The organism is Symbiopectobacterium sp. (assembly GCF_047692315.1).
GTDB lineage: Bacteria > Pseudomonadota > Gammaproteobacteria > Enterobacterales > Enterobacteriaceae > Symbiopectobacterium.
Map to the genome: position 1 here is coordinate 1 of NZ_JBLLJS010000024.1, position 54,834 is coordinate 54,834.

Sequence of the window (54,834 nt, forward strand, 5' to 3'; positions counted from 1 at the left end):
GCCAAAGCCAAAACGGCGGATAATTTCCCGGATTGACCACGGCGTCCCTTTGTAGCGGTGCAGCTCGATGGCGGATTTGATAAGCGTGCGACGTACATCATCCGATTCCGCCAGCTCCCAGCCATTATCGCCGGTCAGCGAGAACTGCTCGCCCAGCCATGGCAGCGCGAAACTGTCGACGATATCGACGAGATAGACCATCAGTACGCCGAGGTCGATGCTGTCCAGTCTTGCGGCCAGCCTGCCCAGCGCTCTGAGGCTGATATCACCCTCAAGCGGTGGCGGGAGTTGTAGCGGCTCAGCCATCGGATACCCTGGTCATGTTGAGAGTGATTGCAGTGCAGTTTGCCCATTCGTTTTCTGCCACCACCTTCAGCACCGGTGTCACCAGTTCGACCTGATACACTCCGGCAACGGACAGCACGCTGATAATCTGACTGGGGACAATATCGCGCCCCAACGTGGCGGTACGGGGCGCCACCCAGTTCTGTATGGCGCTGTTGGCGTTGTCCTTTATCAAATTGGCATCCTGGTCACGATAGATAGTGATGTTGGCTTCAATGGCGTAATCCACCTGCACAGGCGTTTTAGCCCGCACGGTATCGGTGAGCGGCCTGACTTTTTCGTCCGAGCAGAAACTCTCAACCAGTGTGAGGATGCTGTCGTCCGGCAAGCCGGTACTGAGCAGCGGATACAGCTCTACGGTGCCGGGAACCGGGGAAAGCACGGCGACATCGACGATGTTGGGATGGGCCTGCATGGCATGAAAGCGGTATGCCATACGGCTTCCGGCATTCGTGAAAGACTCCGGGGCCAGTTTGATACGCTCGCGGAGCCTGTCATTGTCTTCCTGCTCTGAACCGCCAGAACTGGCCGCCAGATTGGTCACCTGCAGGTCGACATTATCAATTTCATCGAGCAACTGACTGACCTGTACAGGCTGCCAGCCGTTACCAGCGGCTCCTGGCTCGGTACAGGTGGCCGTGGCATTGACCAGCAGCAATCCGGCCTTCAGCACCACGTCAGTATCGGTGGCAAAAATAATGCTGTCCGAAGCGCTGACGCGAGTACCAGCCGGGATTAGCACATCAACAGCCAGTTCCTCATCCACAGAGAACTGGAGCGAGGTGGTGGCAGGCTGCGCGGCAAGGCGGTACACACCGACCAGTTCACCGAGGTAATCAATCATCGTCTCACGGGCAAAGGCGACCAGATTCTGTTTGGCCGCTTCCTGCGCTGCCACCCTGACCAGCATTTCGCGGTATGCCCACAGGTCAATCAGCAGGCGCTCAGCCTGAGCGGGGTACAGCGTCTTGCCGGTTGCGGCTTCGTACTGTGCAATCATTTCAGCCGTGATTTTGTCGGCATCGCGTTCAATAAAATTAGGTTCTGTCAGCGCCATAAAAGCTCCTGAGTCCGGGGCTGTCCGTCAGAGCCTTTTCAGCTCACCCGGAGCGTAAGATGTTCGCCGTCGACGGCGGGTTTGACCGACATAAGCTGGCAGCGAGGTTCCCAGCGGCGGATGGCATCGACGGATTCGCGCACCACATGCGGAATAGCCCGGTCGATGGGCCAGTCGATATAAAGGTACAGATTGCTGCCGAACTCCGGGCGATGCGGGTCGCTGCCGCGAGGAGTACGCAGGATGATTTGAATGGCCTGCCAGATATCATTCAGCCCCCGGACGATTTCGCCGGGGGCTTGCAGGGCCGGTTGCCAGAATACTGACGTTGTTTTCATGGGGGCAGTATTGCCCCTGTGCGGGAACGCCGATATTAAAGGCGTTTAAGAAGGTCAGTGGGAGTGGTGATTAGAGTTCTGGCCATCTGCGAATATGTTACCAGTCGCATGGGCACTCCCGTTGATTTCAAGGTTGCCGTTCACCGTGGTGGTGTCAGCGGTCAAATCAATGGTTTGCCCTTTCAGGCTAATCCCCACGGCAACTTCGATCACCACATGCTCGATACCGCCTTTAACCGTCAGCGTATGAGTCGCGCGGTTATAGCTGAACTCCGCGCCATCAGCGTATTTCGTGCCACGGACGTTTTTGTCGCTGAACGGAGGTTTATCGACTTCTGAGTACACCGCGCCCAGAATGACACCATCCTCGCCGTTGACATCGAGCAACACCTCAACCTGCTCCCCCACGTCAGGGAGCCAGTAATCCTTGTTGTCCTGGGTATTGCGCTGCAGCACGTTAAGCCAGTTAGTGCGCAGGTTATCGCACTCAGGCAGACGAACGCGGGCCTGGACCTTGTCGGCATCGACGGCGCTGACCGTACCGACCTGACGGGTGACGCCTGCCATTATTTCTTCTCCTTTATTACCGTGGATGTGCTGCCGTCCGGTTTATAGACGGTCAGCGTCTGAGTCTTGCCGGTCTTTTGCCTTTCTTAGCCTTGTCCTGAGTGACCGGCCCTCGTGCCACCTCCAGCTCTGTGGTGTAGCCACCGTTGCGGTCAAACGCATGGCGAGCAGTGGTTATCAACCATGGCCCGGATAACTGACCAAAGCCCACAAGTTCAATTTTGTTGCCTGCAGTCAACTGTGGTGTCCCCATCAGCGTCAGGGAGCCGTTCTGCTGGTATTCGTTATGACTGGCCAGCGCCGAATCCGCTTTAATCCGGGCGCTGTCCGGGTCGCTGACGCGGCTGTTGACCTTCAGTGAGTCGGCGCTGGTGACCTTGCCGCCTTTGGCCTGTTTGTCGCTTTCGCTGGTACCGCCGTCAGCTTCGTAGACGATCAGCTTTTTGCTGTTGCTCTTCTGGTGTTTCACTTTTGCGGACTTATAGACCCGATTGATGGTGTCGCGCAGGGAAAAGCTGGCCACATCCTGCGGCTTTAACTGCCTGACCGGCTCCTGACCGCGCAGCGTGGCCAGATGAGAGAAAATCAGCTGGTCGCTGACCACTTTCACGGCATAACCATACTCGCTGGCCAGTCGACGCAGGAAGCCCACGTCCGTTTCAGCATACTGGGTCACCCGGTCAATTTTGATGGCCTCAATGCTGCCCACCAGTTTCAGCTGATGCTTTTTGGCAATGCGCCCGGCGATGGCCGCCAGCGTGGTGCTCTCAAAGCCACGACTGGATTTTGTCCGCAGAGCGTTGTTGACCGAGGTGGCCACGCCCCGGATAGCGACAACGGAAGCGGGCGAAATCACTTCGATCTCGTCTATCGAGAACGTACCGCAGGACAGCAACTTCTCGCCCTGATAGCCCATCTTTAGCGTCAGCGTGTCACCCTTGCCCGGATACCACTTATCCAGCCAGCGGCCATCAGTGTCGTCCAGCTCCACCTCAATGGTGTCGGACTCGCTTTTGATGTTATCGCTGTAGGTCACGCGAGTGACATAAGGGGCGATATCGGTGGTGATGTTCTTCTGCAGATACCACAGGGTGAACACCGGACTCAGCACATCGCTGACGCCAGTCAATGCTGACGCAGCCTGTGCAGTGCTGTTTACCTCAGCCATGTGGCAATATCCTCTTCTGTGCTGGCTTCTTCAGCCTCTATAACCGGAATCAGTAACAACAACCCGGAGGGCAGCACCGGCGTAATGGCCACGTGCGGATTGGCGGCAATAATCCGGGGATAGCCCAGCGGATCACCGTAGTACCGCCATGCCAGAGAATCCCAGCGCTCCCCGCCACGGGTGACATGTTCAAGAAACATCACACACTCCTCGCCAGTATCCTGGCTGCCATGGTGCTTAACCCCGGCGACATACGGGTGAACGTGGTACTGGCGGAGTTAAGCTGTCCGGAAACAGCATCCAGCGCCGCTGCGATATTGCTGCCGTCCGCACCGCTCAGTGAAGACTGCGCCTGTTGTACATACGTGGCCGCATCACTGGTGGCTCTGGCCAGACTGATGGCTTCGGGCATGGATTCAGAGAGCGCATTAAACGCCGGAACGCTTTGACCTAACGCCCCGGACACGTTACCCAGTCCGCTCATCAGACCCGGCACGCGGGTCAGTGCGACGGCGGGGTTATCCTTCATTTTCTGCACCACCCGAACGGCGCTGATGGTGGTCTGGAGAACAGACTGCGCCTGTTTGGCATAATTGACACCGTCGCGGACGTACTGCGCTATCCCGGAAGGCGAAGGGACGGCACCGGAGACCGCCCCGACGCCGGGAACCTGCGTGCGTATCGCAGGAGGCTGTAGTGGTTTTTTCGGGTCGCCGATGTACTCCCGGAGAGACGCGGTGGCATTGACGGCCAGCACGTTGCCGGTGCTGTCGGTCTGCTCGCTGGTCGCAGTAACATCGGTAATAACGAACCAGCCGCGATAATCACCATTGCCGAAGACCAGCGCCTGATGGGCTTTCATGGCTGTTCGCAGTCGTGCCAGCTCCACGTCGGGCACACAATAATGCTGATGGAAGACCAGGCTTATCTGGATTTCGTCCAGCTTATCGCCGACAAACTGCAGGCCGGGCTTTCCTTCGATTCGGGCATGTTCGGCATAATCGACGCCGAATGTCGCTTCGAACCCATCCCAGTAGGTAATCAGCTCAAACTCAATATCACCCAATACCGCAAACATTATTCGTACCCCCGACGTTGTTTCTGAGCCAGCAGTCGCTCCAGCATTTTCTCCAGCTCATGCAGGCTCATATTCAGTGCGCTGGTCAGCCCGGCAGGTGCGGCAGTCTCTTTGCCATTGAGGTAAAACTGAGGATTAAAGGTGACCTGAATACCACCAGAGGTTCCGCCACCGGCTGCTGCTGCGCCACGCCCTGAATAACCTGCAGCCATGATTTCCGGCGACGGAAGACGGGGAACATCGGGGGTCATTTCGGTGGCGAGGCGCTGACTCGCCAGTGCGGCCAGTGGTGTGGTACGCTGCAGACCGATAGCGGCCCCCTGGCCTATATTGTCGCCAAAGCCCATAAATACGCGGCTCGGAGAGTGAATACCCAGGGTTTCTTTAAACCAGCCCGAAATGGAGTTGCCGAAGTTAACGATGGTGTCTTTCGCTGCAGACAGTTTATTACCGATGCCGTTAACGAGCCGATGCCGTTAACGAGGCCGCTGATCAGATTGCCGCCGAAGTCGGTAAAGTTTTTCGGCATATCGACGCCAAACCAACTCATCACCCCCGCAAAGGCTTTATAGAACAAGCCTAGTGGAGACCAGTTAACAATAAGCTTGCTGATCCCGATGATCCCGCCGTTGAAAGCTGCTTTAACATTACCCCACAAACCAGTAAACCAGCCGGATACGCCATTCCATGCCGACTTGATACCACTCCATGCACTAGTGAACGCAGAGGTTACCTGCGCCCACATTCGCTTAAAGAAGGCGGAGATTGGCCCCCAGTAGCGATAGATTAAATAAGCTGCCATGGCTACGCCGGTGATGATTAGCCCAATGGGATTCATCAGCAGCGCCCGACCAATGAATAGAACAGCGCGAGCAGCAATCATAATACCGCGAGCAAGACTACCTGCCAGAATGCTACCAAGTTTCAGACCGCCGCTGGCCAGTCGACTGAATCCAGTAGCGAGCCAGCGTAATTTGCCGCCGTCTCCGAGTGCCGTTGTCAGACGTAACCAGTTAGTACGCAATAAAACAGCACTTTTCCAGACGCTGACGAAGGGGGAAATAAGGAGATTCAGCCCCAGCTTGAGGCCAATAATCGCAATTTTAAAAGCAATGAGCGCAGTGATAACTTTAAAAGCTCCGCTGACAAATTGCGGGTGAGCGGCGATCCAGCGCCCGCCCCCCTGAATCAGGGGGATCAACTCTTCAGTCAATGAGATAAAGGAAGGAGCCAATTGATCACCGAGAATGATAGCCAGATTGCGACTGTTGACCATCAGAGCTTTGGTCGCTTCGAGGGGAGATGTCAGGCGCTGATCATACGAATTAGCCAGCATGTCCTTATCTGCAGCCTGCAGTGCACCAGCACGGATTTCACGATACCTATCCATATTGGCCAGCATAGGGCGGACAAAGCCCATTACCTGCATATCCGCAAACATTTCGCCCAGGCCAAAATTCTTAGCCAGCGCCTGCAGTGCTTCGTCTCTCGCTGTTTCATCCTGAATTTTCATTGCAGATTTAAAACCTGAAAGTGCTTCCGGGCTTTTAGCTTTCAGATACCGCTCAATGACACTCATCATTCCTTCGATTAGAGAGATGCCTGCAGCTTTATAGCTCTCAATGGAACCCTGCAGGTCAATGCCCAGATCGGCAAATTGTTTCTGGGTATCACGGGCAAATATTTTGGTTAGAAAATTTTTGAAGTTATTCGCCGCTTCATCGGTAGAACCTGCACCAATTTTCGCTATCTGCAGGCTGGCTCCAATTTCAGCTACCGCTTCTTTGCCGCTGGCCACACCTTCCATCATCGGAGCCAGTGACTGCATCCATTTGACCTGATCCGGAATTTCAAATGAACCCTGGTCACCGGCATAGGCCATAATATTTTGCACTGCGCCAAAATCTTTAGCCGCCCCCTTCAGAGAATTCTGCCAGACAGCTGCCACCTTGGCCCAGTCCTGTCCAGCTGTACGGGTCGCTGTTGCCGCACGGGCAATGTCCGGCATCAAATACCCAATATCAGACACATTATCGATGTTGTCGCTGATGAGTGAACCCACTGCATCCTGCATGTCATCCTGATACTGATTGTATTTAAGCGCCCAGCTTTTTATTTTTTCGGCAAGGCTGTCCCGCATTTTATCGTCATATTTTGCGGTGATCGACATATCAATCATCTTGTCTTTAAAAGACATAGACTGCTGAAAAAGACATAGACTGCTGAACTGCCGGGGAGACCGTATGATAAACGGTCTGTGCCATGGCATACGCCTCAACACCCTGACCATACAACGCCATGCGGTTGGTTTTTAGTGCATCACTGGTGGCTGATACCGCAGACAGACGGCGCTGCTGGCGTTCAACCTGCTCCATAGTTCGGCTGATCCGCAACAAGTCGCTGTTGAGACGCTGCATCCGGGAAGAGCCTAACTGACCATAACGTTCTGTGGCGCGGGTTAAGGCGTTCTGGCGCTCCTGGAGGCGGCGGGATGTATCATTCAGGGAGTCGAGGGCACGTCGGGTGCCGCTCACCGCTGAGCGGAAGGTGCTACCAACCATGCCACCAATAACAACACCAACGGAAAAGTTACTGGCCACGATGGGTATCCTCCGGGTCGGTATATAAAAGAAGAAAAGCCGGGAAAGTGTGGCTGGAGTATCGAAGAAAGAAAGCAGCCATTATCCGGCTGCTAAAATAATTAATCCCTGTCGCCGTACTCGCTTTTGATCTGCTCTTCAGCCTGCTCCAGCCACATTTCCAGATCATCAGTATCGAGGGCATCAATCTCCCCCGGCTGAAATCTAAACCACCTCGCCAGCAGCCCCTGTGCTTGCGTCAACGCCTTCGTCGCTCTCGCCCATCCCAGTGACGAGCTGAAATCGTTTCTGCAACTTCAGATAATCAGCTAAATCCATATTATCGAGGTCTTCCGGCAGAATGCCGGTACTGCGGGCAATCAGCGGTTCGTCCCAGTCAGCCGGGTCTTTACTGATTTTGCGTACCTGCTTCAGGTCTTTGACTGTGAGCCGCTTCAGCTCAATTTGCTCAACACGAACACCGGAAGCGGTAGTAAAAGGGTGCGTCAGGGGGAAAACTGAAGATTGTGTCTGTGACATTTTCATGCTCCTTTGTAAGTTCAGAGCAGTATGTCGAATGAAGACAGGAAGATACTTTAATGGGGTTTACTAACGAAAGGGGCCGAAGCCCCTGTGATATCAGTGAGTGCGAAAACCCTTGCAGTTGCGCAGGAACGCAATGAGTAACGCTTTTCCTTCGGTTTTACCGATGCCGGTGAACCAGTGGTCGGGTGGCGTCCAGGCTTCAATCAAATCAGCCAGCTTACGGGCCTTTGAACGGGTACAGTCAATCGGATCATTGGTTTTACGGGTATTAAAAAGGTTTTCCACCCCCGGAATATCCAGAATGGTGAACCAGGTACCATTCCCCATGCCGATAGAACCGCAGTTCCCGCCTTTGTCTTCAATCTCGACGGTCACCGTCAGCCCCCGATATTGATGCGGTAGTCAGTCAGCTGGTCAACACCGCCGACGCGGAAGATGTTGGCCAGATAGTCCAGCTCCAGCAGCTCTTCACCGTCCAGCACCTGCTTGATGTACGTGCAGGTGAAACTGCTGGAGAACTCGGCGTTCTCATGCTGTTTGAATGTCCCCAGCGGGTTCTTCTTGAACATGATCGTCAGGAAGGTGACCAGCGGAATTTCATCAATCAGCCCCTGTGAGCTGTAGCGCTGCACGCTGGAGCGGCACTGCAGGGCCAGCGATTTATACGGATTAGCGGCAGACAACATGGCGTCGCGATAGAAGCTGTTCCACTTGATCTCGCCTTCCATTTTGTCGAAGCCTGCCGGGAGTTCCACCTTGCCCACCATCCCCAGCGCTTTGTGCTCCTGCATGGTCATGGACACGTCAGGGAGTTTGACCTCCTCGGCCCGGCCCAGCAGGTTAGCGCCATCCAGGTAGATGTTGGCATTGGTGATGCGGTTGATCTCAATCTTTGCCATCAGCTATTCCCCTTCAGGGTTAAAAGGTATTCCGAGGTGATCTCGGTCTCAAACGTCAGTCGCTCCAACGGCGGTGGCGGCGTGTATTTGTAGCTCAGTAACAGGTGACCGGCAGCCAGCTCCGTCTCTTCGTTGCGGGCCGGATCAAACCAGCATTTAAAGCCCAGCAGCGCACCGTCGCCAATCATCTTACGACCATAGGCGTTGACTGATTCCGTCAGCGCATCAATTAGCGCCTGGGTGATGGGCATATCTATGTACTGCTGGCTGAAGTAGCGCAGGGACTCGTTGATAACATCACCGGTGCGGCGAACGTTCTCAAAGTTGCGCATATGGGTCACCGTTGGCCACGCGGCAGTGCGGTTCCCCCACAGACGCAGACCGCTGCCGTAGCCGCTGAAGACCGTGGTGATGCCCTGTTCGTTAAGCAGGTTCACCTCGCTCTGTGGGTCGTCAATCATCGCCGACAGCTGGCGTTCCACACCGGTGATGCCCATGATTTCCTGGTTGGATGAAGACCACCAGTAACCCTTATCCAGGTCAACTTTGGCACGCAAACCTGCAGCACGCTGGCTCAGTGGCTCCAGCCGTTCGCTGTTGGTGGCCGCGTCGTACACCTTGACGTGCGGATAACACAGACGGACGCGGTCGGAGCTGGTGTTGAAGTTGATGGTGCCTTCCGGGCCACGCCCCGTCAGCGCCTGCGCAAAGGTGGTGCCAATTGGAGCGTCGATGTAGGTCACTGCCCCCAGCTTTTCAGCCATGGCGATAAGATCTACCGAGACGCTGTTCTGGGTGCAGAACACCAGGGCAATCAGGATTTTGGCGAAGTAGCCAAACAGGTTGAAGCTGTCGTTAAGCAGCTTCATGCCGGTACGGTTGCCCGCCGCGTTAACAGCCCCGATGATATCAGCCGGGGTGACTTTGGTCGGGTCAGCATAGTTATAGCTGGCCGTCGCGGTTGCGCCCGCCGCAATGCTTTTGCCGAGGCTGGTAATCACGCCGGTCTGCGCATTGAGCGAGTAGTCTTCACCCTCGACGTAAGGCTGACCATCGCTGTCTGGTTTCAGCACCAGCTGCGCGACCACCGGGTTGGCCAGTTGCGCTTTGCCCGTAGCTTTATCGAACGTCACATCTTCATCGGCCACAGCGGTTTTATGTACAGCCGGATCAAGCACGTTAATCACCAGAACGGTGCCTGCGCCATGATCGTAGATAGCATCCAGCGCCTGCGGGATGGTAAAGCCGGTAAGCTGGCTGCCAAATGCCGCCGCATCCTTCTCAGATAGGCACTGCACCAGCGTATTGACGTCACCCATCGGGGCGGTACCAATCACGGCAGACTTCACCGTCTTAACCGGGCGGGCGCCGTTTTCCACCCCAATGGTTTCGACGCCGTGCAGATAGTTAGCTGCCATGGGAATCCTCCGTTTTCACATCGTTGTCGCCACCGTTCTTGCGCTTTGGTAACTGCGGAGCCGGTGTGCTGGCGGGTTTGGTTTCTTCAGGTACCGGCGTCAGGTGCTTCAGCGCCACCAGAACCGTCACATACTCATGGTTCTCTGGCAGGGAGGCGTTCTTCCCCGGCCAGAGCAGGATTTCAGTTCCGTCGCCCAGCGTGACGCCGCTGGCCGGGCCGGAATAGCGGTGTTCTTTCATCACTCGCTTTCCTCATAGTTCACTTCGGTTAACAGCGGGCCGGACGGTAAATCGCTGTCTTCGATATCGCTGTCTTCGATAAAGACGCTTTCTGTTGCAAAGTCGAGGGCGTACTGCCACAGCCCCTTGACCTCACCGATAAACACCTCACGGGTAAGCCAGATACGACGGCGGCAGTTCGGCGGGGTGTAGCCGCCGAGGATGCGACGGATCGCATCCAGGACGTCAATTGCACCTCTTTTACCGTTGAGCTGGCGGAAGACCACCGTCACGCACAGCTGGATAGTCTGAGGCTGGATCACCGCACCGATATCATTCGGCTTGTCGAAGCGCGAACCGGCATAGCTCACCAGCAGTGCCCCAACCGGATGATTCAGGCGATATTCAGCCGGTTTCTCCGGGAAGTACTCCACCTGCAGCTGCGGCAGTTTCTCGCGTAACCGGGCCAGTACCGCATCAAGGACGGGCAGAACGTTCATCAGTATTTCTCCAGCAAACCATCACGCCCGCCAAAGGTGGGGCGGCGTGCCCGCGCCCGGATTTCACCGGACTCAGGCACATCTTTCTGTGTGGACTGCAGCCCCAGCGTGAGCTTTCCATCGCGTATAGCCTCCAGCTGACGCCGGGCCTCTTTGTTGTCATCCTTGACGGTATCGGGCAAATCACCTTCAGGACGGCGGGCATATAGCCGGTAACGCGAAAGCGTAATGGCAATGTCCCGCAGAACTGTGGGTACTTCTGCCAGCGGCAGGGTATAGCGTCCGCGCAGATGGGCATCAATCAGCTCATCTGCATAGCGGATACAGCTGTCCACCACCTCGGCTTTCACCGTCGCAGGCGAGTCGAAGTCCAGTTCTTCGTTGGTGAGCTGGACTAGCGTCCGTTCCGGTACCTGCTCAAGCAAATCCGCCAGGGTGCAGTACATGTCACACCCCGCGCAGGATGCGGATAACGTCGCCTGCGGCCAGCACCTCATCCAGCGCAATCCCGGCAGAGATACCCGCCGGTGTATCTTCCGTCGCAGCTACCTGGGGAATGGCGCAGGCGTTGGCATCGGACTGGACGTTCTGGCCTTTTGTGACAGCCGCACCGACTTCGACGGCGACGATACCCAGAACGTTGACCGGCGTTAAATCACCGGCAGCGGCATCGACTTCTCCACACCAAGTGCCACGGCTCCGGCCTGACAGGGGGCGTTATCGGCCCCGACAAAACGCTGCTGGGTTAGCGCCGCACTGGCCGTCACGGTAGTGGTCAGAATGACTTGCTGAGTGGTACCCATGACCGTCTCCTTATTTCACGATGTTGCTGATGAGATACCCGGCATCGCCACCGACCACGGCGACTTTGTAGATATCGGTATAACGGCAGTACTTCACCTTGCCGCCGACGCCGTCGTATTTGTCCGCCACCGGCATCCCTTTACGGCGCAGGGTATAACCAAACGATGGTTCGTTTTCGTCAGTGCTGTCGGTGCCCGGCTGGGGTTTGCCGACGTAATGCAGCATCAGGTTATCGGCCCAGATATCGGTCGGGGTTTTGTCCTTGTTCTGGGCATCTTTCATGGAAGCCATAGATACCGGTTCGCCGATCACCACATCGTCCAGCTGGAAAAGGTCTTTCAGAATTTCGATGGTGATGCGCTTGCGCTCGTTGGCCCCAATCGCGGCCTGGATCGCCGGGTGGAACTTCAGCAGCGACATGACGCTGGCCCCCATGGTCATCAGGTTTGGGCGCAGGCCGGTTTTGTTACGCACGGCCTCGATGCCACCTTCAATAATGCCTATAGGATCACCTTTACCACCGACCCAGCGTTCAGCTGCTGCCAGCTCTTTAACGGACGACGCCGGGTAAACCTTTTTGTCCTGGGCCAGACGGGCCGCATACAGTTCACGACGCAGGTTGACGCCGCTGGTAACGCGACGAATGGCCTTGGCTTCTTCGTTGAACATTGACTCTGCCTGCTCCCGGTAGTCCACCGGTGCGGCCAGGTCGTGCTCGTTGAGAACCAGATCCAGTTTGCCGGTCTTCTCACGTACAAGGACGTTACTGTCAGCCCCTACGGCACGCTCGGTGTCGTACTCCACAAAAGCCGATTTACCGAAGGTCGGCACGCTCACGCCTTCCTTGTCGGTCTGGACAATCGGGAAGATGTGCTCGCCGATGAACGCGGCATTTTTATAACCGCGAGCGATGCTGGTCAGCACCGGATCAACGACGCGCTTACCCTTTAAATAATCAGACATGCTCTCTCCTTAATTACAGGCAGCGTGAGACAGCAGCGTCGTAGCTGATGCCTTCTTTTTTTCGACAAATCCAGCGCTTTCTGATTGCAGCGCCAGACGCTCTGGATCGGCTTCAGCAAACTCTGCTGAAGACGTTGAAACACCCGTATCCACACGGTCTTTGGTTGCGTGCTTGCTAAAGTTCAGCACCGGTGCAGCGCCATCCAGCAGCGTCTTGAACGCCGTGGCAAGCGGTGTGCGGGTGTCGCCTTCGGCAAATTCCACGGGCTTATCGCCAGCAGAGACCGCATCCAGAATGGCGACAACAACGGGCTTCGCTGCCGGGGCCAGTTGACCGCCGCTTACCAGCTTCTCAGCGTAGGAAACGTTGTCAGCGTGCAGCTTCTCCTGCTGACTCTTCGCATCCAGCTCGGCTCGCTGGGTGGCCTCAGCCTTCAGGCGGGTGTTTTCCGCCTGAAGGGCTTCAATTTCTTCTTTGGTCATCGTGTCGTTCTCTTGTTGATGGTTGGGGTTTGGTTCGCTGAAGTCCGGCCCTGCCTGCACCGGCTCGCGGTACGCTTCTTCGCGGAGGGAATCAACCTGCCATGACGGAAGTACCTTGTCGGTTTCATCCAGCCCGAACTGGCCGATCAGAAAGTCACGCAGCCGTCCCCAGAGAGAGGCATTGGTGATATCACCCCAGTCGGCAAACTCCACGACGCCTTCTTCTTTCTCACCAAACGAGACCTGCTTCAGCCCCTTAATGGAAGGTGGCTGTGCCCCCAGAAAACCGACGTGGCGAAGGTAAAGCGTGCCGGGTTTCGGGTTATTGGGTGAGTCCGGGAGATAGAACGAGGCTGAGACTTTCTTGAAGCGCCCGTTGCCTACCAGCTCGGCAAACTGCGGGTCGAGCTGTTCAGGCTCAGCCAGCAGGTCAGCGCCGCTAAGTGACAGGGATTTCACCCAGCCCCACGCCGGGTCTTCCGTTTTGGGGTGACCAATAACGAGCGGTGCTTCATGGACGGACGGATCGTAGGCTTTTACGCAGGCGGCAAGGTCGCTTTGCGTGAACGGCAGTTTCGTGCCGTGCATGTCGGTATGAGTACCGGCTTTAAGAATATGAATGGCTGACATTTTGCTGTCCCGCGTGATGTTGTCGGAGACAGTTTGTGGAAAAGCCGCGAAGAGCGCTTTTAATCTGCTTTAGAAAAAATAAGGGGGGATATGACAGATAGAGGGAAGCAGGAGTGATTAAAGCCGTAAACGAGGGGGCTGTAAACCTTTATAAAGGCTCCGGGGTGGGCAAGGTGGTAAATCGCCCGCCCCGGAAGGTTAACATCAGCGACGGGCCGCAGATTCAAGATGACGCACAATCGTACCGAGAATGGGAACGACCACATCAGACTGCAGCTCACCGTCCCCTGTCAGCGGCAGGAACGGGCGGGCCGGAAGCTCAACGGACTCATTGCGCCCCGTTTTACCACCGAACTGGTGAATCGGCCCATAAACGACGTTAGTGCCAACCGCTGCCTGCCTGTCGTCATGGTCTGTTGATACTGACCCCATCAGTCGCCCGGTGAGTTGCAGTGTCTGACCATCACGATCCTGTGCGGCGAGTGATGGCATCCATCCCGGACGGCCCTCATCCAGAAAGTTAAACTGCGTTTCCGCCAGCAGGGTTCCTGCGATTTTACGCATCGCAGGCTCCAGGTCTGTGGCGGCTAAATCCCGCGCCCGCAGACTCCGGCGCAGGGACTCATCGTTAATGGTGATGTTGACCAGATTATCGGAAGCCATCGTTATCCTCTCAGTTCCTGCTGTGCCAGCTGTTGTAGCGTGCCCTGATAGCGGGCAAGGTCAGGACGGTAGGCCGCGCCCGGCGCATAAGACCAGCCGACGTCGGTGGCCACCTTCGTGGTACCGGTGTTGAAGGTGGCGACGTTCTGCATCTCGCCGGTTTTCTCCGACACCAGCTTCAGTTCCCAGCCCATAGCAGAGCCTGAATTCACCACCTTCAGACCACGGGCGCGCACATCTGCCGCACTCAGGGCAATCACGCCGCAGCGGCAGCGCCAGCCGTTCGGCGGGTAGAACGCCTGCCAGAACGGGTCGTCATAGCGCAGCACCAGACCGTGCAGCATCAGGTGGCTCTTGCGGGTATGGCTGTCGTTGATGCCGGTATACATCCAGTATGGTCTGTCGTCGACGTTCTCCATCTGTTCGGCCCAGCGCCCGGCGCTGTAGAGCACGGACATATTGGTGCGAAAGATGGTGTCGAGCCGCCACGGGCTACCCTGCTGGATAGTCACCGGTTCACCCGTCACCGGGTCGGTGGTGTCACGCGGCCCCCACCATCCCTTGCGCTGCAGCTCCGGCTCCAGCTCCTTTCGGAACCAGCGGTCTGTCTTCCCCTCGTCCAGCGCTTTCTGCAGGGTGCTTCGGATATCCTCCAGAATATCGAGGCGCGTCACTTTGGCTACGGTGAACGCGCGGGCATGGGCCTCCTGCCACATCTCCTCCCAGTCCCAGGTGATTTTATACCCTTTGGATTTCAGGTAACTGATGGCCCGCTTCGGGGGCAACGTCATGCAGTACGCCAGTTCAGCCGTGGTCACGCTCATGCAGACGCCCCCAGAGTGTTGAGACAAACAGGATACGGGCCAGCCGCTCCTGCAGGTCATCCGCGTTCATCTGCGGGTACAGTTCGGCCAGCGCACCCAGCAGCTCCGATGGGTTAACACCGCCTTCAACCTGCTTAAGCAGCGGTGCCAGCACAGGCTCAAGCACGCCGTTTAACGAGCCACCGTTCATCAGAATATCCAGCGCATCATCCAGATCCTGCTGAGCCTGAATATCGGCATCAATCGCCTCGGCGAACGACAGCGGCAGCGTGTTGTTCTTCTGGCGTTCTGACGGCGGCGTCTCATCAATATCACCGTCCAGCAGCTGGTACTCGCGTTTGAAGTATTGCGGCGTGAAGACCACACCGGCGCGGCTGAATTTCTCATCGCGGGTGGCCTGCGTATCGTCGACCGTTCCCTGTTCCCACATCTTCCAGACGGGGCTGGCCACATCGCCAAAGTTCAGCGAGACGGCCTGACGGATGACCTGATTAACTGCACTCACCACAATCTCGGCGTCGGCATCGCGGATATCACTGGTGACTTCCAGCCCGGCCTGCGCCGAGGCGCGGTTACTGTTCGCCTCGGTGGTCTGGTTCTGCCCCAGCAGGGCAATAGAGATTTCACTGCGGGCGAGCGTAATCAGATTCTGGTAAATATCGCTGCTGTCGGCCTTGCCTGCTGCCTCTTTGATTTCAATGGAGGAATCGTCAGGAATAGCCGCCACGGCGTCTTCGACCATCGCCTCCATCGAGGTCAATCTCACCCTGCGCCGTACCGCGTGGATGCTTGCCGATAACCCACGGCGAACCGAATTTCTCGGCAAAGCGCACCCAGAATTTCATCCCGCCTTTCTTGAACGTCACCGGCCAGAAGCACATCGACAGGTCGGGGAAGCCATACGGATTGTCGTAGGTCGCATCCTGACGCGGCACCACGAACTTGTTCAGCGGTACGGGTTCGCCCTCCAGCCCGGCGTCTTTTGCACGGAAGCGCAGCAGGTTGTCGTTGTCGAACTGGAACCACTCGGGTGGTTTGCCCACGATATCGGTGATGGCCCAGGACTTAACCGAACGGCCCCACATGATTTCGCAGGGCTGATATCCGTAGAGCACGGCATCAGTCATCTCGCCGATGATGCGGGAGATATCGAGATCGTCGAGCATGTCGTTAATAAAGCTGAACACCCGCTCCGGGGCATGACCACGCTCAAGCCCACGCTCCAGCGACTTCACCGCCGCTTTACGCCTGCGGATACAGCCACCAACCAGCGGGTCGGTACGCAGCTCGCGATAGATGCGAATATCACGGCCCTGTGATTTGAGAATAGGATCGGGATTGGGCAGGTACATCCCCAGACCGAAGAAGTCGATGGAGCGGTTGCGTGACGCAATCTGCTCCGTAAGCGTCTTATTCGGCTCTGCAAAGCTGACAAATTCATTGGGCGAAACCCAGAGACCACGCGCCATCAGTAACCCTCCAGCATACGGGCCGACTGGCGACGACGGCGTGAGCTTGCCTTCACCGGCCCTTTGTTAATTTCACGGCTGGCAAAGTACGCCAGCGCCAGCGAGATAGCTGAATCCCCGTGGCGTTTACCACTGTCCGGTTTCGCTTTTGATCGCTGTTCCGGTACGCGGGGAACGCCGTTAACCACCTGAACGGCCCGCAGGTCATCCAGAGTGTCTTCATCCTTCGGCAAATCAATCAGGTTGCCATCCTCCAGCGCAGCCTTGACCGGCGGCATATGCTCGCGGTACCAGCTCTCAGTAGGCATGACCTGTTTCACCCGGCTGGAGCCGTAGCGCTGCATGGCATACTCCGCCAGATATGGGCCGTTACCACGGGCATCAAGTGCCGCGCCCATCAGATTTGGCAGACCATCCATCAGGTACCATGTAATTTGTTCCTGCTGCTTGAACGGCACATTACGCAGCTCCATCACGAACGGTACGCGTCGTACCAGGTTCTTCTCCTGCAGTAATGGATAGTCCACCGACAGGTCACCGCTACGGCCAAAGTCACGCCCCAAAAACGAGCGGGCATCAGCGGGGAGCGCCTCCAGCAGCGGCTTCAGATTCTCATCCAGCCAGTCCTGCGTTTCACTGAAGCGCTCTGCATCGGGCTTCAGCTCGTAGCCCTCCGGGCAGGTCAAACGCAGCACCGGCGTATCGGGTGACATACGGGACTCAATCAGAGCGCGGGACAGCCAGGCACCGCCGCCGTTGGCCGGGATACAGTCAAGCTCTTCGGATGCGCCGGTACCGTAGAATTTGTACACCGACGCCATCCACGCCTGCTCAGTGCCCTGCGTCCATTCCTTCCCGGTTCGCAGACAGACACGGTGAAATAAACCCTGCGCAACGGCTTCTTTGAAGGCAATTCGCTGTACGCTGCCCCCCTGACGTCCGGCACGGATATCGCCAATAAGCGTATTGAACGGGTTGTCGTCACCGTCATGGGTGGAGATAACGCGCACCTTGCCACCCCAGATAAGCATCGCCAGCGCTGCTTTCAGCAGTTCGTCCAGTTGCTCATGGAACGCGGCCTCATCAATAACGATGATGCCCTGACGGCCACGCAGGTTAGACGGGCGACTGGAAAGTGCGACAACGCGGAAGCCGGAGTCGGGAAACTTGATGGTGTAGGTCTTGATGTGCTTGTCGTCTTCGTCTTCTTCCCAGAAACCTTCTTCAATCTCGCTGGCGGCGTAGTTGAATGCCCGCGCCCACATGGCGCAGGCCTGGATATACTCGACGGTCATGTCCTGGTTATAGGCAATGTAATAGACGTTCATGCCACCGGCAGGTGCTGAAGAGGCTGCTGTCAGCACGTTATCGGACGCCTCTGCCCAGGTAATACCGGTACGGCGGCTCTTCTCAATCACCTTGAGCGGGGAGGTATCTGCCACCCAGCGCTGCTGGTAAGGCATCAGGACGGCAGGCACATCCAGTGCCGATGTATCAGGCAGAACGGGAGCAAGCTGACTCATGTGGCAATCCCCAGAATTTCACGTCGTAGCGCCTGTACGGCATCAGCAGACAGGCCACCCTTGCGGGCAATCTTCTCGGCGTTACTCGCCGCCAGCCGGGCGCGGTCACGGACTTCGCTCTGAAATTTCTTCAGGTTGACGGAGGCGCGGGACAACGTGGCCACGTTTTTAGCAACCTTGGACAGCAACGCCACGCGCTCTTTGGGGTCGACTTCGCCTTCTTCAGCTTCCTGCAACTGGACAATACTCTCGAACAGCTCGGTCTGGATCAGGGCGATGACGGCTTCCGAACGCGCATCCTGATCATCAGCAGCACCTTCGGTCAGCATACGGGCCGCTTCGGTGGCCGCACGGATGGCACCATAGCGGCGCTCAATCTTCTGGCCATAGCGATGGATAGCCGATTTGCTGATGACGTAACCCCGCTCACGCAGCAGGGACTCCAGCTCGGAATAGCCGCTGAAGCCGGATTCATTCAGCGCCCGCTCAAGCCAGCGCCGCACGTTTTCCGGCAGCTTATCTATCGTGCTGCGTCTGGCCATCATTCACTCCAGTACTTTTCCGGGCGGGCAATGCCGGGGCCGCATTCAACGGTATATTCCACCAGGTCAACACCGAGGCGGGTCAGATCGGCAAACCAGTCGCCAGAAGGCTTCTTCTCCAGATCAACCATCTTGCGGTCAGCCAGATAGTCCAGTTCCCGACGCAGCTCAAGATGCGTGGTGTCCGGGTAGATGGCGCGGGATACATCCAGCAGCAGCGTTTCGCTGGCGGTATACGGGCGGGTTTTGTTCAGAGCGACCAGCAGACTCCAACGCAGGGATTCCCGGCGCACGCGGGCGATATCAACCATTTTTACCTCCGGTAATACGGTACTGTTGTACCACTTCCAGCTTGTTATAAAGCGCGTCCAGCTTGGCTTCGATGACCGTCTGCCCCCAGATATAATCCTCGCGGCGGACATAGTTCAGGGGCAGTTCCGCACGGAATCGCATAAACTCTTTTTCCAGCTCACCCCAGTTGGAGGCGGACTGCTGCAGCGCCTGCTCAAGTGACGCAAACCGGGCAGCCTGACGGTCTTCTGCCTTACCAAATAACCATTTGGCGATGCCGCCGATAAAGCTCAGGAAGGTGATGAGAAAGCCCACCACCGTCCAGAATTCAACCTGCAACGTCATTTTTCTAATCCTTCTCGTTCGTCCAGCAGCCCGTTTATCTGACTGCGCCAGACGCGGCACTGCCTGGCGTTGTCGATGATGTTGGCGAGGACGTCACGCTGCGAGACGCCTGGGTTGCGTAACCCGGCGTCAGGGGCTTCAGGAGGCCGGGTCGCTGTGCCAGCACTGGAGATAGCGGCGGAAGCGCTGCCTGTATGACCGGTGTCGACGGATGCGTCGTCATATCCGAGCGCGGCGTTGTACTGGCGCACGAAACCGCGAGTAAACACGCACTCAATGGGATGGCTCTTGCCTTTTTCATCAATCCAGCGCTGTGTGACATCATCAATTTTCTCTTTAAGTTGTTGGTTCTGGTTTTCAAGCTGCGCCACCTGCTCAAGGTAATTCGCCTCTGCCTGATGGCCTGCGGCTACCTGCTCCTGATAGCGTTTAACCCAGGCCCTCAGCGCGGCGTTCTCCATCTCCGTCTGCTCACGGCGGTACGTATCGAACTGCGACTGCAACTGACTGAGTGAGGCATTCCCGTCGCGCTCTGCGCTGTCGTGTCCCTCGCTGTAGCCCCAGCGATAGAGGCCATACAGCACGCCCGCAACAGCGGCGGCCAGCGAGCTGCCACCAGAAGCTGTATTTATCGTTGCGTGGTTCGCCATGCTTAATGGCTGTTACGCCCAGACCGAGGGCCAGCAGGATGGTGAGTGTGATTTGAGGCCAGCTCATGGTTACAGTCCCGTGGCCACAGCCAGACAGACGGCTGCAACTATCAGAGCACGGCGGATCAGCGCGGCAGAAAACACCAGGTGAAGACCGGTCTGAACCGGGAAGCGACCAGACGCCATCAGCGTTTCATCGTGCTTCAGGTACTGACCGGGGCGGGCTTTAGGGAACAGTGAACGGTCAAGCCAGTAGCCCAGCACTGCTGCCAGCGTGATGAGTGACAGCTTGTAGACCACCACCGGCAGTTGCTGCGGCGATACCAGACCGATGGTACCAAGCAGCAGCACAGCGGTCAGCCGCTGAATCGGGGCTTTTTAACAGTGGGAATGATTTTCTTCAGGTTTTTCATGGTGCGTCTCCTTGTGTAGTGGAAACAGCATCACAAATTTCGGGGGAAAGGGATTTTAAACGGCGTTAATAGTGAGGTGATGGGCAAAAATCGCATGATGGCTTTGAAAGAACGACCAGCCCGGTGCGCTAACACCGGGCTGGCCATCAACCCACAGATATACGCTGTGAGCCAACCAGGGTTCAGTCAGTCTCGCGAGACCGGACTAGCCTGCCATATTTTCACCGACTGTAAAAGGCTTACGGATAATGAAACAACAATCTTTGCCCATCGTTCCCTGGATTGGGGGGAAACGCCGCCTTGCAAAACATATTCTTCCACTGTTCCCTGCACATACCTGCTACGTGGAACCCTTCAGCGGTGCAGTGGCGCTGTATTTTCTCAAGACACCCAGTAGACCGAAGTGATTAACGATATCAATGGGGAGCTTGTGAACCTGTACAGAGTGGTAAAACACCATCTGGAAGAGTTTATCCGCCAGTTTAAATGGGCGCTGGTGAGTCGCCAAATCTACAAATGGTTGCAGAATACGCCGGAAGAAACGCTGACCGATATTCAGCGTGCAGCCCGGTTCTACTACCTGCAGAAACAGGCATTTGGCGGCAAGGTAGCGGACCACACCTTCGGTACTTCCACCACCAGTGCGCCACGCTTTAACCTGCTGCGTATTGAAGAAGAACTGTCGATGGCGCACCTGCGCCTGTCGAGAACATTGATAGAACATCTGGACTGGCAACAGTGCATAAAGCGCTATGACCGCCCCCATACGCTGTTTTACTGCGACCCGCCATACTGGGGAACGGAAGGCTACGGCGTGGAGTTTGGACTGGAAAACTATGACCACATGGTAGAACTGGCACGTAGTATCAAAGGGAATATGATTATTTCGGTGAACGATATCCCGGAAATGAGGCAGGCTTTCAACGGTCTGAACATTCAGACTGTTGGCATCAACTACAGCCTGGCGGGTAAGCCATCATCCCGTCAGGAACTTGTGATATGCAATTTCTGAAAGGAGAAACGCATGAGTTCAGCAATCAGTAAACCCGGAGCCTCATACTTAATGGGAATAACCTGCGATAAGTATGAAACTGCGGAAAAAATCTACACCCTTAGCGTCAACGCAGACAATTTGGCAGAGGCAATAAGAGAGATGCAGACCGCACTTAAGCAGGTGGGGAACATGACTCAGGCATTCCCCGAAAGTAAGCTGAACGGAATACACATCGGCCAGCTAATATTGACCATTGGCGCCAATCCCAAAAGCAGAAAGCCTTGCTAATGTCAGTTTATCGGGCAGCTCCAGCTAGTTTTGTCATCAGGTGTAAATATCATCAGACAGCCCGCTCGTGGAGGTTTATTGTCTGATGTAGGAGGTAACACCTCAATTTTTTTCTCTACTGGTGGAGCTTGCCTGATTTCTTTTGCACAACTCACAGCGCTTTCATGATATGAGTCATATTGACGTTTAATTTGTTTTAAAGCGGAACCAACTCTTTGAGGGTCATTTGAGGATAAATCTTTAAGTGAACTAATCTGTTCTGACCACCAACTCTGAGCATTCGCACCCACCATCCTGCAGGAACCATAAGCCGGGAACATATCGTCTTTCGTTACAAATTGATTCCTCATCCTCCAGTTGCCTGAACAATCTGCCGTAGTTAGCAAAATCATCAGGCTGCCAGTCTGTTTTTTGCTTAATCATCTGCATGGAATCCCATACTTTTTTCAGATACGCGACACCGATATCAACACGCTCTTTGTCATTTAACTTTGTGAAATCATATGGTGTATAGGTTAAGTTATCGGCATTGAGATAGAACCAATAGTCACTATCTAAATCCTGTACAACTCTGTCTAGAGCAACAGATTTACAGGCTCTCTTAGGCACTTTAATGGCTGTGCCTTCTTTATTAATTTCGATGAAACAATTATTTCCCTGAGAGAGATACTCTGCGGGGATTTTTGCATTTTCAGGAATATGAAACATGATTGTTAGCCAATAGTTTTGCTCAACGTGGGTATTTTGGAATTGATCAGCATATCGATTTAACCCTGGCAGCATGTTTTTTATAGCTGGTAACAGTTTGTTTACGGCCACATCATCCGTCTGCACTATGAATTCTACTGTTTTAGGCATGGGTGAGTCCGAAGCTCCGTCTTGCCCTCCATCACAACCAAAAAGTAAAGACAGAGCAAAAGCCAAAAACACCTTACGCATATAATATCCTTATCAACAAATTGTTCTAAAAAAGAACAGATTAACCCTATTTATTTTTGTTGCAACATTGTCTGCGAAAAGCAGAGAAGTCGACCACATTACCTTTACCCGAGACTCCTCATTGGGCTGAGCATCATCCAGCAAATTTGCTTGGTTTTGGCTGAGCAAGGACTTTGCTGACCTCAAGAATAGCCCTCCGCTGTTCGGGAGTCATACCGTCGAACGCGTCCATTAACTCTTTTTTTTCTGGTGATACTACCGGGGGTTCTTGTGAAACACTGCTGCTCACTCCAGTGAGCAACCATGTCAGGTCGACACCAAACTCTTGGTGTATGCGTAATAGAAAATCGCCACCAGGCATGGCTTTCCCTCTTTCTATCTGGCTTATACCACCGTTAGAGATACCGAGACGAGCGGCAAAGTCACGCTGATTCATACCTGCTTTCTTACGGATTGAGGTCACACGTTCACCCACATCAATGCTCATTAAAGTGAATATCATCTTGATTTGCTCATAATTATGAGCAATAATCTAACACACATAAGGCAAACATCATTGCATCAACGAAGGAGACAACGATGACTGCAGAACAAGTCAAATCACTCTTCCGCCAGCGCGGGGTCACTTTCACCCGCTGGGCAGAAGAAAACGGCTACAGCCGCAATGAGGTTTACCGTGTTCTTAACGGCTTCACCAAAGCCCGTTACGGCAAATCCCACGAAATTGCCGTGAAGCTGGGTCTGAAACCAGATTCAAATGCGGCCTGAAGTTTTAGCCTGCGTAAAAGGTTATCACATATTGCAAAAAGGGGAATGTGACATGAGTAAGGCAAATATCTCCAGTTCTGGCTCTCGCATTCTGCGTGTCCTTAAAGCTCTGCGCGGTCACGCTCTGAACGGTGTTTCTAACGGCGAACTGGCATCGGCTCTGGGCGAGTCCCCGGCGAATATCAATCGGGCGCTCAATACCCTTATCGAAGAAGGGCTGGCTCTGAAACTGGATAACGGACGTTTTGCCCCTGGAGTCCAGCTATTACAGATCGCCATGGCGCACAGCACCGAAATGGCACGGGCGCAGGATAGTATCAATGAAATTAACCAGCGAGTTATGGCTGGCAGTCGCTAAGGAGTTGAAATGGGACGTACAAAATCATAACCAGTTGAATTAGTGGAAGATGCACCGTTGACCGATGGTCTCAGCGTCAATCTTAATGCTATGTCCGAACATCGCCTCGTAATCATGCAGCAGTTCGGTGATGGTTTGCCGTATGAGCGTGATCGTATCGTTCACGAGACACGGTTTTACATGGCTCAGAGTGCTGAGGCCATGCTGGAAGCGGGTAAACGCCTGATTATCCTCAAGGAGAATGAGCCGCATGGTGAGTTTGTTGAGATTGTCAGAGAGCATCTTGGCATTGAACCTCGCATTGCGCAAAAAATGGCTCAGGCCGCTCTCAAATTTTTATCTCCGGGACTGGAGTCAAAAGCGAAAACGTTTTCGCTTTTAGGTCGTTCAAAATTATACGAACTGATGCTGGAAGATGATGAAGAACTTGCTCAATTAGCAGATGGCGGCACTGTAGCAGGTCTCACGCTAGATGATGTTGATCGTATGAGTTGCCGCGAATTGAAGGCCGCCCTACGCGAAGCCCGCGAAACAAACGCCGCGCAACAGCGCGTACTCGCCGACAAAAACGAAAAAATCGACTCGCTCTCCACGAAGCTGGAGAAGAAGTCCCGTATTCAGCCACCCAAGCCTGACGAAGAGGTGAAGAAGCTGCGGGCGGAAGTGACGGCGTTATCCACCGAAGCGGAATCTGCCATCACCGTTCGACTGTTCAGCGCCTTTGAGACCCTGAGTGCCTATTGCGCAGAAAACCAGATTGATACGCCGAAAGACTTTATGGCGGGTCTGGTCTGCAAACTGGAGAGTGCTGCCCGAAATCTGCGCTCCACATTTGACCTGCCGGATGAGCCGACAGGTAACGCCGCCCCTTCATGGCTGACTGAGCCAGAGCCTGAGATTAACCGGCAGGAGGCGTAACCGATGAGCGCCGCCCTGACTGAACGACTGGTTTCTGTTGCCCGCGCGGCACGTGACGCGGGGCATGGAAAGCGCGGTGTGGTATATGACGCAGCCTGCGCTGAACTGGGCCTCTCCCGCGCCACACTACTGCGCAAGCTGAAGGAGGTATCTGTACTGATAAACGTAAAAAACGCGCTGATGCCGGGCGCAGCGCACTGAGCCGCGACGAAGCCGCACTGATATCTGCGACCCTGCGTGAAGCGACCCGTAAAAACGGCAAGCGTCTTTATTCCATTGCTGACGCGGTAGAGACCCTGCGCACTAACGGCTTCGTCAGCGCAGGCAGAACGGATGAAGAAACCGGCGAGTTCTTCCCGCTGTCTGAGGACACCATCAGCCGCGCCCTGCGTAACTACGGCCTGCACCCGGAACAGCTGGACACCCCGGCTCCGTCTTCTGAGATGGCCAGCCTGCACCCTAACCACGTATGGGAGATTGATGCTTCGCTTTGCACCCTTTATTACCTGAGCAACGGCCACAAGGGATTGCAGGTGATGGACAGCGCGAAGTTCTATAAGAACAAGCCTGCCAATATTGCCCGCATCGCCAGTGACCGCGTGTGGAGTTATGAGATTACCGACCACACCAGCGGCTGGATTTACGTTGAGTACGTAATGGGTGTTGCACGGTGTGCCGAAAATTCTCTACCTCGACCCCGGTTCGGCGAACACCGCTGGTATGACTAAAAACATGTGCCGGTCACTGGGTATCAACCTGATAGCGCACAAGCCGCATAACGCCCGTGCCACCGGGCAGGTGGAAAAAGCCCGCGACATTATCGAGCGCAAGCTGGAGCTAGGGCTGAAATTCCAGCTGGTCAACAGCCTGGAAGAGCTGAACGCACTGGCCGTGAAATGGCGCAGCCACTTTAACGCCACGGCAGTTCACAGCCGCCACCGTAAAACCCGCACGGATATCTAGCTGAAAATTACCGCCGATCAACTTCTGAAAGCGCCAACCGCTGAAGTGTGCCGCGAACTGGCAGTGGCCGCGCCGGAGAGCCGCAAAGTTACATCAAAGCTGCGGGTACCGTTCCGAGGCATCGAGTACGACGTCTCTGCGGTACCGGGCGTGATGGTTGGCGAAAAGCTGATGATTACACGCAATCCATGGCGCACCGATGCCGCACAGGTTGTGCTGACGGGGGAGGATGGACACGAGATGTTCTTCCTCGTTGACGAGGTTAAAAAGAACGAGTTTGGCTTTGCTGAAAGCGCTGCGGTATTCGGTGAAAGCCATAAAGCCGTGGCAGATACCCCGGCCCAGACGGCGGCAAAAGAGATTGAACAGCTTGTCACCGGGACGGAGAACGCGACTGATGCCGTTGCAGCACGCAAGGCGAAAGCGCTGCCGTTCGGCGGACGACTTGACCCGTACAAACATATCGACGACGCCACGCTTCCGGCCTATATGCCGAAGCGCGGTCAGGCTTCAGACGTGCGCGGGCCACGTATTGAGCATCGTCCGCTGACCCATGTGGAGGCGGCGAAAGCCCTGCGCGAGAAGTTCAGCGCGAACAGCCATACCTGGACGCCGGAACATTACCGCCAGTTAACGGCGCAGTACCCGGACGGTGTACCTGAAGCCGCGCTTGATGAGGTGATGGTCACCCTGACCACCCCGGCCCGCAACAGCGTTATCAGCATCGTTAACGGTAACTGAGGAGGACAACATGCTGGTACTGAAGCAACAACTGAAAGAGGCCCGCATCCCGCAGGCGGTGGTGGCAAGAGCCGTTGCCGTTTCCGAGGCCACGCTGGCACAGATTGTGAACCATAACGAGTGGCCCCGCACCAGCCCGGAGGAGGTGCGCCAGCGTCTGGCGTCTTATCTGGTAAGTCAGGGGATTGATACAGCGAAGAGTTTTGATGCTGCACAGGGCGCAGCCACGCCCCGTACAGCAGGTACAACCAACCTCAGTGAGGAAGAGAACATGTTACTCAAAAAGCAGGTGTTATTTCCAGCAACCAAAAAAGCGTTTGGCCTTTTCCGTGACCCGTTTGCCGATGAAGCCATGCAGGGCGCGGACGATGTGTTCACCACTCCGGATATCCGTTACGTGCGTGAGGCACTCTACCAGACCGCCCGCCACGGTGGCTTTATGGCGGTTATCGGTGAGTCCGGTGCGGGTAAATCCACGCTACGCCGCGACCTGATTGAACGCATCAACCGTGAGAATGCACCGGTGGTGGTCATTGAACCCTACATCATCGCCATGGAAGACAATGACGTGAAAGGGAAAACCCTGAAGGCGGCGGCTATCGCCGAGGCCATCGTCAGCACCATCGCGCCGCTGGAGAACATCAAACGCAGCCAGGATGCCCGTTTTTGCCAGTTGCACCGCGTACTGAAAGACAGCTGCTCAGCGGGTTTCAACCACGTTCTGGTGATTGAGGAAGCCCACAGCCTACCGATTCCAACTTTAAAGCATCTCAAGCGTTTCTTTGAGCTGGAGTCCGGTTTTAAACGGTTGCTGTCCATCGTGCTGATTGGGCAGCCGGAGCTGGCAGACAAGCTTTCCGAACGCAACATGGAAGTACGTGAAGTCGTACAGCGCTGCGAGGTGGTTGAACTGCTGCCACTGGACAACAGCCTCGAAGAGTTTCTGGCGTTCAAGCTGCAACGCGCCGGTAAGCAGCTGGCAGACGTCATGGACGCCAGCGCGGTGGACACCATTCGCGCCCGCCTGAGTAATCTGGGTAGCAACCGTAAAAGCATGGTCAGCCTGCTGTATCCGCTGGCCGTCAGTAACCTGGTGATAGCCGCCATGAATCTGGCTGCTGAAATCGGGGTTCCGCAGGTCAATGCCGACGTCGTCAAGGGGGTGTAACAATGAAATCCATCACCGATATCAACCAGCAGATGCACCATTTGCAGTCTGCCATAGCAGCGCTGAACGCCATGAACAGCACCGTTCAGAGCATCATGATTGTAGGCAGTAAGCCGGTCATCCGCATCGCCAGAAACGGCCACTGTGCTCGCCTGCTGGCGCAGGGGAAAGCAAGTTATATCCATGTTGGCCATGACGGCTCAGGGCGTTTCCGTCAGGGCGTCTTTGAGTTGCATGGCTGCCGGATTACCTGGTCAGAGTCATTACATTAACCACAAGGTGAACAAAAATGAGCGAAATAAATAAAGACGAATATATGAAAGACCGTAAAGGCCGTCTGGTGCCGGTTGCACAGGTGTCTGATTACGATCTGGCGATGGATTCCTTTGTCAGAGAGCAGGTCGCGGCTGCTAAGGTCAAAAGTGCTGACCTCAGCGACTTCAAGCAGCGCGCTTTTGATGAGTGCTATGCCTGGCTTGACCTGGTGGCCGAGAAGTACGGCAGAACACGCGGTAGGGTCAAGGGTAACGTAACATTCAGCAGCTTTGACGGCAGTGAACAAATCACTATCCGTGTGCAGGAAACCCTGACTTTCGGGCCTGAGCTGCAGATTGCCAAAGACCTGATTGACGAGTGCGTCACCGAGTGGTCTGAAGGCGCGAACGCCAACCTGCGGGCCATCATCGGTGACGCCTTCCAGGTTGATAAAGAGGGCCAGCTTAATACCGGGCGTATTCTTTCCCTGCGCCGGGTCACAAAATTCAGGACGAACGCTGGATCCGGGCGATGGGGGCTATATCGGAATCACTGCAGGTAGCCATGTCCAAAACCTATATTAATTTCCGGGAGAAAGACAAACACGGGAAGCTAATTAATATTCCGTTAGATATCGCTGCCATTTAATTTTAATTCATTTTCTTTTTATTTCGGCGTTAGCGCCGTGGGTTTCTGCACGCCGAAAACAGCTTTAAGGAATTAAACATGTCCATCAAATGCACCAACTGCCAGAAAGGCATTACCACCATGAAGTTCAGCGAGGCCCGCGTCATTACCTCCGGTAAATACCGTGTCCCTGCGGTTCTCGTCACGCTGGTATGCCCTCACTGCAGCCAGCATTACTACGTGGAAGTCCCTGCTATGGAGTTCATCCCCTGCGAGGTGAAACAATGAAAGGCATGAAATTATATAACCGCTGCACTATATACGGCCTGGCCCTGAAAACCTTTGGCCCTGAAGCACAGGCGCTGAAGCTGATGGAGGAGGCCGCCGAACTGGCCGCTGCTGCCGCCCGCAACATGAATGGGCTGGGTAATGAGGTTGACCTGGCTGGCGAACTGGCTGACGTTGAAATCATGATTGAACAGTTCCGCCTCAACGGGATGGGCCTGCTGATTGACTTTCATAAGCAGAAAAAGCTGGAACGCCTTGCCGAACGTCTGGGGGTGACTTATGCCGCAGAATAATAAGTTAGCTGAAGAACGTCTGCTCTATATCTATCAAAGCCTGAAGCGCTGGGCCGATCATGATGCCGTATTAAACAGCTATATCAGCGGCCAAAAGATAGACCCAATATTTCATGACTGCGTTGTAGCACTGACTGAGTTGCTGGATCACCGCAAATCAGGTACGCCTGAACCTGTTTCATTCGATGCGCTCAACGCAGCAGTAGCAGAAGTCACTGGCGGTAATCAGAACGCCTGGAATGGCAATATTTACAAGGGCCATCAGGAAGTTCCATTTATCAATTACAACTCACTATCGCGAATCGTTGAGAAGTTTAGAACTGCCTCTTTTGGGTTGATGGATAAATTTGAGCAACACATCCTCGCCGCTGGGTTGCTGGATGATAACAGCGTAACCATCCGCGAGTGTAAAGAGGCTTTAGGCCATGTAATTGAGGGGAGTAAGCCGCATTTGCATTCCATAGAACAGCCAGCATTGGTGGTACCGGAAGAGATCATGCCAGACCACGATAACACCTATGACTATGTAGACGGTTGGAACGCCTGTCGTACCGCCATGCTTCAGGCTATGTCCCGCCACGAAGGCGAGAGCAGGCTGCTGCACCAGCCAGTAAATGGACAGGAACAGTGGAAACTGGGGGCTAAGTGATTATGTTCTTACGCAAAAAGAAAGTACCAAAACCATGCCGTACCACTGCTAAATACCTTTTTGCTCGCGCCTTTTTTAAGAATGTCAGGCCGGGGATTCAAATTAGCGTTGTGGCTGGGCGCGAACAGGTTAAACACTACATGTCAGGAGCATGGTGGAATAACAACCCGATTATTACGGCCCGTAACATTCATATTAACTGGGGCGGGATTCATTATGATCGCTGAATTCTATGTCTCAGCACTATTCTGGTACGGTTTTGTTGGGGGGTGTACCGCTCAGTTGCACCTTTATATGGGTTTTTACTCGCGATATCGGGGGGTAAAACGCTGGATTAGCTGGTCAGTTATCTGCCTGTTCTGGCCATTAACCCTGCCGATTTTTGTCGACTTTATTAGCCAACTGGATGCTGGAGACGACAGCCATGACTAAACAACAGTTAATCCAGCTTATTCATATTGCCCGTAATGACCTGAAGATGGACGAAGACACCTACCGTCAGATGTTGCAGGGGCTAACTGGCACGGCTTCAACCAAAGGGATGGATCTTCCGCAGCTAACCAAAGTGCTGGAGTCCATGAAAAAGAAAGGATTCAGGGTTAAGCCTGCCGGAAACGCTAAAACCGGTATTGCGCTGGATGACCATCCACAGTCCCGCAAAATACGCGCTCTCTGGCTGGATATGGCTGCTGCAGGCGTTATCCGTGACAGTTCTGAACTCTCGCTGGCACGTTGGGTGAAACGGGAAACCGGTGTTGACGGGTTGCGCTGGCTGAACTCGGAACAGGCCAGCAGTGTTATTGAGAAGCTCAAAAAGTGGCATTACCGGACAACGGGGAAACGAACATGAGCGACCATAGCCAGTTTCGCAGTAAAGGGCCTGAATTGCTGGTTGAACTTGCCCAGCATACCGCTACAACGGTGCGTGAAATCATCGAGATTGACATCGCAGTGGCTGACCAAATCGGCGAGGCAGTAGCCAACCGCATGATGCAGGTCTGGGGCGGGCAGAACGTGTATTTCCCGATGGGCATGGTCTGGAAGGTCAGCCAGCGCGACAGGGAAATCTTCCTGGAGTTCGACGGACGCAACCATCACGAACTGGCCCGCAAGTTCGGCGTTTCGCTACAGTGGATCTACAGTGTGGTGAAACGGGTTAAAAGGGAAGGACTGGATCGGATGCAGGGTAAGCTGTTTGATGGTGAACCTGATGACGATGCCGGAACAAGGGAGTAAAATCACAATCCAGACTGGTTCGAACTTGTTTTTTTCGGGCCGGTGTGATTTTCACATACTGTAAGGTTATTGCACACTCCATCCAGTCTCTTCCCATGTTGACCCAGTTCATCCCATAATTATCTCACTAATTCCCTGTGATTTATCTCAAGTCTAATCACGCAGGGCTTTTTCTTCGTCGCTCAGCTCTTTAACGTGTTCTTGCGCATTGAATGAGGCAGGGCCGCCAGCCAGTGGGTTGCCGCCTGCCAGGCCAAGGCGTTTTTCCTCTTTCTTGCCCCATTAGTAGCCTATCAGTACCATGAAAGCCAGGCCATAAACCTGAGCAGGAATCAGCGGAATAAACAGGTCCTGCGTGGAGATGTTGAGCGCGGCGGAGGCACAGATCATCGGGCCGGTCCACGGCAGGAAGTTAACACCGGCGCTCAGGGCGGTAATACCCACCAGAATGCGCTTGTCCATGCCCAGCTTGTTGAACAGCGGTAGCATGGCGGGCACGGTGATCAGAAAAGTGACCGCACCGTTGCCATCCAGGTGCGCCAGCAATGCCAGTACACCCGTACCGATGATGATTCTTACCGGGCTGGTTCCTACCATACGCAAAATGCCACGAATGATCGGATCAAACATGCCTGCGTCGGTGACCACGCCGAAAAAGCAGATAGCGAATACAAACATGACTGCCATTGGTGTCAGTTTGGTAATCCCATCAACGACGTATTTGGCTGTGTCTGTACCGCTACCGGCCAGTAATGCCCCGGCAATCGGAATGACGATCAATGCCACCAGCGGTGACATTCGTTTGGTCATAATGAAAAATAATAGGGTGGCAATGGTGAGCACCCCCGATTAACGCTAACATAAAGCACTCCTCTACTTATTATTGTGCGCAGTTGACAATTCATGCTTGTTTAACGAGTATGTTAAAAATTTATCGTTTTTATAACAAACCTGAAGATCAACGCCTAACCCAGAACAGATATTGTTGGCTGCGCTATTTTTATCATTTGGAATTGAAACAGACTAACTCATAATGGCAATGGATTCATTTGAAAACAGAATGGGTTTATTCTATTTGCAGATCAAATAAATAACCAAGGATTACCTATATATGAGTAACTGACTGTTTTAAAATGGCATCGTAGAATAATTTGCGATAGGAATGGGTGAGGTGTTGTGATAGTGCTTCAAAATGTAGCAATTGCATCTTTTATCTGAAGGTCAAATAAGGTTAAATAATTGTGGCGATGATCATAAAAACAAAATAAGTCACTTGATTGAAATAAAGTTTGTTAATTTTTTACCGATGTGTAAGGTCAATACCCAAAATAATTCGAGTTACAGGAAGGCGGCAAGTGCTGTTCAGCAGGGTGAATCTCAGGATGAGATTCATTAATCCCGATGAGCTTACTGAAGTAAGTGATTCGGGTGAATGAGCGCAGCCAACGCACCTGTAATTTGAAGTATGACGGGTATAATTCTAGATAGAGGTGCTATGAACTTATCCATTAAACAATTGAGGGTATTTATTGCACTCACGGAAACTGAAAATTTTACCCGGGCTGCGCAGAAAATAAACTTGTCGCAACCCGCGTTTAGCGCCTTGATCGCGGCATTGGAAGAAGAGGCGGGATATCGCCTTTTCGATCGTGATACACGCAAGGTACAATTAAACGGTAATGGCATTCATTTTATTGATATTGCTCGCCGATTAATTAAGTCGCATGACGATGCCGTCGTGGAGATTAAATCTTATGCCACCGGTTACAAAGGTAAAATTGTACTGGCGGTGTTGCCCTCTATGGCGGTGGAATGGTTGCCACAGGTGCTGGCGCAGCACCATCGCGCGCATCCTGACATCAAGGTTGAGCTGCTGGATACGCAGTGGGATCGCTGTCTGAAGGCGATTCTGGATGGACGCGCCGATCTGGCCTTAACCGCAGGGCAGCCTTCGCCAGGAACCTTCAGTTCCCGGATGTTGTTTGCCGATGAGTTTTTCCTGATCTGCCATCGCAACCACCCTCTGGCCCAGCGCGAGAGCGTGGATGTCGCCGAAGTGGCACAGCAGGCCTTTGTCGGCTTTTCTCAGGGAACCAGTATCCGTCAGTACACCGATCAACTGATGGCACCGCACAGCTTTAACTACGTGCTTGAAGTGCGTCAACTGACAACCATGATGGGATTAGTGGCCGCCAACTATGGCGTCAGCATCGTGACCGGGCTGACCTTGTTTCAGTTCCAACACAAGGATATTGCCATTGTGCCGTTTCGCGATCTCTCTTTGCAGCGCGGCATCTATCTGGTAACGGATAAAGAACGACAGTTGTCGCAGTGTGCCAAGGAGTTCTACGAATTTTTGCAGGAAAAGGCGGAGAGTTTCATCCCTCGCTCCGTGCGCTGACTTTTTGCTAAAAGCAGCCCGCGGGCAAAATGATGGGAAACCGCGTCAGGGCTTTTTCTCTGGCCAGTCATCTTCCTTGTCCCACTCGGCATTGTTGTCTCTGTGGGGAGGCAACTCCGGTTTGTTTTTGAGAAAGCGTTTATGGTCGAGGCGGCTGAGTTCCTTCATGCCGTTAATCACCATGCCAACCAGAATGATCAGAATGACCCACCAATAATCAGCCAGCCAGGACATGTTTAATCCTCATCAATATTTGTGATAAAGCGGGAAAAAATATCAGGCAGGTGTGTACGTAACCACACATCCCTCGCGATATCCTCATGCTGCCAGGCCGCCAGAATGACGTCCGGCGTCAACTGTTGTGCCGCCGGTTTGGCCAAGGGTTTGTAGCTGATGTGCCAGGGTTCCACGGCAACGCCACCGCGATCGTGGGCAAAAGGTCGATAAAATTCGAATTGCGCCATATTGGCACTGAGCCAGTCGTTCAGTTCAGCAAAATAGCCACCAGCCTGATATTCCCACGGCTCTAGTTGCAGGAGAGCGCCCTGAGGCAAGCGTGACGGATCGTAAATATCAAGCTCGGTGCCCCAGTGATGGCGACTGGCTCCTGGCAGAGCTGACCAGCACAATATCGCGGCACAGCGTTCTGCGACGGGAAGCGTAGCAGCCACCAGCGGCTGGCTATTTTTATCCAGTAACGGGCGTTCGCCGCTGAATTTTTGATTCCAGATCTGGCGCTGGCGGGCAAAATCACGAAAGGTGCTGGTGGGCTGTAAATTAAAGCCATCACGAGCTGCTGCCTGTTGCAGGCCGGTAAAGGCGGCGATAGCTGCTGGTTGCAGACTGTGCGCCTCGCCAAGCGGGGCAAGGTGCTCACGGGTTTTCCCCGTGAGCATAGCGTGCGTCATCATGCGATGAGCTGCTCCATAATGCGTTGATAAATACGGCTCAGTAGTTGCAGGTCGGCGGCGTTGACGCACTCATCCACTTTGTGGATAGTGGCGTTAACCGGCCCCAGTTCTACCACCTGTGCCCCCATCTGTGCGATGAAGCGCCCGTCTGACGTACCGCCATTGGTCAGCAACTCCGGGGTTATTTCACTGTAATGCTCAACAGCGGTCACTACAGCATCAACCAGTTCCCCGCGCGGTGTCAAAAATGGTTGGCCGGAAAGGTTCCAGTTCAGCGTGTAGTTAAGCTGGTGGCGGTCCAGCAGAGCAGCTACGCGCGCTTTGATCATTTCGTCTGTCAACTCGGTGCTAAAGCGAAAATTAAACTGCACCAACAGTTCGCCGGGGATCACGTTATTGCTGCCGGTGCCCGCATTGATATTAGCGATTTGCATGCTGGTAGGGGGAAAGAAGGCATTGCCCTGATCCCACTCGGTTGCCACCAACTCATTCAGTGCCCCCATGGCACGATGCACCGGGTTGTCTGCCAGATGCGGGTAGGCAACATGGCCTTGTACCCCACGCACGGTCAGATTGGCGGTGATGGAGCCTCGACGCCCATTTTTCACCACATCGCCCAGTTTGGTGGTACTTGAAGGTTCGCCCACCAGACAGTAATCCAGACGCTCATTACGTGCCATTAACGCATCAACGACTTTCACCGTGCCATTAACTGCACTGGCTTCTTCATCTGAGGTAATCAGAAACGCCAGACGTCCCTGATGATGTGGATTAGCCTGTACAAAGCGCTCAGCGGCAACCACCATGGCGGCTATCGACCCTTTCATGTCCGCCGCGCCGCGCCCATACAAAAAGCCATCGCGCAGTGTGGGCTCAAACGGAGGATGTTGCCAACGGCTGGCATCGCCGCTTGGAACCACATCGGTATGTCCGGAAAATGCCAGCGTTTTTCCTTCACCGCGCCATGCCCAGAAGTTTTCAGTATCGCCAAAATCCATTTTCTCAATGGTGAAGCCCACCGCTTTCAGTCGTTCAATCAGCAGTGCCTGACACCCTTCATCACGCGGGCTGAGCGAGGGGCGTTTAATCAATTGTTGTGCAAGTTCTAGAACGGGGCAGGACATCTCACTCTTTCTCCGCGGTAAAGGCGTGGTAACTTTCGGCATTAAAGCCTAACAGGGTGCGCTCCCCACTCACCAGCAGCGGGCGTTTGATCAAGGCGGGATGGGCCAGCAGCAGTGCACAGGCGCTTTCGGCATCGGTCACCGCAGCGCGCTGTGCGTCGCTTAACTGACTCCAGGTGGTGCCACGCGTATTGATCAGCGGCTGCCAATCACCGACAAGGCGGATAAGGGCGGTCAACTGCGATTGTTCCAGCCCATCGGCACGGTAATTATGAAACTGATAGGCAATCTGGTGCTCTTCCAGCCAGCGTCGTGCTTTCTTGATGGTATCGCAGTTTTTGATACCGTACATCATCAGCGTCATCGTGATAAAAATCCTTTCTTTTCTTGTAGGCGATTGAAACGGCGTGTGATTATGCCAGCATGCCGAAAAATGGCCTGGAGATCCACCGATGTAATCTGCATGGAATGGGATCTTGCTCGCTATTTATACGACAGGAAAACGTTTCGCTGGTTAAAAAGTGGGCGTATACTAGCCGCAGTTAGCCACCAGGGGGGGGACAGGGACATGATGATAGAAGTAGAAGTGCGTCACTGGAAAGACTTCATTGAAGAAATGCTACGTAAAAAATAATTATCGGTTACTTAGTTTTTCCCCATTGATTGATTTGAGTACAGAACCAGGAACAACATTCCACCATAAGTAAAGGCAGCCAGAACGTTCTGACTGCCTTTTTTCATGGATAAAATGAGGAAATCTTGAGTGTTTTAGTCAGGAAATTGTGATTTAAAACAATGATTTCATTATTTGTTAATATATATCAATTGGTTATTTTTTAATGCGTAATCCGCAGCTGCGATAGCATACAGGTGGCTGGTATCAAAAAGGGGAATTTTTGTATCAGATTGATGAACTAAAAGGGGAATTTTGGTGCAACCGAGAATCACTCCCTCAGCACCTTGCTGGGCACGCTGATCGATGATGATGCTAAACGCTTCCCGTGAGTTGTCGCTCCACACGCCGCGGCACAGCTCTTGGTAAATGACACGATTGATTTCGTCACGTTGCTCTGGTTGCGGAATGATGACATCAATGCCGTAGCGTTCCAGTAAGCGACCACGGTAGAAATTCTGCTCCATAGTATAGCGGGTGCCCAATAAGCCGACGCGCGTCATGCCATGCTGTTTCAGGCTGTCGGCAGTGGCATCGGCGATATGCAATACCGGCAATTGACTGGCACGCTCCACCTCGTCAGCAACTTTGTGCATGGTATTGGTACAAATGACAATGGCTTCTGCGCCTGCATGGCGTAGCCCAATGGCGATCTCGGAAAGCCGCTGTGCGGCCTGTGCCCATGCGCCTTGCGCTTGGAGTTGTTCAATATCATGAAAATCTACGCTGTGCAGTATCAGCTTCGCTGAGTGCAAACCACCCAGGCGCTGTTGAACGCGTTCGTTAATGAGACGGTAGTAGGGCACCGTGGATTCCCAACTCATGCCGCGGGTTTTCATTACTCATTAATCCTTTATGTCGTTCACTGTGCTGCCTGACACAGTATGTGGGGAGAAAACGGTAACAAAGGTGTCTCATTTCAAACTATTGGTAAATACGGCAGCTTTTTTAGCGATTTTCATCACTTTTTATCCAAGTTCAACTGGACAAATGCGCCACTAATTGCTGTACTGTATCAGGCATAGATTTTGTGTCTTTCATTCATGTTAAAGGTAAGTTTGATGTCTAAGATTAAAGGTAGCGTTAAGTGGTTCAATGAGTCCAAAGGATTCGGTTTCATTACTCCGGAAGACGGCAGCAAAGATGTATTCGTACACTTCTCTGCAATCCAGAGCAATGGCTTCAAAACTCTGGCTGAAGGTCAGCGTGTAGAGTTTGAAATCACTGACGGTGCTAAAGGCCCATCTGCGGCTAACGTTATCGCTATTTAATAATACCGATTTCTTGAAACCCCGCCATCAGGCGGGTTTTTTTTATTCTGAATTCAGGATACCAACCAGTTGACCAGCGCGAATGCCAGCGCAGTCATCAGTAGTGAGCCAACCAGATTACACAGAATGTTGATGGCCGCCGCTGACAGTTGGCCTTGATTGATAAAAGAAACGTCTCCGCTGAGAAGGTGGAAAATGTGGTTAATCCACCGCACAGCCCGGTGGTTATCAGTAGTTTCCAGTGTGGCGGTAATTCCGCATGGCGGGAAAAGTAGGCAAGTGCACCGCCTATCACAAAAGCGCCGATCAGATTTGCCATCAGCGTGCCTACCGGTAGCACAGACACTGCCGTCGTGTTGTATCGCATACCCAGCACCCAACGGGCTACGCTTCCCGCTCCGCCGCCAATAAAAACGGCGAAAAATATTGACCTCGTGTTGTGAATTTCTTGTCTTTGAAGTGATTCAGAGCAGGCAGATCCCTACGCGCCTGCTCTGAGGCGTACGTAGGCATCATCAGCCAAAAAGGCGGTTAGGGAGGAATGCCATTTCCACGTGACGAAAACAGTGTAGCGGCTATTGGCCTGTTGATTCAAGCGCAGGCGATAGGCACAGCAAGGGTAAGGTCTAATTTTGTTACAAATGGATTTTGTGTTCGCGCTCCGGCAGGCATAAATAAAGAATATCGTTTTCTTTCGCTGGTATTCCAGTATTCGTAATTAGGTAGGTGTGTGATGGAAGGTATTAGCATTGCCAAACTGTTGGTGATTGCCGCGCTGATCGTGTTGCTGTTCGGCACCAATAAACTGCGCTCGCTGGGTGGCGATTTGGGGGCAGCAATCAAAGGGTTCAAGAAGGCGATGAATGACGATCAGCCTACGAAACCGACCACCTCAGGGGAGGAGACAGCGCCTGCCGGTGAGATTCGTCATCACAAAGAGTAACCCTCTGCATAAAAAAGGACGGCCTGTGGGCCGCCCTTTCGTATTGCGCGTTATCGCAATACGCGCAATGTGTAACGAAATATTCTGATTACATCTTATGCTTACTTCACCTCGATCCCTTTTGCTTGCAGGTCGGCGTGATACGACGAACGCACAAACGGACCGCAGGCTGCGTGGGTAAAGCCCATCGCCATCGCCTCTGCTTTCATTTCATCAAACTCTTTCGGGCTCACATAGCGTTTCACCGGCAGGTGATGACGGCTGGGCTGCAAATATTGCCCTAACGTCAACATGGTGACGCCGTGGCGACGCAGGTCGCGCATCACTTCAACAATCTCTGCATTGGTTTCTCCCAGCCCAACCATCAGGCCGGATTTGGTGGGGATTTCAGGATGTGCCGCTTTAAAGTTTTCAAGCAGCTTCAATGACCATTCGTAGTTGGCACCGGGACGCACCTGACGGTAGAGACGCGGCACGTTTTCCAGGTTATGGTTAAATACATCCGGCGGCGTTACGTTCAGGATATCTAATGCTTTATCCATACGGCCACGGAAGTCTGGCACCAGCGTTTCGATACGAATGTGTGGGTTTTTACGGCGGATAGCGGCGATGCAGTCGGCAAAGTGCTGTGCGCCACCGTCGCGCAGATCGTCACGGTCGACTGAGGTGATAACCACATAGCGCAGTCCCATGTCATGGATGGTCTGTGCCAGTTTCTCCGGCTCATTGGCATCGGGAGTTACTGGGCGGCCGTGTGCCACATCGCAAAACGGGCAGCGACGAGTACAGATGACCCCGAGAATCATGAAGGTTGCGGTACCGTGGTTAAAACATTCGGCCAGATTCGGGCAGGATGCTTCTTCACAGACAGAGTGCAGGCCGTTTTTGCGCATCGCAGCCTTGATGCCTTGAATACGGCTGGAATAGGCTGGCAACTTGATTTTCACCCATTCAGGCTTACGCAGTAACTCCTGCCGCTCAGTCACGACGGTGCGCACCGGGATGAGTGCCATTTTGTCTGCATCGCGGTATTTAACACCGCGTTCCATCTGAATCGGTTTACTCATGATAGCCAGGTTCCAGTTCTGAATCACAGGTTGAATCATAATTTAAGCTATATGATTTAATGGATTACGTTTCTAGTTAAACTTTTTTATAAAAATTATACCATCTTTGATGTCTGACATTCAGCCTTTACGTCGCACAAATGCAGAAATAATGTAAACGGAATGTAATTCAACGCCGATAAGTATAAGCCAAACCGTGCGATTCTATGCCTCTACGCCGCGCGGTGTGGGTTCACCCTGAGTGTCCCAATCCCAGATTAGCGGCGTTTGCTGTGTGTAGCGAAGCTGTTGCATAAAGGTCGCGACCAATACCGGCGCGACGTCCGCTACGCTCACGCCTGGCGCAAGCTGGCTGACTTGTGTCATCACCATGCCCGCATAGCCGCATGGGTTAATGCGCAGAAACGGGGAGAGATCCATGTTGATGTTGAGCGCCAGCCCATGGAAAGAGCAACCTCGGCGAATGCGCAGACCGAGCGAACAGATTTTGCTGTTCTGCACATAGACACCCGGCTCATCGGCACGGGCATGCGCCGTGATGCCAAACTGCGCCAACGTACCGATCACCGTGTTTTCGATAGCAGTGACCAGTTCACGTACACCCACTTTCCGGCGTTTTAAATCGACCAGTACATACATGACCTGCTGACCCGGGCCATGATAGGTCACCTGGCCGCCACGATCGCTCTGAATAACCGGAATGTCGCCGGTGGTAAGCAGATGCTCCGCTTTGCCAGCCTGGCCTTGGGTAAATACGGGAGGGTGTTGCACCAACCAGAGCTCATCAGCGCTTTGACTGTCACGCAGATCGGTAAAACGGTGCATCGCCAGTGAGACAGGCTCATAGGGTTGTACGCCAAGTTGGCGCACGATGATCTTATCCTGTAGCAAAGTCGTGATCTTCAGGTTAAGTAAAACAATGGTGCCGATTATAGTCGCGGGACGCGCCAGCGAACAGCTCTGATGCGCATTTTCCCGCGATTATCTGATAGTACGAGGCGTTTATGCTTAAAGCACAACGCGCACGATGTCGATTTCGCCCAGCTCTTCGTAGAGCGTCTCGACTTGCTCAATGTGGGTGGCGGTAATGGTGATGGAAACCGAATGGTAGTTGCCTTTGCTGCTCGGTTTTACCAGCGGGCTGTAGTCGCCCGTTGCATGACGTTGCACCACTTCGACAACGCGGTCTACCAATTCTGGCTGCGCGAGCCCCGTCACTTTGTAGGTGAATGAGCAGGGAAATTCGAGCAGTTCATTGAGTTTGGTTTTCATGTATTCTCCAGATGGATCGGTGTCCATGCTGATCGTCGCTGTTCAATATAGTTTGGTTCAACATAAAGTATAACTCCCGCCGCAGCGGGAGTTAATCATCTCTGAATATGGGGGCGAAAATCGCCAACCCAAGGGATTAGCCCAACCAGCGATGGAACATCAGGCGAATGTAGTCAAACAGACGGCCAAAAATGCCCCCTTCTTTCACTTCATTCATTACCACCAGCGGACGCTGCTCAATGGTTTTGCCATCAAGCTGGAAGTTAATGGTGCCTACCACCTGGTTCTTGCTCAACGGTGCGTGCAGCTCGGTATTGTTTAGTACGTAGCTGGCTTTCAGATCTTTCATCCGACCACGCGAGATGGTGAGATACGCATCTTTTTCCACGCTGAGGGAGACCCGATCGCTGTCGCCAAACCACACGGGTTCGGAAGCAAATTCTTTACCGGCTTTCAGCGGCGCAACGGTTTCAAAGAAACGGAAGCCCCAGGTCAGCAGCTTTTTGCTCTCGGTTTCGCGGCCTTTGAAGGTGCGTCCCCCCATCACCACGGAGATCAAACGCATTTGACCTTCAGTGGCAGAGGTTACCAGATTGTAACCGGCTGCGTTGGTATGGCCAGTTTTGATGCCGTCTACGGCCAGACTGCTGTCCCACAACAGGCCGTTACGGTTCATCTGCTTGATGTTGTTAAAGGTAAACTCTTTTTCTTTATAAATGGCGTATTCGTCCGGCACATCGCGGATCAGTGCCTGGCCGATAAGCGCCATATCGCGCGCAGAGCTGTGTTGTCCCGGCGCATCCAGACCGTGCACGGTTTGGAAATTGGTGTTCTGCAAACCCAATGCTTTAACATAGTTATTCATCAGGTTAACGAAGGCATCCTGACTGCCAGCGACATAATCAGCCATTGCAACGCAGGCGTCATTACCCGATTGCAGAATGATACCGCGGCTGAGCTGTGAAACCGGAACGCGATCGCCCGGTTTCAGGAACATCAGCGACGATCCCTGAAAGGTCGGGTTTCCGGTTGCCCAGGCGTCTTTGCCGACGGTGACGATGTCATTTTGCGTGATTTTACCGGATTTCAGCGCCTGTCCGATGACATAGCTGGTCATCATTTTGGTCAGACTTGCCGGATCGCGGCGCGCATCGGCATTCATTTCTGCCAACACTTTGCCAGAGTTGTAATCAATCAGGATGTACGACTTGGCGTCGATTTGTGGTACGCCGGGGATCATCGTCTTGAGATTGACGTCTTCCGCATGGGCCGATGTGGCAACGCTGACGGCAAGCAGCGTGCCCAGCGCTGTACCTAAGGTGAAACGAGACGTGATAACAGTATTCATGATTGGAACTACAACATCCGTGGAGTGAAGTTAAAAAACGAGCCGTACTATAGCAGATGCGCAATAGTGCGGCACCAGAGATTCGGTTACTTGATTTTGCCAAACCAGAATTGAGTAACATGCCATCCCCGCACGCTGATGCTATGCGGGGATGGGATAGCTGGGTTTACAGGGCGTCCGCAGCTGTGACAAAAGAGTGCTGTTGTGCTTCTGTCGCTAAACGCTGCTGAAGGTCAGTGGCCTGTTGGCGGCTTTGAAAGGGGCCAAGCTGAACGCGATATAACTCGTTGCTGGGCGTCACTTTACCCGTCATGTGGAAGCGCTCGCTCAGGCTTTTCAGCCAGGTTTGCGCGCGCTGCGGGTCGCTCAGCGCCCCGACCTGTACCAGATAGCGCCCGTTACTGCTGCCTATTGGTGTTGCGGAGGGGGCCGCTGATAGCGGGCGTACAGCCGTTGTTGCTGGCGTGTTCGTCGCAGGTGCACTGGCGTCTTCCAGTACGCCCGAGCGCAAAGCGGTCGGTGCACCGAGAAACCCATTTGGGCGTGCACTGGTGCTGCTTGCGGGCATATCATCGTTAGTATGCGCGGTCAGGGTGGCGTTACTGACGGGCTTGCTGGCGATAGCCGTCGGCGCGTTGGCCTCCATCATCGGCGTGCCTAATCCGCTGGCGCCGAGGTTTGGGCGATCGGGCAGGGCGAAACTCTGTTTTGCAACGGTAGTGCCAATGGTGCCCGGCCCGGAAAGTGAACCGTCTAGCGCGACGATGATAGCTTCAACTTTCACTTTGGTATTATTGGAAATATTGAGGCGATCGCCCGCCGCTTTGGAGAGATCGATGATTCTTCCCTGCGTATAGGGACCGCGATCGTTAACTCGCACCACCAGACGGCGGCCATTGCTCAGGTTTGTCACGCGGACATAGCTGGGCAGAGGGAGTGTCGGGTGCGCTGCGGTAATGGCGTTAGGATCGAAAATTTCACCCGTGGAGGTACGATTGCCATTCGCTTCAGCGCCGTACCAGGTTGCAAGGCCTACCTCGGAGAAATTCTGCGCATTCTGAATGACCTTGTAGGTTTTTCCTTTGACGGTGTAATCCTGTAAGGTGCCCGGATTATAGGGCTCATAGCGCGGCTCCGCGCCGCCAATCTCTTCCACCGGACCATTGTAGGCCGGGGCGGGCGTGACCGGTGCTCGCGGGGTTTCCGTGGTGGTACAGGCCGCGAGCGTCAAGGTGACGATGCTGACCCAAAGCCAATCCTTACGCATGTGTTTACCTCACTTTATAAGTTTTTCGAGAGCATCTTGCGGTGCGTGTGGATTGACATCACGATGCCAAACCCCGCCATCAACACCACCAATGCCGAGCCGCCGTAACTGATAAGCGGTAGCGGCACCCCGACCACGGGCAATATGCCGCTCACCATACCGATGTTAACAAAAACATAAACAAACAGAATGAGAATCAGGCCGCCGACCATAACCCGACCAAATGACGTCTGCGCATTGGCGGCAATCACCAGACCGCGCATAATGACAAACAGATACATGGCGATCAGAACCAGCACGCCTATCAATCCCAGCTCTTCTGCCAATACGGCAAAAATAAAGTCAGTATGGCGCTCTGGCAGGAACTCGAGCTGTGACTGCGTGCCTTGCAACCAGCCCTTGCCAGACAGACCACCCGAGCCGATAGCAATTTTCGATTGGATAATATGGTAGCCCGCACCCAGAGGATCGCTTTCCGGATCGAGCAGCATCATCACTCGGGCGCGCTGGTAATCGTGCATCAGGAAGAACCAAAGCACGGGAATAAACGCAGCAACCAATACCAGCGCCACGGCGATCAGTCGCCAGCTCATTCCTGCCAAAAACAGCACAAACAGACCCGATGCGGCCACCAGAATGGATGTCCCCAGATCGGGCTGTGCGGCCACCAGCAGAGTAGGTAAAAAGATCAGAATCAACGCGATGCCGGTGTTTTTCAGCGACGGCGGGCACATATCACGGTTGATAAAACGTGCCACCATCAACGGCACGGCGATTTTGGCAATTTCAGAGGGTTGAAACCGGATAAAGCCAAGATCGAGCCAGCGTTGCGCGCCTTTACTGATCTGGCCGAACACATCCACCATGATCAACAAAATCACGCAGACGATATAGAGATAAGGTGCCCAGCCTTCGTAAACGCGTGGCGGAATCTGCGTCATGACGACCATCACGGTAAGTCCGATGGCAATCTGTGCCGCTTTACGCTCCATCATGCCGATATCCTGGCCGCTGGCGCTCCACATCACAAATAAACTGTATCCTAGCAGCGCCAGAATACAGAGCAGGAACGGCAGGTCGATATGAATCTTGGTCCAGATCGACCTTTTTTGTTGGCTTTCAGTCATTGCGGCGGTTACTCGCTTTCAGAACCGGGTGCGCTCGGTGGCGCATCTGGCAATTCGGTGTTGTTATCGCCCAGCATGATGTGGTCGAAAATCTGGCGGACCAACGCGCCGATAGCAGGACCGGCACCACCATTCTCCAGAACGATGGAGATGGCAATCTTGGGGTTGTTATAAGGAGCATAAGCCGTGAGCAGTTTGTGGTCACGCAGATGTTCGGCGATTTTATGCGCATTGTATGTCTCATTTTCTTTCAGGCCAAATACCTGCGCTGTACCGGTTTTCGCCGCAATCTTATAAGGGGCATCGGCAAAGAATTTGTGAGCGGTACCGTTTTGGCGATTGGCGACGCCGTACATTCCGTCTTTGGCAATTTCCCAGTAACTGGCGCGCACATCGCCAAGCCGCGATACCTCCTGCTGACGATAGGGCACCGTCACGCCGCTATTGCGAGCACTGTAAAGCAGGTGTGGCGTTTTCACCTTGCCATTGTTAATCAGGGTCGTCAGCGCTTTCGCCATTTGTATGGGGGTGGCAATCCAGTATCCCTGTCCAATACTGACCGGAATGGTATCACCCTGATACCAGGGGCGTTTAAAGCGTTTTTGTTTCCATTCACGCGTGGGCATATTGCCGGAACGCTCTTCGGACAGGTCGATACCGGTATATTCGCCGTAGCCAAACTTGTTCATCCATTCTGCAAGGCGATCGATACCCATGTCGTAAGCGACCTGATAGAAGAAGGTATCCGCCGATTCTTCCAGTGACTTGGTCACGTTCAACCGACCATGGCCCCATTTTTTCCAGTCGCGAAACCGTTTTTCTGACCCCGGTAACTGCCACCAGCCGGGATCGAACAACGAGTAGGTTGGGGTAATGACGTTGGCACTCAGCGCTGAGGCGGCAATATAGGGTTTCACCGTCGAGGCCGGCGGGTACAGCCCCTGTGTGGCACGGTTAATCAGCGGCTTGTTAGGGTCGTTGAGCAGTGCGGTGTAATCTTTGCTCGAGATGCCATCAACAAACAGGTTGGGATCGTAGCTCGGTGTGGAAACCAGCGCGCGCAGGCCGCCATCGCGCGGATCGATAATCACCACTGCGGCCCGGCTGCCCTCCAGCAGCTTCTCAATATAGATTTGCAGGTTCAGATCGATAGTAAGGTAGATATCCTGACCGGCCTGCGGCGGTTGCTCGTGTAACTGACGAATGACGCGGCCACGGTTATTGACTTCCACCTCTTCATAACCGGGCTTCCCGTGCAGAATATCTTCGTAATAGCGCTCAATGCCCAGCTTGCCAATATCGCGGGTGGCGGCGTAATCGGCAATTTTTTCTTCTTTCTTCAACCGGTCGATGTCTTTATCGTTGATTTTGGAAACATAACCGATAACGTGAGTCAGTGCGGAGCCATAGGGGTAGTAGCGGCGTTGGTAGCCTTTGACTTCCACACCGGGAAAACGGTACTGGTTAACCGCAAAGCGTGCGACATCAACGTCACTGAGTGCGGTTTTGACGGGAATTGAGGTGAAGCGGCGTGAGCGTTTGCGTTCTTTCTCGAAGTTTTCCAGATCATCGTCAGTGAGGTTAACGATGGGTTTCAGAGCAGCCAGCGTGTCTTTCAGGTTTTCAACTTTGTCCGGCACCAGTTCAAGCTGGTAAATGGTACGGTTTAGCGCGAGCGGAATGCCGTTACGATCGTAGATAATGCCGCGGCTGGGCGCGATAGGAACCAGCTTGATGCGGTTTTCATTTGAACGTGTGCGGTAGTCATCAACAAGCACCACTTGCAAATGGTACAGATTGGCCACCAGCACGCCGGAAAGCAACAAAATACCGATGAACGCCACCAAAGCACGACGTACGAAAAGGGTGGATTCCGCCGAATAATCACGAAAGGGTTTATGTTCTGTTTTCATCCGGCAACTATTTCGTGTGTTTCATCGTGCAGTCTTACTCTCTATGGTAAGAGTGGTTGGTGGTGATGCTCCACGCCCGATAAAGGCTTTCGGCCACCAATACACGCACCAGCGGGTGCGGCAATGTTAGGGGTGAAAGCGACCAGCTTTGTTCCGCGGCGGCTTTGCAGGCGGGAGCTAGCCCTTCTGGCCCGCCAATAAGCAGGCTGACGTCGCGCCCGTCCTGTTTCCAGCGTTCCAACTGGCTGGCAAGCTGCGGGGTTTCCCACGGCGTACCGGGAATATCCAGGGTAACAATGCGGTTGCCTTTGCCTACGGCTGCCAGCATCAATTCCCCTTCGCGCTCAAGAATACGTCTGATATCAGCATTCTTTCCCCGCTTACCGGCAGGGATCTCAATCAGCTCAAAGGGCATATCTTTCGGGAAACGTCGCAGATAATCAGAAAAACCTGTCTGCACCCAGTCCGGCATTTTGGTGCCAACGGCGACCAGTTGCAGCTTCATGCTAGCTCCTAGCTCCACAGCTTTTCCAGTTCGTACAGATGACGGCTTTCTTCCTGCATCACATGCACCATGACATCACCGAGATCGACCACGACCCAGTCTGCACCTTGTTCACCTTCCACGCCGAGCGGGATCATACCGGCTGCGCGCGAGGCTTGTACCACATGGTCGGCGATAGAAATGACGTGGCGGCTGGATGTACCGGTACAGATAATCATGCAGTCTGTAATGCTGGATTTGCCACGCACGTTCAGCGCAACGATATCCTGCCCTTTTAAATCATCTATTTTATCAATAACAAAATCTTGGGGTGCTTGGCCTTGCAAAGGTTCCTCCTGCCTGGCAGTTCAACCGGAGAAATGTGCTCCGGCAAGGTAAAAAAAGTCGCATGTCGATGCGTGACGCATCGCAGGTGTTTCAAGGTATTAACGACCCGTTTGGCGGCGTAGACAACGCGCTTTACCATTTTTTACCGGACTGAAAAACCAGCCGCGAAGTATAGCACGCCCTGTGAGAGAGTGGTATGCGGGAAGCGGGTTAACGGTATAAGCCGTGAGCATCCATAAAACGCAGTACGGCAGGTGGCACCAGGTCATCGCAGGACTGACCCTTCTGGCGGCGTTGGCGAATATCCGTGGCGGAAATGGTGACCAGCGGCGTGTGGGCCAAATAGATCAATCCATGCGGCTGCGCATGCAGGGCGGCGGCATTTTCTACGCGGTGCGCCTCCAGCCATGCCTGTTGCTCTGGCGTGTCCAATAGGGTGCGATAGCCCGGGCGGGCGCAGACCAGCAAATGACACACCTTGAGCAGATCCTGGCCGCGGTGCCAGGTGTGCAATGTGAGCAGCGAATCCTGGCCGATGATAAAGGCCAACGGAATTTCATCGCCCATTTCTGCGCGGAGCATTTCCATGGTGTCGATAGTGTAAGACGGCGTGACGCGTTGCAATTCCCGGTCATCCACGGTGAATAACGGGGTATCGGCAATGGCGAGTTCCACCATATGTTTACGTTGCTGCGCCGAGGCTTCTGGCTGCTCGCGATGGGGCGGCACGTTATTGGGCATCAGCGTGATACGGGTTAGCCCGATCTCGTCAGCTAACGCCGTGGCCGGACGTAAATGCCCATAGTGGATGGGATCAAAGGTTCCGCCGAAGTAGGCGATAAGTTCGGCGTGATTAGCGATATTCATCGGCATTGACGATACCCGGCGAGAGCGCTTTACCGCACAATAACAGCGTCAGCGTTTCTATTTCCGGCCAAATCGATTGGCCATAATCCTGTTTTAGCGTCAGTTCCAGCCGCGTTAGCAGGTGTATGGCCTGCTGCAACTGGCGTGCATGCAGCCGTTGTAGTGCCTGAGTGAGTAGTGTGCGCCGGTTTTGCCACACCTTGTGTTGATCAAACAGGGTGCGTAATGGCGTAGCGGCCATGTTGCGCTGCAATGTCACTAATAGCGTCAGCTCGCGCTGGAGTGTGCGCAGCAGGATCACCGGCTCGCTGTCTTCAGCTTGCAGCTGTTGCAATACATGCCAGGCGCGTTTGCTTTTGCCTGCCAGCACCGCATCCAACCAGTGAAACGGCGTGAAGTGTGCTGCGTCGTTTACCGCCTGTTCAACGCGTGGCAGCGTGAGTTTTCCGTCCGGATAGAGCAGTGACAAACGCTCCAGCGCCTGCATCAACGCCAGCAGATTACCTTCGTAGCAGTAACACAGCAGTTGCGTGGCGGCATCATCCAATTGTAGCTTGCGTTGTTTGGCACGCTGTGCCACCCAGAGCGGCAGCTGCGCCTGTTCGGGAGTTAAACAGTTGATGATAACGCCGTGCTGTGACAGCGCTTTATACCAGGCGCTGTTTTCTTGCGCTTTGGTCAGCTTGTTGCCGCGTAGAATCGGTAGTATATCCTGATGCAACAGCCCTGCCAGTTTGACCAGATTTTCTGCCATGGCAGCGTTAGGGCCATTTTCCGGCAATTGCAACAGCAGGCTCTGCCGCGATGCAAACAGGCTGAGTGCCTGACATACGCTAAAAATGGCATCCCAGTCGGTGCTTTGGTCCAGCGTAAAGCTGAAATGTTCGGTGAAACCCTGCTCACGCGCGTGATGACGCAGCGCATCCAGGCTTTCCTGCAACAACAGTGGGTCGTTGCCAAATAGCAGATAGCAAGCGCGCAGCCCTTCATTGAGCTGCGCGGCAAGCTGTTCCGGATAGATACGGATCATGAACGTCCGTTGTTAGCGCTGATGGCGGTGGCGCGCTGTTGACGGTTTTTCACCTCATCACTGCCGTTGATGGTCACCAGTTTACGTACTAGCTGTTCGGCAGCCTGGCGGCGCATCTCCTTACGTACAATTTCCTGCTCCGCGTCTTTTGCCAACGCCGAGAGCGGGTTATCAAAGAAAGTGCGGAACACCGTGACCGAGAGTGGATAAATATCTTCACCCGGCAACAACACCTGCGCCTGAACGGTCAGTACCAGTTGGTATTCTGCGGTGGTCCCGTCCTGGAAGATAGAGACGGTGTCTCTGGTTTCCGTGGAGCCGAGAATACGCAGGGATGCAATATCCTGACGCGCGGCGTCGTCCTCGATTTTTACATCACTGGCACGCAACTGATCGCGTATGGAACGGGTTAATGGACCAAATGGATCGTTACTGGTCAGCGTTAATACCTTCAATTCGCTGGGCAGTTGTGTTGTGCCACGCAGATGAAAACCGCAGCCGGCGGTGACCAGCACCGCCAACCCCAGCAACAACGTGAATAAACGATGTCGCACAGTGCATCCTTGGCTTAACCTACAACCAGGTTAAGCAGTTTGCCAGGAACGTAAATGACTTTACGTACTGTAACGCCTTCCAGGTATTTTGCCACCAGATGTTCCTGTGCAGCACGCGCCTGAACCTGCTCCTGCGTGGCATCTGCAGCGACAGTAATTCTGCCGCGAACCTTTCCGTTAACTTGCACGACGACCAGCTTGGAGTCTTCTACCATGGCGTCTTCATCTGCTACAGGCCACGGCGCGGTGTCGATATCGCCTGTGCCGCCCAGCGCCTGCCACAGCGTGAAGCAGGCGTGCGGTGTGAACGGGTACAGCATACGCACCACGGCCAACAGCGCTTCCTGCGTCAGTGCGCGATCCTGATCGCTCTCTTGGGGCGCTTTGGCCAGCTTGTTCATCAGTTCCATCACGGCGGCGATAGCGGTGTTGAACGTTTGACGGCGGCCAATGTCATCGGTCACTTTGGCGATGGTTTTATGCAGGTCGCGGCGCAACGCTTTCTGATCGTCTGTCAGTGCGGTCACATCCAGCGCGTGTGTCGCGCCTTTTTCGGTGTGATCGTAAACCTGTTTCCACACGCGCTTCAGGAAGCGGTTAGCCCCTTCAACGCCCGATTCCTGCCATTCCAACGTCATCTCTGCCGGTGAGGCGAACATCATAAACAGACGCACGGTGTCGGCACCGTATTTTTCTACCATTACCTGCGGGTCGATACCGTTGTTCTTCGATTTCGACATCTTGCTCATCCCGGCGTACACCAGTTCGCGGCCTTGTTGATCGAAGGCTTTCACGATGCGCCCTTTGTCATCGCGTTCAACGGTGACGTCAGACGGGGATACCCAGATACGTTCACCGCTGTTGCCGGTGTAATAGAAGGCATCAGCCAGCACCATACCCTGGCACAACAGGCGTTTTGCCGGTTCGTCGGAAGTGACCAGGCCGGCATCGCGCATCAATTTGTGGAAGAAGCGGAAATACATCAGGTGCATGATGGCGTGTTCGATACCACCCACGTATTGATCGACCGGCAGCCAGTAGTTTGCCGCAGCCGGATCGAGCATGCCCTGATCGTATTGCGGACAGGTGTAGCGCGCGTAGTACCAGGAAGATTCCATAAAGGTATCGAAGGTATCGGTTTCACGCAGCGCAGGCTGACCGTTGACAGTGGTTTTCGCCCAGTCGGGGTCGGCTTTAATTGGGCTGGTGATGCCATCCATCACCACGTCTTCCGGCAGAATCACCGGCAATTGATCTTCCGGCGTCGGGATAACCGTACCATCTTCCAATGTTACCATTGGGATCGGCGCGCCCCAGTAACGCTGGCGGGAAACCCCCCAATCGCGCAGGCGATAATTCACTTTACGTGCCCCGACGCCGAGTGCGACCAGCTTGTCGGCAATAGCGTTAAACCCTGCTTCATGATCCAGCCCACTGAATTCGCCAGAGTTGAACAGTACGCCTTTCTCCGTCATCATCACTTGCGCGGAGATATCGGGTTCAGTGCCATCCAGGTTCAGGATCACCGGTTTAATCGACAACTGATATTTGGTGGCAAATTCCCAGTCGCGCTGGTCATGGCCCGGCACGGCCATCACGGCACCGGTGCCGTAATCCATCAGGACGAAGTTAGCCGCCCACACAGGCAGCTTTTCACCGGTCAGCGGATGCACCACGAACAGACCGGTCGCCATGCCTTTTTTCTCCATGGTGGCCATATCGGCTTCGGCAACCTTGGTGTTACGGCATTCGTCGATAAATGCGGTCAGCGCTGGGTTGGTGGCGGCAGCGCGCAGTGCCAGCGGATGCGCAGCAGCAACGGCGACATAGGTGGCACCGATAAAGGTATCCGGGCGGGTGGTGTAGACGGTCAACTTGTCGGCGCTGTCTGCCACGTCAAACGTGATTTCTACCCCTTCCGAGCGACCAATCCAGTTGCGCTGCATGGTTTTGACCTGCTCTGGCCAGCTCTCCAGCGTGTCCAGATCGTTGAGCAACTGATCGGCGTAATCGGTGATTTTGATAAACCACTGCGGGATCTCTTTACGTTCCACCTTGCTGTCACAGCGCCAGCAGCAGCCATCGATAACCTGTTCGTTGGCCAGCACGGTCTGATCGTTCGGGCACCAGTTCACTGCCGATGTCTTCTTGTAGACCAGGCCTTTTTCATACAGCTTGGTGAAGAACCACTGTTCCCAGCGGTAGTAATCCGGTTTACAGGTGGCGACTTCACGATCCCAGTCATAGCCAAAGCCCAGCAGCTTCAGCTGTTTTTTCATGTAATCGATGTTGGCATAGGTCCAGGGGGCTGGCGCGGTGTTGTTTTTAACCGCTGCGCCTTCTGCTGGCAGGCCGAAGGCATCCCACCCGATCGGTTGCAGGACATTTTTCCCCAACATACGTTGGTAGCGGGAAATAACGTCACCGATGGTGTAGTTACGTACATGCCCCATATGTAGGCGGCCAGAAGGGTAGGGGAGCATGGAAAGGCAGTAGTACTTTTCCTTGCCGGGCTCTTCGGTCACTTTAAACGTTTTGTTTTCTTGCCAGTGAAGCTGGACGCGAGTTTCTATCTCTTCTGGGCGGTATTGCTCTTGCATGGCTGCCAGGGGTCCTATTTAGTAAAGAAGCGCTACACCCGTAGCGTGTTCCGATTCATCATAATGATCCGCATAGCATAGCTGATAAGCAACGCTGGCAACAACCGTCTCTACACCCTAAGCGCCGATTTATGCGCTGAAGCGACAAAGTCGGCAAAAAGTGAGGCAAAGACAGACAATTGGCACGAGTAGCGCTTAAAACCGTCTAAAATAGAGAGAGATAGCTAAACAGGTATCGTTATTGCTCCTCTAATTTGAACAAATCCGCGTAATCAGGAGGCACCATGAACAAGAAAGCTCGACATTATCGTGCGCTTATGTCTTCCATCATGACGCGTTTAAGCGCTGGTGAACGTGACCTGACCCAGATGCTCCAGCACGCCCGTGAGAGCTTGCACGACAGCGAAGATCTTACACACAGCGAAAGGGATGACATTATTCAGTCTGTTGAGCGTGATTTGGCCGAGTTTGCTCAGCGCTATACCGACAGCCAGGAGGAGGACTTCTATGACAGCGTATTTCTACGTGTGATTAAAGAGAGCCTGTGGCAGGAGTTGGTGGATATCACGGATAAAACGCAGTTGGAATGGCAGGCGTTGTTTAAGGATGTCAGCCATCACGGTGTTTATCATAGCGGCGAGGTGGTGGGGCTGGGGAATCTGGTGTGTGAAAACTGCCATCATCATATGGCATTTTATACGCCGGAATTGCTGCCGCGCTGCCCTAAGTGTGAGCACGATCAGTTCCAGCGTCAGCCTTTTCTGCCCTGATGGCGTAGCTCAAGAAGAGTACGTTCCCGCGTGCGCGGGAACGAGAGTCGCAGAGCCTGGCGTCGTGATGCTTAGTGCAGGATCTTTGCCAGAAAGTCTTTGGCGCGATCGGATTTGGGATTATTGAAGAATTCATCTTTTGCCGTATCTTCTACAATCTTGCCCTCATCCATAAAGATGACGCGGTGTGCCACTTTGCGCGCAAAGCCCATTTCGTGGGTGACCACCATCATCGTCATGCCTTCTTGCGCCAGTTCAACCATAACATCCAACACTTCGTTGATCATTTCAGGATCGAGTGCGGAAGTCGGTTCGTCAAACAGCATGGCAACCGGATCCATACAGAGCGCGCGCGCAATAGCAACACGCTGTTGTTGACCGCCGGAAAGCTGGCCGGGGAACTTGTTGGCGTGCGCGGATAAACCAACACGATGGAGCAACTTGGTTGCCTTTTCACGTGCAGCATTTTTGTTACGCTTAAGCACCTTAACCTGAGCCAGCGTCAGATTATCGATGATAGAGAGGTGGGGAAACAGTTCAAAATGCTGAAATACCATCCCCACTTTGGAACGCAATTGCGCCAGATTGGTTTTCTTGTCGTTAACCGGTGTGCCGTTCACTTCAATCTGGCCTTGTTGCACAGGTTCAAGGCCATTGACGGTTTTGATTAGCGTGGATTTCCCGGAACCTGACGGCCCGCATACCACCACCACTTCCCCTTTTTTCACTTCTGTCGAGCAATCGGAGAGCACCTGAAAGTGACCATACCATTTGGAAACGTTTTTTAGAGTAATCATCGAGCAGTCCTTCTTTTCAGGTAACTGACCAGCATTGATGCGCTAATGCTAATAACGAAATAAACCAATCCGGCAAACAGCACCATTTCCACCTGAGTGCCATCGCGCTCGCCAATGGTGGACGCTGTGCGGAAGAAGTCCGCCAGGCTCAACACGTAAACCAGCGAGGTGTCCTGGAACAAGACAAATTCCCTGCGTTAGCAGCAACGGCACCATGGCGCGAAACGCCTGCGGCAGGATCACCAGCTTCATGGATTGCCGCTGCGTCATGCCGAGCGCCAGTGCAGCGGAAGATTGTCCACGTGAAATGCTGAGTATGCCCGCACGGATAATTTCAGAGTAATAGGCGGCTTCAAGCAGCGAAAAGGCTACCATAGCGGAGATCAGACGAATATCCGTTTTTGGTGATAGCCCAAGCACATTTTGTAATAAGCTAGGAACCACAAGGTAGAACCACAGCAGCACCATCACCAACGGGATGGAGCGGAAGATGTTGACATAGCCTTTAGCGAACCAGCGAATTGGTGCAATGGGCGACAGCCTCATCACGGCGAGAACGGTTCCCCACAGGATACCGAACACCACGGCAGTCACCGTGATTTTCAGCGTGACGACCAGCCCTTGCAGCAAGTAGGGCATGCTTGGCGCAATGGAGCTCCAGTCAAATTCGTACATTATTTACTCCCCATATTGCCGGGCAAACGGGTCTTTTTCTCAACCACTTGCATTATCAGCATGATGATGGCGTTAATCGCGACATACGCCAGAGTGATGGCGGTAAAGGATTCGTAGGCGTGCGCAGAGTAATCCAGCAGCTTATTCGCCTGTGCGGCCATGTCCACCAGACCGATGGTCGAGGCGATGGCGGAGTTTTTCACCAGGTTGAGCATTTCAGACGTCAGGGGCGGTACGATAATGCGATACGCATTGGGCAGCAGAACGTAGCGGTAAGTCTGCGGCAGCGTCAGCCCCATGGCGAGCGCGGCCGCTTTCTGGCCGCGCGGCAGTGATTGGATGCCAGCGCGCACCTGCTCACAGACGCGGGCTGCGGTAAACAGTCCCAAACAGACCATGGATGAGACGAAAAACTGAATATTGGGGTCCAGCTCCGCTTTAAACCACATGCCGATTTTTTGCGGCAGCAATTCGGGAACCACCAGGTACCAGGCGAAGACTTGGACGATAAGCGGAACGTTACGGAACATTTCCACATAGCAGGTGCCGAGACCTGCCAAAAACGGTTGGGCACGGTGCGTAAAATGCCGAA

The 54,834-nt window shown here is 54.0% G+C and carries 59 protein-coding genes, 12 pseudogenes and 1 riboswitch (1 of these 72 only partly in view); of the genes and pseudogenes, 19 read left to right on the forward strand and 52 right to left on the reverse strand.

Annotation, left to right across the window (positions count from 1 at the left end):
- From ACMZI0_RS14330 to ACMZI0_RS14460, 27 genes and pseudogenes are all read right to left on the reverse strand, one after another.
- The coding region (locus tag ACMZI0_RS14330) for a phage tail protein I (protein WP_415673453.1) at window positions 1-306 on the reverse strand (306 nt) is incomplete at its 3' end.
- Complete coding sequence (locus ACMZI0_RS14335; RefSeq protein WP_415673454.1) at window positions 299-1,402, reverse strand: baseplate J/gp47 family protein; 1,104 nt, start codon at window positions 1,400-1,402, stop codon at window positions 299-301. The genes ACMZI0_RS14335 and ACMZI0_RS14330, both read right to left, overlap by 8 nt.
- A 38-nt stretch (window positions 1,403-1,440) precedes the next feature.
- On the reverse strand, window positions 1,441-1,740 hold the full coding sequence (locus ACMZI0_RS14340; protein WP_415673455.1) for a GPW/gp25 family protein: 300 nt from the start codon (window positions 1,738-1,740) through the stop codon (window positions 1,441-1,443).
- A 54-nt stretch (window positions 1,741-1,794) separates the two neighbouring features.
- The gene (locus ACMZI0_RS14345) at window positions 1,795-2,307 is read right to left on the reverse strand and encodes a phage baseplate assembly protein V (protein WP_415673456.1); all 513 of its coding nucleotides are present in this window, start codon (window positions 2,305-2,307) and stop codon (window positions 1,795-1,797) included.
- Window positions 2,307-3,475: pseudogene (locus ACMZI0_RS14350) on the reverse strand (phage late control D family protein). Before ACMZI0_RS14350 ends, ACMZI0_RS14345 begins: the two are co-directional and overlap by 1 nt.
- Window positions 3,463-3,675 carry a tail protein X gene (locus ACMZI0_RS14355; protein ID WP_415673457.1) on the reverse strand — a complete coding sequence of 71 codons (213 nt, stop codon included), beginning with the start codon at window positions 3,673-3,675 and terminating at the stop codon, window positions 3,463-3,465. Before ACMZI0_RS14355 ends, ACMZI0_RS14350 begins: the two are co-directional and overlap by 13 nt.
- The gene (locus ACMZI0_RS14360; RefSeq protein ID WP_415673458.1) at window positions 3,675-4,553 is read right to left on the reverse strand and encodes a phage tail protein; all 879 of its coding nucleotides are present in this window, start codon (window positions 4,551-4,553) and stop codon (window positions 3,675-3,677) included. Before ACMZI0_RS14360 ends, ACMZI0_RS14355 begins: the two co-directional genes overlap by 1 nt.
- Window positions 4,553-7,153, reverse strand: a pseudogene (locus tag ACMZI0_RS14365) (phage tail tape measure protein). The gene ACMZI0_RS14360 and the pseudogene ACMZI0_RS14365 overlap by 1 nt, the downstream one beginning before the upstream one ends.
- 204 nt (window positions 7,154-7,357) lie before the next feature.
- Entirely contained in the window at window positions 7,358-7,672 is a 315-nt protein-coding gene (locus tag ACMZI0_RS14370; protein ID WP_415673459.1) for a phage tail assembly protein, read from the reverse strand.
- Between the two features lie 99 nt (window positions 7,673-7,771).
- Window positions 7,772-8,053, reverse strand: coding sequence for a hypothetical protein (locus ACMZI0_RS14375; protein ID WP_415673460.1), 282 nt, complete (start codon window positions 8,051-8,053; stop codon window positions 7,772-7,774).
- 2 nt (window positions 8,054-8,055) lie between these two features.
- On the reverse strand, window positions 8,056-8,580 hold the full coding sequence (locus tag ACMZI0_RS14380) for a phage major tail tube protein (protein ID WP_164079462.1): 525 nt from the start codon (window positions 8,578-8,580) through the stop codon (window positions 8,056-8,058).
- Complete coding sequence (locus ACMZI0_RS14385) at window positions 8,577-9,995, reverse strand: phage tail sheath subtilisin-like domain-containing protein (RefSeq protein ID WP_415673461.1); 1,419 nt, start codon at window positions 9,993-9,995, stop codon at window positions 8,577-8,579. The genes ACMZI0_RS14380 and ACMZI0_RS14385 overlap by 4 nt, the downstream gene beginning before the upstream one ends.
- Entirely contained in the window at window positions 9,985-10,236 is a 252-nt protein-coding gene (locus ACMZI0_RS14390; protein ID WP_415673462.1) for a hypothetical protein, read from the reverse strand. The genes ACMZI0_RS14385 and ACMZI0_RS14390 overlap by 11 nt, the downstream gene beginning before the upstream one ends.
- A complete protein-coding gene (locus ACMZI0_RS14395; RefSeq protein WP_415673463.1) occupies window positions 10,236-10,715 on the reverse strand; it encodes a Gp37 family protein in 480 nt (159 codons plus the stop codon). Before ACMZI0_RS14395 ends, ACMZI0_RS14390 begins: the two co-directional genes overlap by 1 nt.
- Window positions 10,715-11,161: a gp436 family protein gene (locus ACMZI0_RS14400; RefSeq protein WP_415673464.1), complete on the reverse strand. Its 447-nt coding sequence runs from the start codon at window positions 11,159-11,161 to the stop codon at window positions 10,715-10,717. Before ACMZI0_RS14400 ends, ACMZI0_RS14395 begins: the two co-directional genes overlap by 1 nt.
- 1 nt (window position 11,162) lies before the next feature.
- A pseudogene (locus ACMZI0_RS14405) lies at window positions 11,163-11,518 on the reverse strand (DUF2190 family protein).
- A 10-nt stretch (window positions 11,519-11,528) separates the two neighbouring features.
- Window positions 11,529-12,482 carry a hypothetical protein gene (locus ACMZI0_RS14410; RefSeq protein ID WP_415673465.1) on the reverse strand — a complete coding sequence of 318 codons (954 nt, stop codon included), beginning with the start codon at window positions 12,480-12,482 and terminating at the stop codon, window positions 11,529-11,531.
- Window positions 12,483-12,495: 13 nt separating this feature from the next.
- Window positions 12,496-13,595 (reverse strand): annotated as a pseudogene (locus ACMZI0_RS14415) (peptidase).
- Window positions 13,596-13,799: 204 nt separating this feature from the next.
- Window positions 13,800-14,258, reverse strand: coding sequence for a phage virion morphogenesis protein (locus ACMZI0_RS14420; RefSeq protein WP_415673466.1), 459 nt, complete (start codon window positions 14,256-14,258; stop codon window positions 13,800-13,802).
- 2 nt (window positions 14,259-14,260) lie between these two features.
- The gene (locus ACMZI0_RS14425) at window positions 14,261-15,082 is read right to left on the reverse strand and encodes a phage minor head protein (RefSeq protein WP_415673467.1); all 822 of its coding nucleotides are present in this window, start codon (window positions 15,080-15,082) and stop codon (window positions 14,261-14,263) included.
- Window positions 15,063-16,551 (reverse strand): annotated as a pseudogene (locus ACMZI0_RS14430) (DUF935 domain-containing protein). The gene ACMZI0_RS14425 and the pseudogene ACMZI0_RS14430 overlap by 20 nt, the downstream one beginning before the upstream one ends.
- Window positions 16,551-18,074, reverse strand: a complete 1,524-nt coding sequence (locus ACMZI0_RS14435; protein ID WP_415673468.1) for a hypothetical protein — start codon at window positions 18,072-18,074, stop codon at window positions 16,551-16,553. The pseudogene ACMZI0_RS14430 and the gene ACMZI0_RS14435 overlap by 1 nt, the downstream one beginning before the upstream one ends.
- Window positions 18,071-18,616, reverse strand: a complete 546-nt coding sequence (locus ACMZI0_RS14440; protein WP_415673667.1) for a DUF3486 family protein — start codon at window positions 18,614-18,616, stop codon at window positions 18,071-18,073. The genes ACMZI0_RS14435 and ACMZI0_RS14440 overlap by 4 nt, the downstream gene beginning before the upstream one ends.
- Window positions 18,616-18,927, reverse strand: a complete 312-nt coding sequence (locus ACMZI0_RS14445) for a hypothetical protein (protein WP_032636386.1) — start codon at window positions 18,925-18,927, stop codon at window positions 18,616-18,618. Before ACMZI0_RS14445 ends, ACMZI0_RS14440 begins: the two co-directional genes overlap by 1 nt.
- Window positions 18,920-19,252, reverse strand: a complete 333-nt coding sequence (locus tag ACMZI0_RS14450) for a hypothetical protein (protein ID WP_415673469.1) — start codon at window positions 19,250-19,252, stop codon at window positions 18,920-18,922. Before ACMZI0_RS14450 ends, ACMZI0_RS14445 begins: the two co-directional genes overlap by 8 nt.
- On the reverse strand, window positions 19,249-19,902 hold the full coding sequence (locus tag ACMZI0_RS14455; protein ID WP_415673470.1) for a hypothetical protein: 654 nt from the start codon (window positions 19,900-19,902) through the stop codon (window positions 19,249-19,251). Before ACMZI0_RS14455 ends, ACMZI0_RS14450 begins: the two co-directional genes overlap by 4 nt.
- A gap of 69 nt (window positions 19,903-19,971) precedes the next feature.
- Window positions 19,972-20,315 (reverse strand): annotated as a pseudogene (locus ACMZI0_RS14460) (putative holin).
- 248 nt (window positions 20,316-20,563) lie between these two features.
- Here ACMZI0_RS14460 and ACMZI0_RS14465 point away from each other — a divergent pair.
- Window positions 20,564-21,327, forward strand: a pseudogene (locus ACMZI0_RS14465) (DNA adenine methylase).
- Window positions 21,328-21,339: 12 nt separating this feature from the next.
- Window positions 21,340-21,597 (forward strand): hypothetical protein, encoded by a 258-nt coding sequence (locus ACMZI0_RS14470; protein WP_415673471.1) that lies wholly within the window; start codon window positions 21,340-21,342, stop codon window positions 21,595-21,597.
- A 249-nt stretch (window positions 21,598-21,846) separates the two neighbouring features.
- Here ACMZI0_RS14470 and ACMZI0_RS14475 read toward each other — a convergent pair whose 3' ends face one another.
- Together ACMZI0_RS14475 and ACMZI0_RS14480 are read right to left on the reverse strand one after the other, a co-directional pair.
- Window positions 21,847-22,536 carry a hypothetical protein gene (locus ACMZI0_RS14475; protein WP_415673472.1) on the reverse strand — a complete coding sequence of 230 codons (690 nt, stop codon included), beginning with the start codon at window positions 22,534-22,536 and terminating at the stop codon, window positions 21,847-21,849.
- A 133-nt stretch (window positions 22,537-22,669) separates the two neighbouring features.
- Complete coding sequence (locus tag ACMZI0_RS14480) at window positions 22,670-23,038, reverse strand: helix-turn-helix domain-containing protein (RefSeq protein ID WP_415673473.1); 369 nt, start codon at window positions 23,036-23,038, stop codon at window positions 22,670-22,672.
- Between the two features lie 77 nt (window positions 23,039-23,115).
- On the opposite strand from ACMZI0_RS14480, the gene ACMZI0_RS14485 reads away from it, so the two are divergent.
- The 13 genes and pseudogenes from ACMZI0_RS14485 (at window position 23,116) to ACMZI0_RS14545 (ending at window position 30,800) form a co-directional block, all read left to right on the forward strand.
- On the forward strand, window positions 23,116-23,304 hold the full coding sequence (locus ACMZI0_RS14485; RefSeq protein ID WP_032438825.1) for a DNA-binding protein: 189 nt from the start codon (window positions 23,116-23,118) through the stop codon (window positions 23,302-23,304).
- Window positions 23,305-23,356: 52 nt separating this feature from the next.
- Complete coding sequence (locus ACMZI0_RS14490; protein WP_415673474.1) at window positions 23,357-23,662, forward strand: helix-turn-helix domain-containing protein; 306 nt, start codon at window positions 23,357-23,359, stop codon at window positions 23,660-23,662.
- Window positions 23,663-23,704: 42 nt separating this feature from the next.
- The gene (locus tag ACMZI0_RS14495; protein ID WP_415673475.1) at window positions 23,705-24,580 is read left to right on the forward strand and encodes a DUF3102 domain-containing protein; all 876 of its coding nucleotides are present in this window, start codon (window positions 23,705-23,707) and stop codon (window positions 24,578-24,580) included.
- 3 nt (window positions 24,581-24,583) lie between these two features.
- Window positions 24,584-26,284 (forward strand): annotated as a pseudogene (locus ACMZI0_RS14500) (integrase).
- 10 nt (window positions 26,285-26,294) lie between these two features.
- The gene (locus tag ACMZI0_RS14505) at window positions 26,295-27,452 is read left to right on the forward strand and encodes an ExeA family protein (protein WP_415673476.1); all 1,158 of its coding nucleotides are present in this window, start codon (window positions 26,295-26,297) and stop codon (window positions 27,450-27,452) included.
- A gap of 2 nt (window positions 27,453-27,454) precedes the next feature.
- On the forward strand, window positions 27,455-27,724 hold the full coding sequence (locus tag ACMZI0_RS14510; protein ID WP_415673477.1) for a hypothetical protein: 270 nt from the start codon (window positions 27,455-27,457) through the stop codon (window positions 27,722-27,724).
- A gap of 17 nt (window positions 27,725-27,741) precedes the next feature.
- Window positions 27,742-28,355: pseudogene (locus ACMZI0_RS14515) on the forward strand (DUF3164 family protein).
- Window positions 28,356-28,433: 78 nt separating this feature from the next.
- Window positions 28,434-28,622 (forward strand): hypothetical protein, encoded by a 189-nt coding sequence (locus ACMZI0_RS14520; RefSeq protein ID WP_415673478.1) that lies wholly within the window; start codon window positions 28,434-28,436, stop codon window positions 28,620-28,622.
- On the forward strand, window positions 28,619-28,915 hold the full coding sequence (locus tag ACMZI0_RS14525; RefSeq protein WP_415673479.1) for a hypothetical protein: 297 nt from the start codon (window positions 28,619-28,621) through the stop codon (window positions 28,913-28,915). Before ACMZI0_RS14520 ends, ACMZI0_RS14525 begins: the two co-directional genes overlap by 4 nt.
- A complete protein-coding gene (locus ACMZI0_RS14530) occupies window positions 28,902-29,564 on the forward strand; it encodes a hypothetical protein (protein WP_415673480.1) in 663 nt (220 codons plus the stop codon). The genes ACMZI0_RS14525 and ACMZI0_RS14530 overlap by 14 nt, the downstream gene beginning before the upstream one ends.
- A gap of 216 nt (window positions 29,565-29,780) precedes the next feature.
- Entirely contained in the window at window positions 29,781-29,996 is a 216-nt protein-coding gene (locus ACMZI0_RS14535; protein ID WP_415673481.1) for a hypothetical protein, read from the forward strand.
- On the forward strand, window positions 29,989-30,414 hold the full coding sequence (locus ACMZI0_RS14540; protein ID WP_415673482.1) for a gp16 family protein: 426 nt from the start codon (window positions 29,989-29,991) through the stop codon (window positions 30,412-30,414). The genes ACMZI0_RS14535 and ACMZI0_RS14540 overlap by 8 nt, the downstream gene beginning before the upstream one ends.
- Window positions 30,411-30,800, forward strand: coding sequence for a Mor transcription activator family protein (locus ACMZI0_RS14545; RefSeq protein WP_415673483.1), 390 nt, complete (start codon window positions 30,411-30,413; stop codon window positions 30,798-30,800). The genes ACMZI0_RS14540 and ACMZI0_RS14545 overlap by 4 nt, the downstream gene beginning before the upstream one ends.
- A 282-nt stretch (window positions 30,801-31,082) precedes the next feature.
- Here the strand turns inward: ACMZI0_RS14545 and ACMZI0_RS14550 are convergent, their stop codons facing one another.
- Window positions 31,083-31,598 (reverse strand): SLC13 family permease, encoded by a 516-nt coding sequence (locus tag ACMZI0_RS14550; protein WP_415673484.1) that lies wholly within the window; start codon window positions 31,596-31,598, stop codon window positions 31,083-31,085.
- Between the two features lie 697 nt (window positions 31,599-32,295).
- On the opposite strand from ACMZI0_RS14550, the gene ACMZI0_RS14555 reads away from it, so the two are divergent.
- Window positions 32,296-33,201, forward strand: coding sequence for a LysR family transcriptional regulator (locus ACMZI0_RS14555; RefSeq protein ID WP_415673485.1), 906 nt, complete (start codon window positions 32,296-32,298; stop codon window positions 33,199-33,201).
- 45 nt (window positions 33,202-33,246) lie between these two features.
- Here ACMZI0_RS14555 and ACMZI0_RS14560 read toward each other — a convergent pair whose 3' ends face one another.
- From ACMZI0_RS14560 to ACMZI0_RS14580, 5 genes are all read right to left on the reverse strand, one after another.
- The gene (locus tag ACMZI0_RS14560; protein ID WP_195314740.1) at window positions 33,247-33,435 is read right to left on the reverse strand and encodes a YpfN family protein; all 189 of its coding nucleotides are present in this window, start codon (window positions 33,433-33,435) and stop codon (window positions 33,247-33,249) included.
- 2 nt (window positions 33,436-33,437) lie between these two features.
- On the reverse strand, window positions 33,438-34,112 hold the full coding sequence (locus ACMZI0_RS14565) for a M15 family metallopeptidase (protein ID WP_415673486.1): 675 nt from the start codon (window positions 34,110-34,112) through the stop codon (window positions 33,438-33,440).
- Window positions 34,109-35,236 (reverse strand): succinyl-diaminopimelate desuccinylase, encoded by a 1,128-nt coding sequence (gene dapE / locus ACMZI0_RS14570; RefSeq protein WP_415673487.1) that lies wholly within the window; start codon window positions 35,234-35,236, stop codon window positions 34,109-34,111. Before dapE ends, ACMZI0_RS14565 begins: the two co-directional genes overlap by 4 nt.
- 1 nt (window position 35,237) lies before the next feature.
- Window positions 35,238-35,600, reverse strand: coding sequence for an ArsC family reductase (locus tag ACMZI0_RS14575; RefSeq protein ID WP_415673488.1), 363 nt, complete (start codon window positions 35,598-35,600; stop codon window positions 35,238-35,240).
- 440 nt (window positions 35,601-36,040) lie between these two features.
- Window positions 36,041-36,748 (reverse strand): aspartate/glutamate racemase family protein, encoded by a 708-nt coding sequence (locus ACMZI0_RS14580; RefSeq protein ID WP_415673489.1) that lies wholly within the window; start codon window positions 36,746-36,748, stop codon window positions 36,041-36,043.
- A 222-nt stretch (window positions 36,749-36,970) separates the two neighbouring features.
- Between ACMZI0_RS14580 and cspE the strand changes: the two genes are divergently transcribed.
- A complete protein-coding gene (gene cspE / locus ACMZI0_RS14585; RefSeq protein WP_132452638.1) occupies window positions 36,971-37,180 on the forward strand; it encodes a transcription antiterminator/RNA stability regulator CspE in 210 nt (69 codons plus the stop codon).
- A gap of 53 nt (window positions 37,181-37,233) precedes the next feature.
- On the opposite strand, the pseudogene crcB reads toward cspE, so the two are convergent.
- Window positions 37,234-37,625: pseudogene (gene crcB, locus ACMZI0_RS14590) on the reverse strand (fluoride efflux transporter CrcB).
- Between the two features lie 54 nt (window positions 37,626-37,679).
- Window positions 37,680-37,741, reverse strand: a riboswitch (Fluoride riboswitch).
- A 172-nt stretch (window positions 37,742-37,913) separates the two neighbouring features.
- Between crcB and tatE the strand changes: the two are divergent.
- The gene (gene tatE / locus ACMZI0_RS14595; RefSeq protein WP_415673668.1) at window positions 37,914-38,123 is read left to right on the forward strand and encodes a twin-arginine translocase subunit TatE; all 210 of its coding nucleotides are present in this window, start codon (window positions 37,914-37,916) and stop codon (window positions 38,121-38,123) included.
- 101 nt (window positions 38,124-38,224) lie between these two features.
- Here the strand turns inward: tatE and lipA are convergent, their stop codons facing one another.
- From lipA to leuS, 13 genes are all read right to left on the reverse strand, one after another.
- On the reverse strand, window positions 38,225-39,190 hold the full coding sequence (lipA, locus tag ACMZI0_RS14600; protein ID WP_415673490.1) for a lipoyl synthase: 966 nt from the start codon (window positions 39,188-39,190) through the stop codon (window positions 38,225-38,227).
- A gap of 204 nt (window positions 39,191-39,394) precedes the next feature.
- On the reverse strand, window positions 39,395-40,090 hold the full coding sequence (gene lipB, locus ACMZI0_RS14605) for a lipoyl(octanoyl) transferase LipB (RefSeq protein WP_415673669.1): 696 nt from the start codon (window positions 40,088-40,090) through the stop codon (window positions 39,395-39,397).
- A gap of 108 nt (window positions 40,091-40,198) precedes the next feature.
- The gene (gene ybeD / locus ACMZI0_RS14610) at window positions 40,199-40,462 is read right to left on the reverse strand and encodes a DUF493 family protein YbeD (protein WP_415673491.1); all 264 of its coding nucleotides are present in this window, start codon (window positions 40,460-40,462) and stop codon (window positions 40,199-40,201) included.
- 136 nt (window positions 40,463-40,598) lie between these two features.
- Complete coding sequence (dacA, locus tag ACMZI0_RS14615) at window positions 40,599-41,810, reverse strand: D-alanyl-D-alanine carboxypeptidase DacA (protein ID WP_415673492.1); 1,212 nt, start codon at window positions 41,808-41,810, stop codon at window positions 40,599-40,601.
- A 166-nt stretch (window positions 41,811-41,976) separates the two neighbouring features.
- Window positions 41,977-43,077: an endolytic peptidoglycan transglycosylase RlpA gene (rlpA, locus tag ACMZI0_RS14620; protein WP_415673493.1), complete on the reverse strand. Its 1,101-nt coding sequence runs from the start codon at window positions 43,075-43,077 to the stop codon at window positions 41,977-41,979.
- A 14-nt stretch (window positions 43,078-43,091) separates the two neighbouring features.
- Window positions 43,092-44,204, reverse strand: a complete 1,113-nt coding sequence (mrdB, locus tag ACMZI0_RS14625; RefSeq protein WP_415673494.1) for a peptidoglycan glycosyltransferase MrdB — start codon at window positions 44,202-44,204, stop codon at window positions 43,092-43,094.
- An 8-nt stretch (window positions 44,205-44,212) separates the two neighbouring features.
- On the reverse strand, window positions 44,213-46,117 hold the full coding sequence (gene mrdA, locus ACMZI0_RS14630; protein ID WP_415673495.1) for a peptidoglycan DD-transpeptidase MrdA: 1,905 nt from the start codon (window positions 46,115-46,117) through the stop codon (window positions 44,213-44,215).
- 34 nt (window positions 46,118-46,151) lie between these two features.
- Window positions 46,152-46,622, reverse strand: coding sequence for a 23S rRNA (pseudouridine(1915)-N(3))-methyltransferase RlmH (gene rlmH / locus ACMZI0_RS14635; RefSeq protein WP_415673496.1), 471 nt, complete (start codon window positions 46,620-46,622; stop codon window positions 46,152-46,154).
- A gap of 8 nt (window positions 46,623-46,630) precedes the next feature.
- Window positions 46,631-46,948: a ribosome silencing factor gene (rsfS, locus tag ACMZI0_RS14640; protein WP_415673497.1), complete on the reverse strand. Its 318-nt coding sequence runs from the start codon at window positions 46,946-46,948 to the stop codon at window positions 46,631-46,633.
- Between the two features lie 211 nt (window positions 46,949-47,159).
- Entirely contained in the window at window positions 47,160-47,822 is a 663-nt protein-coding gene (gene nadD / locus ACMZI0_RS14645) for a nicotinate-nucleotide adenylyltransferase (RefSeq protein ID WP_415673498.1), read from the reverse strand.
- Window positions 47,803-48,846, reverse strand: a complete 1,044-nt coding sequence (gene holA / locus ACMZI0_RS14650; RefSeq protein WP_415673499.1) for a DNA polymerase III subunit delta — start codon at window positions 48,844-48,846, stop codon at window positions 47,803-47,805. The genes nadD and holA overlap by 20 nt, the downstream gene beginning before the upstream one ends.
- A complete protein-coding gene (gene lptE, locus ACMZI0_RS14655) occupies window positions 48,843-49,400 on the reverse strand; it encodes an LPS assembly lipoprotein LptE (RefSeq protein ID WP_415673500.1) in 558 nt (185 codons plus the stop codon). The genes holA and lptE overlap by 4 nt, the downstream gene beginning before the upstream one ends.
- Before the next feature lie 14 nt (window positions 49,401-49,414).
- A complete protein-coding gene (gene leuS / locus ACMZI0_RS14660; protein WP_415673501.1) occupies window positions 49,415-52,000 on the reverse strand; it encodes a leucine--tRNA ligase in 2,586 nt (861 codons plus the stop codon).
- 284 nt (window positions 52,001-52,284) lie between these two features.
- Between leuS and ACMZI0_RS14665 the strand changes: the two genes are divergently transcribed.
- Window positions 52,285-52,770, forward strand: a complete 486-nt coding sequence (locus tag ACMZI0_RS14665; RefSeq protein ID WP_415673502.1) for a zinc ribbon-containing protein — start codon at window positions 52,285-52,287, stop codon at window positions 52,768-52,770.
- Window positions 52,771-52,841: 71 nt separating this feature from the next.
- On the opposite strand, the gene ACMZI0_RS14670 is transcribed toward ACMZI0_RS14665, so the two are convergent.
- The 3 genes and pseudogenes from ACMZI0_RS14670 to ACMZI0_RS14680 all read right to left on the reverse strand — a co-directional run.
- Window positions 52,842-53,567, reverse strand: coding sequence for an amino acid ABC transporter ATP-binding protein (locus tag ACMZI0_RS14670; RefSeq protein WP_415673503.1), 726 nt, complete (start codon window positions 53,565-53,567; stop codon window positions 52,842-52,844).
- Window positions 53,564-54,242 (reverse strand): annotated as a pseudogene (gene gltK, locus ACMZI0_RS14675) (glutamate/aspartate ABC transporter permease GltK). The gene ACMZI0_RS14670 and the pseudogene gltK overlap by 4 nt, the downstream one beginning before the upstream one ends.
- A pseudogene (locus tag ACMZI0_RS14680) lies at window positions 54,242-54,834 on the reverse strand (amino acid ABC transporter permease); it runs 123 nt beyond the window's last position. The pseudogenes gltK and ACMZI0_RS14680 overlap by 1 nt, the downstream one beginning before the upstream one ends.

What these genes read in the sequence shown, in the direction of transcription:
- ACMZI0_RS14335 (WP_415673454.1), bottom strand. Translation starts at nt 1,402, where the DNA reads ATGGCGCTGACAGAACCTAATTTTATTGAACGCGATGCCGACAAAATC.
- ACMZI0_RS14340 (WP_415673455.1), bottom strand. Translation starts at nt 1,740, where the DNA reads ATGAAAACAACGTCAGTATTCTGGCAACCGGCCCTGCAAGCCCCCGGC.
- ACMZI0_RS14345 (WP_415673456.1), bottom strand. Translation starts at nt 2,307, where the DNA reads ATGGCAGGCGTCACCCGTCAGGTCGGTACGGTCAGCGCCGTCGATGCC.
- ACMZI0_RS14355 (WP_415673457.1), bottom strand. Translation starts at nt 3,675, where the DNA reads ATGTTTCTTGAACATGTCACCCGTGGCGGGGAGCGCTGGGATTCTCTG.
- ACMZI0_RS14360 (WP_415673458.1), bottom strand. Translation starts at nt 4,553, where the DNA reads ATGTTTGCGGTATTGGGTGATATTGAGTTTGAGCTGATTACCTACTGG.
- ACMZI0_RS14370 (WP_415673459.1), bottom strand. Translation starts at nt 7,672, where the DNA reads ATGTCACAGACACAATCTTCAGTTTTCCCCCTGACGCACCCTTTTACT.
- ACMZI0_RS14385 (WP_415673461.1), bottom strand. Translation starts at nt 9,995, where the DNA reads ATGGCAGCTAACTATCTGCACGGCGTCGAAACCATTGGGGTGGAAAAC.
- ACMZI0_RS14390 (WP_415673462.1), bottom strand. Translation starts at nt 10,236, where the DNA reads ATGAAAGAACACCGCTATTCCGGCCCGGCCAGCGGCGTCACGCTGGGC.
- ACMZI0_RS14395 (WP_415673463.1), bottom strand. Translation starts at nt 10,715, where the DNA reads ATGAACGTTCTGCCCGTCCTTGATGCGGTACTGGCCCGGTTACGCGAG.
- ACMZI0_RS14400 (WP_415673464.1), bottom strand. Translation starts at nt 11,161, where the DNA reads ATGTACTGCACCCTGGCGGATTTGCTTGAGCAGGTACCGGAACGGACG.
- ACMZI0_RS14410 (WP_415673465.1), bottom strand. Translation starts at nt 12,482, where the DNA reads ATGTCTGATTATTTAAAGGGTAAGCGCGTCGTTGATCCGGTGCTGACC.
- ACMZI0_RS14420 (WP_415673466.1), bottom strand. Translation starts at nt 14,258, where the DNA reads ATGGCTTCCGATAATCTGGTCAACATCACCATTAACGATGAGTCCCTG.
- ACMZI0_RS14425 (WP_415673467.1), bottom strand. Translation starts at nt 15,082, where the DNA reads ATGAGCGTGACCACGGCTGAACTGGCGTACTGCATGACGTTGCCCCCG.
- ACMZI0_RS14435 (WP_415673468.1), bottom strand. Translation starts at nt 18,074, where the DNA reads ATGAGTCAGCTTGCTCCCGTTCTGCCTGATACATCGGCACTGGATGTG.
- ACMZI0_RS14440 (WP_415673667.1), bottom strand. Translation starts at nt 18,616, where the DNA reads ATGGCCAGACGCAGCACGATAGATAAGCTGCCGGAAAACGTGCGGCGC.
- ACMZI0_RS14445 (WP_032636386.1), bottom strand. Translation starts at nt 18,927, where the DNA reads ATGGTTGATATCGCCCGCGTGCGCCGGGAATCCCTGCGTTGGAGTCTG.
- ACMZI0_RS14450 (WP_415673469.1), bottom strand. Translation starts at nt 19,252, where the DNA reads ATGACGTTGCAGGTTGAATTCTGGACGGTGGTGGGCTTTCTCATCACC.
- ACMZI0_RS14455 (WP_415673470.1), bottom strand. Translation starts at nt 19,902, where the DNA reads ATGGCGAACCACGCAACGATAAATACAGCTTCTGGTGGCAGCTCGCTG.
- ACMZI0_RS14470 (WP_415673471.1), top strand. Translation starts at nt 21,340, where the DNA reads ATGAGTTCAGCAATCAGTAAACCCGGAGCCTCATACTTAATGGGAATA.
- ACMZI0_RS14475 (WP_415673472.1), bottom strand. Translation starts at nt 22,536, where the DNA reads ATGCGTAAGGTGTTTTTGGCTTTTGCTCTGTCTTTACTTTTTGGTTGT.
- ACMZI0_RS14480 (WP_415673473.1), bottom strand. Translation starts at nt 23,038, where the DNA reads ATGATATTCACTTTAATGAGCATTGATGTGGGTGAACGTGTGACCTCA.
- ACMZI0_RS14485 (WP_032438825.1), top strand. Translation starts at nt 23,116, where the DNA reads ATGACTGCAGAACAAGTCAAATCACTCTTCCGCCAGCGCGGGGTCACT.
- ACMZI0_RS14490 (WP_415673474.1), top strand. Translation starts at nt 23,357, where the DNA reads ATGAGTAAGGCAAATATCTCCAGTTCTGGCTCTCGCATTCTGCGTGTC.
- ACMZI0_RS14505 (WP_415673476.1), top strand. Translation starts at nt 26,295, where the DNA reads ATGCTGGTACTGAAGCAACAACTGAAAGAGGCCCGCATCCCGCAGGCG.
- ACMZI0_RS14510 (WP_415673477.1), top strand. Translation starts at nt 27,455, where the DNA reads ATGAAATCCATCACCGATATCAACCAGCAGATGCACCATTTGCAGTCT.
- ACMZI0_RS14520 (WP_415673478.1), top strand. Translation starts at nt 28,434, where the DNA reads ATGTCCATCAAATGCACCAACTGCCAGAAAGGCATTACCACCATGAAG.
- ACMZI0_RS14525 (WP_415673479.1), top strand. Translation starts at nt 28,619, where the DNA reads ATGAAAGGCATGAAATTATATAACCGCTGCACTATATACGGCCTGGCC.
- ACMZI0_RS14530 (WP_415673480.1), top strand. Translation starts at nt 28,902, where the DNA reads ATGCCGCAGAATAATAAGTTAGCTGAAGAACGTCTGCTCTATATCTAT.
- ACMZI0_RS14535 (WP_415673481.1), top strand. Translation starts at nt 29,781, where the DNA reads ATGATCGCTGAATTCTATGTCTCAGCACTATTCTGGTACGGTTTTGTT.
- ACMZI0_RS14540 (WP_415673482.1), top strand. Translation starts at nt 29,989, where the DNA reads ATGACTAAACAACAGTTAATCCAGCTTATTCATATTGCCCGTAATGAC.
- ACMZI0_RS14545 (WP_415673483.1), top strand. Translation starts at nt 30,411, where the DNA reads ATGAGCGACCATAGCCAGTTTCGCAGTAAAGGGCCTGAATTGCTGGTT.
- ACMZI0_RS14550 (WP_415673484.1), bottom strand. Translation starts at nt 31,598, where the DNA reads ATGTCACCGCTGGTGGCATTGATCGTCATTCCGATTGCCGGGGCATTA.
- ACMZI0_RS14555 (WP_415673485.1), top strand. Translation starts at nt 32,296, where the DNA reads ATGAACTTATCCATTAAACAATTGAGGGTATTTATTGCACTCACGGAA.
- ACMZI0_RS14560 (WP_195314740.1), bottom strand. Translation starts at nt 33,435, where the DNA reads ATGTCCTGGCTGGCTGATTATTGGTGGGTCATTCTGATCATTCTGGTT.
- ACMZI0_RS14565 (WP_415673486.1), bottom strand. Translation starts at nt 34,112, where the DNA reads ATGATGACGCACGCTATGCTCACGGGGAAAACCCGTGAGCACCTTGCC.
- dapE (WP_415673487.1), bottom strand. Translation starts at nt 35,236, where the DNA reads ATGTCCTGCCCCGTTCTAGAACTTGCACAACAATTGATTAAACGCCCC.
- ACMZI0_RS14575 (WP_415673488.1), bottom strand. Translation starts at nt 35,600, where the DNA reads ATGACGCTGATGATGTACGGTATCAAAAACTGCGATACCATCAAGAAA.
- ACMZI0_RS14580 (WP_415673489.1), bottom strand. Translation starts at nt 36,748, where the DNA reads ATGAAAACCCGCGGCATGAGTTGGGAATCCACGGTGCCCTACTACCGT.
- cspE (WP_132452638.1), top strand. Translation starts at nt 36,971, where the DNA reads ATGTCTAAGATTAAAGGTAGCGTTAAGTGGTTCAATGAGTCCAAAGGA.
- tatE (WP_415673668.1), top strand. Translation starts at nt 37,914, where the DNA reads ATGGAAGGTATTAGCATTGCCAAACTGTTGGTGATTGCCGCGCTGATC.
- lipA (WP_415673490.1), bottom strand. Translation starts at nt 39,190, where the DNA reads ATGAGTAAACCGATTCAGATGGAACGCGGTGTTAAATACCGCGATGCA.
- ybeD (WP_415673491.1), bottom strand. Translation starts at nt 40,462, where the DNA reads ATGAAAACCAAACTCAATGAACTGCTCGAATTTCCCTGCTCATTCACC.
- dacA (WP_415673492.1), bottom strand. Translation starts at nt 41,810, where the DNA reads ATGAATACTGTTATCACGTCTCGTTTCACCTTAGGTACAGCGCTGGGC.
- rlpA (WP_415673493.1), bottom strand. Translation starts at nt 43,077, where the DNA reads ATGCGTAAGGATTGGCTTTGGGTCAGCATCGTCACCTTGACGCTCGCG.
- mrdB (WP_415673494.1), bottom strand. Translation starts at nt 44,204, where the DNA reads ATGACTGAAAGCCAACAAAAAAGGTCGATCTGGACCAAGATTCATATC.
- mrdA (WP_415673495.1), bottom strand. Translation starts at nt 46,117, where the DNA reads ATGAAAACAGAACATAAACCCTTTCGTGATTATTCGGCGGAATCCACC.
- rlmH (WP_415673496.1), bottom strand. Translation starts at nt 46,622, where the DNA reads ATGAAGCTGCAACTGGTCGCCGTTGGCACCAAAATGCCGGACTGGGTG.
- nadD (WP_415673498.1), bottom strand. Translation starts at nt 47,822, where the DNA reads ATGCCGATGAATATCGCTAATCACGCCGAACTTATCGCCTACTTCGGC.
- holA (WP_415673499.1), bottom strand. Translation starts at nt 48,846, where the DNA reads ATGATCCGTATCTATCCGGAACAGCTTGCCGCGCAGCTCAATGAAGGG.
- leuS (WP_415673501.1), bottom strand. Translation starts at nt 52,000, where the DNA reads ATGCAAGAGCAATACCGCCCAGAAGAGATAGAAACTCGCGTCCAGCTT.
- ACMZI0_RS14665 (WP_415673502.1), top strand. Translation starts at nt 52,285, where the DNA reads ATGAACAAGAAAGCTCGACATTATCGTGCGCTTATGTCTTCCATCATG.
- ACMZI0_RS14670 (WP_415673503.1), bottom strand. Translation starts at nt 53,567, where the DNA reads ATGATTACTCTAAAAAACGTTTCCAAATGGTATGGTCACTTTCAGGTG.